The 57,671-nt window shown below is 49.8% G+C and carries 53 protein-coding genes and 1 pseudogene (1 of these 54 running past the window's edge); 15 read left to right on the forward strand and 39 right to left on the reverse strand.

Annotation, left to right across the window (positions count from 1 at the left end):
- Positions 1-303 precede the first annotated feature (303 nt).
- The 7 genes from F456_RS22870 to F456_RS0116550 form a co-directional block, all read right to left on the reverse strand.
- Positions 304-1,917, reverse strand: a complete 1,614-nt coding sequence (locus tag F456_RS22870) for a DEAD/DEAH box helicase (RefSeq protein ID WP_018978160.1) — start codon at positions 1,915-1,917, stop codon at positions 304-306.
- 179 nt (positions 1,918-2,096) lie between these two features.
- Complete coding sequence (locus F456_RS0116525; RefSeq protein ID WP_018978162.1) at positions 2,097-3,359, reverse strand: DUF3500 domain-containing protein; 1,263 nt, start codon at positions 3,357-3,359, stop codon at positions 2,097-2,099.
- Positions 3,360-3,814: 455 nt separating this feature from the next.
- Complete coding sequence (locus F456_RS0116530) at positions 3,815-5,464, reverse strand: mannitol dehydrogenase family protein (RefSeq protein WP_018978163.1); 1,650 nt, start codon at positions 5,462-5,464, stop codon at positions 3,815-3,817.
- A complete protein-coding gene (gene uxuA, locus F456_RS0116535; RefSeq protein WP_018978164.1) occupies positions 5,465-6,550 on the reverse strand; it encodes a mannonate dehydratase in 1,086 nt (361 codons plus the stop codon).
- A 153-nt stretch (positions 6,551-6,703) separates the two neighbouring features.
- On the reverse strand, positions 6,704-6,997 hold the full coding sequence (locus F456_RS22875) for a CPBP family intramembrane glutamic endopeptidase (protein WP_018978165.1): 294 nt from the start codon (positions 6,995-6,997) through the stop codon (positions 6,704-6,706).
- Between the two features lie 250 nt (positions 6,998-7,247).
- A complete protein-coding gene (locus F456_RS0116545) occupies positions 7,248-7,622 on the reverse strand; it encodes an ANTAR domain-containing protein (protein WP_157060120.1) in 375 nt (124 codons plus the stop codon).
- Between the two features lie 308 nt (positions 7,623-7,930).
- Complete coding sequence (locus F456_RS0116550) at positions 7,931-8,917, reverse strand: tRNA dihydrouridine synthase (protein WP_018978167.1); 987 nt, start codon at positions 8,915-8,917, stop codon at positions 7,931-7,933.
- A 342-nt stretch (positions 8,918-9,259) separates the two neighbouring features.
- On the opposite strand from F456_RS0116550, the gene F456_RS0116555 reads away from it, so the two are divergent.
- Genes F456_RS0116555 through F456_RS0116570 form a run of 4 tightly spaced genes read left to right on the forward strand, consistent with a single transcriptional unit; the run spans position 9,260 to position 13,116 of the window.
- The gene (locus F456_RS0116555; RefSeq protein WP_026293940.1) at positions 9,260-10,270 is read left to right on the forward strand and encodes a siderophore ABC transporter substrate-binding protein; all 1,011 of its coding nucleotides are present in this window, start codon (positions 9,260-9,262) and stop codon (positions 10,268-10,270) included.
- Positions 10,271-10,304: 34 nt separating this feature from the next.
- On the forward strand, positions 10,305-11,312 hold the full coding sequence (locus F456_RS0116560) for an ABC transporter permease (protein ID WP_040925342.1): 1,008 nt from the start codon (positions 10,305-10,307) through the stop codon (positions 11,310-11,312).
- Entirely contained in the window at positions 11,309-12,367 is a 1,059-nt protein-coding gene (locus tag F456_RS0116565; RefSeq protein ID WP_018978170.1) for an iron chelate uptake ABC transporter family permease subunit, read from the forward strand. Before F456_RS0116560 ends, F456_RS0116565 begins: the two co-directional genes overlap by 4 nt.
- Positions 12,364-13,116 carry an iron ABC transporter ATP-binding protein gene (locus F456_RS0116570; RefSeq protein WP_018978171.1) on the forward strand — a complete coding sequence of 251 codons (753 nt, stop codon included), beginning with the start codon at positions 12,364-12,366 and terminating at the stop codon, positions 13,114-13,116. Before F456_RS0116565 ends, F456_RS0116570 begins: the two co-directional genes overlap by 4 nt.
- A 169-nt stretch (positions 13,117-13,285) precedes the next feature.
- On the opposite strand, the gene F456_RS0116575 is transcribed toward F456_RS0116570, so the two are convergent.
- The 3 genes from F456_RS0116575 to F456_RS0116595 all read right to left on the reverse strand — a co-directional run bounded on the left by F456_RS0116575 (position 13,286) and on the right by F456_RS0116595 (position 18,122).
- Positions 13,286-14,254, reverse strand: a complete 969-nt coding sequence (locus F456_RS0116575) for a sensor domain-containing diguanylate cyclase (RefSeq protein ID WP_018978172.1) — start codon at positions 14,252-14,254, stop codon at positions 13,286-13,288.
- A 580-nt stretch (positions 14,255-14,834) separates the two neighbouring features.
- On the reverse strand, positions 14,835-16,859 hold the full coding sequence (gene rlmD / locus F456_RS0116585) for a 23S rRNA (uracil(1939)-C(5))-methyltransferase RlmD (protein ID WP_018978174.1): 2,025 nt from the start codon (positions 16,857-16,859) through the stop codon (positions 14,835-14,837).
- A gap of 504 nt (positions 16,860-17,363) precedes the next feature.
- On the reverse strand, positions 17,364-18,122 hold the full coding sequence (locus F456_RS0116595; protein ID WP_018978176.1) for an SDR family oxidoreductase: 759 nt from the start codon (positions 18,120-18,122) through the stop codon (positions 17,364-17,366).
- 190 nt (positions 18,123-18,312) lie between these two features.
- On the opposite strand from F456_RS0116595, the gene F456_RS0116600 reads away from it, so the two are divergent.
- Positions 18,313-18,957, forward strand: a complete 645-nt coding sequence (locus tag F456_RS0116600; RefSeq protein ID WP_018978177.1) for a TetR/AcrR family transcriptional regulator — start codon at positions 18,313-18,315, stop codon at positions 18,955-18,957.
- 189 nt (positions 18,958-19,146) lie between these two features.
- On the opposite strand, the gene F456_RS22880 is transcribed toward F456_RS0116600, so the two are convergent.
- Positions 19,147-19,845: a hypothetical protein gene (locus tag F456_RS22880; RefSeq protein WP_018978178.1), complete on the reverse strand. Its 699-nt coding sequence runs from the start codon at positions 19,843-19,845 to the stop codon at positions 19,147-19,149.
- Positions 19,846-21,081: 1,236 nt separating this feature from the next.
- Between F456_RS22880 and F456_RS0116610 the strand changes: the two genes are divergently transcribed.
- The 3 genes from F456_RS0116610 (at position 21,082) to sstT (ending at position 25,455) form a co-directional block, all read left to right on the forward strand.
- Complete coding sequence (locus F456_RS0116610) at positions 21,082-21,972, forward strand: hypothetical protein (protein ID WP_018978179.1); 891 nt, start codon at positions 21,082-21,084, stop codon at positions 21,970-21,972.
- Between the two features lie 27 nt (positions 21,973-21,999).
- Positions 22,000-23,946 (forward strand): TcaA NTF2-like domain-containing protein, encoded by a 1,947-nt coding sequence (locus F456_RS0116615; RefSeq protein ID WP_018978180.1) that lies wholly within the window; start codon positions 22,000-22,002, stop codon positions 23,944-23,946.
- A 279-nt stretch (positions 23,947-24,225) separates the two neighbouring features.
- A complete protein-coding gene (gene sstT / locus F456_RS0116620; RefSeq protein WP_018978181.1) occupies positions 24,226-25,455 on the forward strand; it encodes a serine/threonine transporter SstT in 1,230 nt (409 codons plus the stop codon).
- 114 nt (positions 25,456-25,569) lie between these two features.
- Here the strand turns inward: sstT and F456_RS0116625 are convergent, their stop codons facing one another.
- Positions 25,570-26,310, reverse strand: a complete 741-nt coding sequence (locus F456_RS0116625) for a histidine phosphatase family protein (RefSeq protein ID WP_018978182.1) — start codon at positions 26,308-26,310, stop codon at positions 25,570-25,572.
- A gap of 37 nt (positions 26,311-26,347) precedes the next feature.
- The gene (locus F456_RS0116630) at positions 26,348-27,097 is read right to left on the reverse strand and encodes a spermidine synthase (protein ID WP_018978183.1); all 750 of its coding nucleotides are present in this window, start codon (positions 27,095-27,097) and stop codon (positions 26,348-26,350) included.
- 189 nt (positions 27,098-27,286) lie between these two features.
- On the opposite strand from F456_RS0116630, the gene F456_RS0116635 reads away from it, so the two are divergent.
- A complete protein-coding gene (locus F456_RS0116635) occupies positions 27,287-27,877 on the forward strand; it encodes a TetR/AcrR family transcriptional regulator (RefSeq protein ID WP_018978184.1) in 591 nt (196 codons plus the stop codon).
- Positions 27,878-27,933: 56 nt separating this feature from the next.
- A complete protein-coding gene (locus tag F456_RS0116640) occupies positions 27,934-29,166 on the forward strand; it encodes an MFS transporter (protein WP_018978185.1) in 1,233 nt (410 codons plus the stop codon).
- A gap of 83 nt (positions 29,167-29,249) precedes the next feature.
- On the opposite strand, the gene F456_RS0116645 is transcribed toward F456_RS0116640, so the two are convergent.
- The 12 genes from F456_RS0116645 to F456_RS0116705 all read right to left on the reverse strand — a co-directional run bounded on the left by F456_RS0116645 (position 29,250) and on the right by F456_RS0116705 (position 41,741).
- Positions 29,250-30,173: a cation diffusion facilitator family transporter gene (locus F456_RS0116645; RefSeq protein WP_018978186.1), complete on the reverse strand. Its 924-nt coding sequence runs from the start codon at positions 30,171-30,173 to the stop codon at positions 29,250-29,252.
- A gap of 544 nt (positions 30,174-30,717) precedes the next feature.
- Complete coding sequence (gene glpX, locus F456_RS0116650; RefSeq protein WP_018978187.1) at positions 30,718-31,722, reverse strand: class II fructose-bisphosphatase; 1,005 nt, start codon at positions 31,720-31,722, stop codon at positions 30,718-30,720.
- A gap of 225 nt (positions 31,723-31,947) precedes the next feature.
- Positions 31,948-32,751: a pyruvate, water dikinase regulatory protein gene (locus F456_RS0116655; protein WP_018978188.1), complete on the reverse strand. Its 804-nt coding sequence runs from the start codon at positions 32,749-32,751 to the stop codon at positions 31,948-31,950.
- Positions 32,752-32,769: 18 nt separating this feature from the next.
- The gene (locus F456_RS0116660; RefSeq protein ID WP_018978189.1) at positions 32,770-33,411 is read right to left on the reverse strand and encodes a helix-turn-helix transcriptional regulator; all 642 of its coding nucleotides are present in this window, start codon (positions 33,409-33,411) and stop codon (positions 32,770-32,772) included.
- Positions 33,412-33,813: 402 nt separating this feature from the next.
- Positions 33,814-34,920, reverse strand: a complete 1,107-nt coding sequence (locus F456_RS0116665; RefSeq protein WP_018978190.1) for an acyltransferase family protein — start codon at positions 34,918-34,920, stop codon at positions 33,814-33,816.
- Positions 34,921-35,184: 264 nt separating this feature from the next.
- Positions 35,185-35,583, reverse strand: a complete 399-nt coding sequence (locus F456_RS0116670) for a hypothetical protein (protein WP_157060122.1) — start codon at positions 35,581-35,583, stop codon at positions 35,185-35,187.
- Between the two features lie 201 nt (positions 35,584-35,784).
- On the reverse strand, positions 35,785-37,020 hold the full coding sequence (locus F456_RS0116675; RefSeq protein WP_018978192.1) for a Bcr/CflA family efflux MFS transporter: 1,236 nt from the start codon (positions 37,018-37,020) through the stop codon (positions 35,785-35,787).
- 169 nt (positions 37,021-37,189) lie between these two features.
- Positions 37,190-37,669 carry a hypothetical protein gene (locus F456_RS0116680; protein ID WP_018978193.1) on the reverse strand — a complete coding sequence of 160 codons (480 nt, stop codon included), beginning with the start codon at positions 37,667-37,669 and terminating at the stop codon, positions 37,190-37,192.
- A 99-nt stretch (positions 37,670-37,768) separates the two neighbouring features.
- The gene (locus tag F456_RS0116685; protein WP_018978194.1) at positions 37,769-38,527 is read right to left on the reverse strand and encodes an ABC transporter permease; all 759 of its coding nucleotides are present in this window, start codon (positions 38,525-38,527) and stop codon (positions 37,769-37,771) included.
- On the reverse strand, positions 38,520-39,419 hold the full coding sequence (locus F456_RS0116690) for an ABC transporter ATP-binding protein (protein ID WP_018978195.1): 900 nt from the start codon (positions 39,417-39,419) through the stop codon (positions 38,520-38,522). Before F456_RS0116690 ends, F456_RS0116685 begins: the two co-directional genes overlap by 8 nt.
- A 304-nt stretch (positions 39,420-39,723) precedes the next feature.
- Positions 39,724-40,446: a LytR/AlgR family response regulator transcription factor gene (locus tag F456_RS0116700; protein WP_018978197.1), complete on the reverse strand. Its 723-nt coding sequence runs from the start codon at positions 40,444-40,446 to the stop codon at positions 39,724-39,726.
- An 11-nt stretch (positions 40,447-40,457) separates the two neighbouring features.
- On the reverse strand, positions 40,458-41,741 hold the full coding sequence (locus tag F456_RS0116705) for a sensor histidine kinase (protein WP_018978198.1): 1,284 nt from the start codon (positions 41,739-41,741) through the stop codon (positions 40,458-40,460).
- Positions 41,742-41,955: 214 nt separating this feature from the next.
- Here F456_RS0116705 and F456_RS0116715 point away from each other — a divergent pair, with 214 nt between their 5' ends.
- Positions 41,956-42,162: a DUF2536 family protein gene (locus F456_RS0116715; protein ID WP_018978200.1), complete on the forward strand. Its 207-nt coding sequence runs from the start codon at positions 41,956-41,958 to the stop codon at positions 42,160-42,162.
- 137 nt (positions 42,163-42,299) lie between these two features.
- On the opposite strand, the gene pnuC is transcribed toward F456_RS0116715, so the two are convergent.
- The 4 genes from pnuC to F456_RS0116735 all read right to left on the reverse strand — a co-directional run bounded on the left by pnuC (position 42,300) and on the right by F456_RS0116735 (position 44,668).
- Positions 42,300-43,055 (reverse strand): nicotinamide riboside transporter PnuC, encoded by a 756-nt coding sequence (gene pnuC / locus F456_RS22885; protein WP_018978201.1) that lies wholly within the window; start codon positions 43,053-43,055, stop codon positions 42,300-42,302.
- 150 nt (positions 43,056-43,205) lie between these two features.
- Positions 43,206-43,457 carry a hypothetical protein gene (locus tag F456_RS24385; RefSeq protein WP_157060123.1) on the reverse strand — a complete coding sequence of 84 codons (252 nt, stop codon included), beginning with the start codon at positions 43,455-43,457 and terminating at the stop codon, positions 43,206-43,208.
- Between the two features lie 59 nt (positions 43,458-43,516).
- On the reverse strand, positions 43,517-44,086 hold the full coding sequence (locus F456_RS0116730; RefSeq protein ID WP_018978203.1) for an SF0329 family protein: 570 nt from the start codon (positions 44,084-44,086) through the stop codon (positions 43,517-43,519).
- Between the two features lie 39 nt (positions 44,087-44,125).
- Entirely contained in the window at positions 44,126-44,668 is a 543-nt protein-coding gene (locus F456_RS0116735; RefSeq protein ID WP_018978204.1) for a recombinase family protein, read from the reverse strand.
- 206 nt (positions 44,669-44,874) lie between these two features.
- On the opposite strand from F456_RS0116735, the gene F456_RS0116740 reads away from it, so the two are divergent.
- The 3 genes from F456_RS0116740 (at position 44,875) to F456_RS0116750 (ending at position 47,418) form a co-directional block, all read left to right on the forward strand.
- Positions 44,875-46,335 carry a SulP family inorganic anion transporter gene (locus tag F456_RS0116740; RefSeq protein WP_018978205.1) on the forward strand — a complete coding sequence of 487 codons (1,461 nt, stop codon included), beginning with the start codon at positions 44,875-44,877 and terminating at the stop codon, positions 46,333-46,335.
- Between the two features lie 21 nt (positions 46,336-46,356).
- Positions 46,357-46,776: a universal stress protein gene (locus F456_RS0116745; RefSeq protein WP_018978206.1), complete on the forward strand. Its 420-nt coding sequence runs from the start codon at positions 46,357-46,359 to the stop codon at positions 46,774-46,776.
- Positions 46,777-46,890: 114 nt separating this feature from the next.
- Positions 46,891-47,418: an NUDIX domain-containing protein gene (locus F456_RS0116750; protein ID WP_018978207.1), complete on the forward strand. Its 528-nt coding sequence runs from the start codon at positions 46,891-46,893 to the stop codon at positions 47,416-47,418.
- 39 nt (positions 47,419-47,457) lie between these two features.
- Here F456_RS0116750 and paiA read toward each other — a convergent pair whose 3' ends face one another.
- The 7 genes from paiA to F456_RS0116785 all read right to left on the reverse strand — a co-directional run bounded on the left by paiA (position 47,458) and on the right by F456_RS0116785 (position 55,078).
- Entirely contained in the window at positions 47,458-47,976 is a 519-nt protein-coding gene (gene paiA / locus F456_RS0116755; protein ID WP_018978208.1) for a spermidine/spermine N(1)-acetyltransferase, read from the reverse strand.
- 24 nt (positions 47,977-48,000) lie between these two features.
- Positions 48,001-48,453: a MarR family winged helix-turn-helix transcriptional regulator gene (locus F456_RS0116760; protein WP_018978209.1), complete on the reverse strand. Its 453-nt coding sequence runs from the start codon at positions 48,451-48,453 to the stop codon at positions 48,001-48,003.
- Positions 48,454-48,843: 390 nt separating this feature from the next.
- On the reverse strand, positions 48,844-49,710 hold the full coding sequence (locus F456_RS0116765; protein ID WP_018978210.1) for a carbohydrate ABC transporter permease: 867 nt from the start codon (positions 49,708-49,710) through the stop codon (positions 48,844-48,846).
- Positions 49,707-50,594: a carbohydrate ABC transporter permease gene (locus tag F456_RS0116770; protein WP_018978211.1), complete on the reverse strand. Its 888-nt coding sequence runs from the start codon at positions 50,592-50,594 to the stop codon at positions 49,707-49,709. Before F456_RS0116770 ends, F456_RS0116765 begins: the two co-directional genes overlap by 4 nt.
- Positions 50,595-50,615: 21 nt before the next feature.
- Entirely contained in the window at positions 50,616-52,118 is a 1,503-nt protein-coding gene (locus F456_RS0116775; protein WP_018978212.1) for an ABC transporter substrate-binding protein, read from the reverse strand.
- Positions 52,119-52,143: 25 nt separating this feature from the next.
- Positions 52,144-53,799: an alpha-glucosidase gene (locus tag F456_RS0116780; protein ID WP_018978213.1), complete on the reverse strand. Its 1,656-nt coding sequence runs from the start codon at positions 53,797-53,799 to the stop codon at positions 52,144-52,146.
- Between the two features lie 277 nt (positions 53,800-54,076).
- Positions 54,077-55,078 (reverse strand): LacI family DNA-binding transcriptional regulator, encoded by a 1,002-nt coding sequence (locus F456_RS0116785; protein ID WP_018978214.1) that lies wholly within the window; start codon positions 55,076-55,078, stop codon positions 54,077-54,079.
- Positions 55,079-55,402: 324 nt separating this feature from the next.
- Between F456_RS0116785 and F456_RS0116790 the strand changes: the two genes are divergently transcribed.
- Positions 55,403-55,711, forward strand: coding sequence for a hypothetical protein (locus tag F456_RS0116790; RefSeq protein ID WP_018978215.1), 309 nt, complete (start codon positions 55,403-55,405; stop codon positions 55,709-55,711).
- A 218-nt stretch (positions 55,712-55,929) separates the two neighbouring features.
- Here the strand turns inward: F456_RS0116790 and F456_RS0116795 are convergent, their stop codons facing one another.
- The 3 genes and pseudogenes from F456_RS0116795 to F456_RS0116805 form a co-directional block, all read right to left on the reverse strand.
- The gene (locus tag F456_RS0116795) at positions 55,930-56,817 is read right to left on the reverse strand and encodes a fructose bisphosphate aldolase (RefSeq protein WP_018978216.1); all 888 of its coding nucleotides are present in this window, start codon (positions 56,815-56,817) and stop codon (positions 55,930-55,932) included.
- Positions 56,818-56,938: 121 nt separating this feature from the next.
- Positions 56,939-57,209: pseudogene (locus tag F456_RS24895) on the reverse strand (MBL fold metallo-hydrolase); the annotation flags it as partial.
- Positions 57,210-57,671, reverse strand: partial view of a glycoside hydrolase family 1 protein gene (locus F456_RS0116805; RefSeq protein ID WP_018978218.1) — the end only. Its footprint extends 816 nt past the window's final position; 462 of the gene's 1,278 nt are visible here — the last part of the coding sequence; the start codon falls outside the window, past its right edge; it ends in the stop codon at positions 57,210-57,212.

Below are 57,671 nucleotides of genomic sequence, written 5' to 3' on the forward strand. Positions count from 1 at the left end.
CCCATATGCAATTATTTTTCGCAAAAGCTCGCCAAATCGTACAATAAGTGCGCAGGTGCAGCTATTTCACATAAAAGTACGGTTAGAGACGCAAAAACGCTGAAATAAGTGTATAGGAGCACTTATTTCAGCGAAAATTAGAAATTCGAGAAAAATAAGTGTATATACGCACTTATTTTCTATTTCCCCGTTAAACCTTTAATTTCTTCTATTACACCTGCAACAAACTCTTTCGGATTTTGCTGAAACAGGTTTGCATACAGGCCCTAGTCAAGCACTCTAATTGCTCGTTAAATTCTTCTTTTAAGTCCGCGCCTTTTGCACTTTCAACAACTTGCCTTTGATTGTCGTTTCTTGCATCGCTTTGAGCACCTTATTGCCTTTGCCGTTCAGGATATCTACGTAAGTGACAGTCTCCTGGATGCTGATGATACCGATATCGTCTGCGGTGATGCCTTCGATGCGGGCGATGGTGCCTACGAAGTCGACGGCGCGCAGCTTTTTCTTTTTGCCGCCGTTAAAATACAGCTTCATAATGTCCGCGTTCAGCTCTTCGCCGCGGCTCTTTTTCGGGGCCGGACGGTCGCGCAGTTTGCGGTCGAAGTCGGTCTGCGCTGCGGCTACCGTATGTGCGGAAGGCTCCTCGACGCGCGGCAGCTCGAAGCCGATATAGCGTTCGATCGCATGCAGGAATTTGTCTTCGAAAGGCGTGACGAACGTGATCGCCGTGCCGCTTTGACCCGCACGGCCTGTGCGTCCGGTGCGATGGACATAGCTTTCTTTTTCCATCGGCAGATCGTAGTTGATGACATGCGTAATCCGGTCGATATCGATGCCGCGAGCCGCCACGTCGGTTGCGACCAGGTATCGGAACTGCCCGGCACGGAACTCGTTCATCACGCGGTTGCGGTCATCCTGCTCCATGCCGCCGTGGATTTTGTTCACCGGATAGCCGAGACGCTCCAGATGATTCGCTACCGCATCCACATTGTCTTTGGTCCGGCAGAAGATCATACAGCTGTCCGGATTTTCGACGACCGTCACTTTTTGCAGCAGGGCCGGCTTGGACTTCTCGCCTACCGTGTACAGCTTGTGCTGGATCTGCGTCTGCCGCTTGTCCGTTGCCGAACCGATCTCGATATCAACCGGGTTCTTCATGTAGCGGTGACAGAGCGCCTCCACGTCTTTCGGAAGCGTCGCGGAAAACAGCATCGTCACGCGTTCCTTCGGCAGCTGCTTAATAATCTTCTCCAGCTGTTCGATAAAGCCCATGCTCAGCATCTCGTCCGCTTCGTCGATCACCAGATATTGAATGCGCTCCAGATCGATGGTGTCTTTCTCGATATGGTCCATCACACGTCCCGGCGTGCCGACGATCACGTGATTGCGCTGCATCAGTTCTCTCTTCTGGCGGTCGAACGGCTGCTTGCCATAGATCGCTGCCGCTTTGATCCGTTTGAAGCGTCCGATATTCATAATGTCTTCTTTCACCTGATCAGCCAGCTCGCGGGTCGGCGTCAGAATCAGCGCCTGCGGACGACTTTCTTCCCACTCCAGCAGTTCGCATAGAGGAATGCCATAAGCCGCCGTTTTACCGCTGCCCGTCTGTGATTTAACGGTAACGTCTTTGCCTGCCAGCGCCTGCGGGATCACCTGCTGCTGGACAGGGGTCGCAGACTTGTAGCCCAGGCTGTCAAGCGCTCGAGTGATTTCTTCGCTGAGGTTGTAGGAAGAAAATGAGACTTGGGAAACTTCGGCCGAAGCCGCTTGTTTACTCGAGACTTCCTGCGTAAGTTCAGGTTCGTTCTCTGTATGGTTCTCTGTATGGTTCTCTTCATGGTTGGCTGTATCGTTTACTGTATCGTTTCCGTTCACGGTTTCGTTCACGGTTTCGTTGTTCGGTTGGTTCTCGCTCATGTTTGATTTAACTCCTTCGGTCTCGCCTGGTGCTGTGCGGATATCCGATAAGCGTACCACAGATCCGGACAAATGAGGACTGGCATTTTGTCGAAAAAAGAAAATTGACAAAAATACACAGCGAAAAGAATCTTCGAGTTAAAGATCCTTTTCGCTGTTTGTGTCATTTATCCGGCTCTTTACTCCGTGAATTCTCCGGCGTAATCCGCTACTTTATCGCGCCATACCGTATGGAAATGTGCTTCGGCAGATTCGCCACTGTTGTAAGCGACCCCCTGCTGAGCAGCCATTTCCAGCCACAGGCGAGGTCCGTCGATTCGAACGTACGAACCGATCATGTCCGGATCCGTCGAACCCGACCAGCCGATATACGTTTCTGCCAGTGCTTCGTCGGACAGGTATTCGCCCAACAGCGTTTCTGACGTTTCCGCATCTGCGTCTTCAACCCACGCTCTGATTGCCGTTTTCACCAGTTCCTGCTGCTCTGTGCTCAATTCCGAATACAGAATACCTTCACTTTCTGGGAACTGTCCGTCCTTGCCGGCACCGACGACAACGTCCGTAAAGGTTTGCGAAATCTGCGCCATCGTCAGTTGGTCTTCGCTCAGCGAATCGATAATGGCATACATGCCCTCTTTACGCGTGTCGATCGGGGAGTACGTTGTCCCGTCCAGCTCAAATGTCTGCGGTTCCGTACCGGTAAACTGCGGCGTCGCGCTCACTTCTTGGCCGTTAAAGACAAAGTTTTCGGCCAAGTGGTGTCCGCTAATTTGCATCATCCATGTGTCGCTGTCCGATGGCGTGCCCAGAAGCGCGATATAGTACATGCCCGATCCCCATTCCGTGCGGCCGGTGTCCGTCGTCAGGAATTCGTCCGCACGGATAATGTTTAGCATCGTTTCAAAGCCTTCTTCGCTCAACACAGCTTTGGCCAGCTTCAGCGCCGCTTCGATACTTTCGTTGGACAGATCGCCCAGCGCCGCGCCATTCCGGTTGGTAGAGTTGGCCGGCAGATTGGTCCAGTGTACCGCATTTTCTTCCGTCAGCTCGTAGGACACCAACTCTTTCTGTTCGTCGGTCAGCGTTGCCAGGAATTCTTCGGCAAGCGCCGCTTCATCCGACTCCTCTGTGATCGTCGTATCGGCAGCGACCTGTTCCACGATCTCGATGATGGACTCTTTGGCTTCAGCCTGAGCACCGCCTCCGCCGCCTGTCGGCGGCCTGCCTCCTGCACCGTCGGGCGGAGTTCCTTCAGCGCCTTGGGTCGCATCCGCCGATACCGTCTCGGTTGTCGGCGCATCGGTCGTAGTTTCCGTCGTTGCGCTTTCCGCCTGTTCAACCGTCGTTTCCGTCTCGGCCGTTTCTTTCGTGCCGCATCCGGACAGTACGATTGTCCCTGCGATTACTGCCACCATGCCTTTGGTCATCCATTTGTTGTTCATATGATTATTCCTCCACTTTTAGTTTTATGACAAAGTCTGTCATTGTTGATTACTAGGCGCTTTCTTCTTTCTGATCTCATTATCATTGAGAAAGCTTAAACTAAGCTTTAATTGAAAATTAAATCTAAAAAAGGGCCGGCCCGCATGCTCGGCCAACCCTTTTTTAGTTATTTGCCTGCTTCCGCCTTGTACTGATTTGCGGTTTTCAACAATTCTTCATACGCTTGTTCCGGCGTCGACTGGTTGAACTGTATTTTTTCTACAATCGTTTTGTAATCGGTCTTTTCCTTTATAAGCCGCCTCTATATAGGATTGAAGGAGAGTAACGAATGCTTTTCTTTCACTATCCATCAATTCTGCCTAAGCGATTCCAAAAGAAAATCGCTTTCTGCACATGAAAAAGCCGGCCTGGATGCAGACCGACTTTTTCAAACAAACTTATGGATATAACAGATTCAAACTTCCTGCAGCACATATTTCTCCAGTACTTTCCGCACCGCGCCGGGACCTTCCAGCATTTCATGGAACATCCCTTCAATCTTGTCCCCGAGTCCGATCTCATACAACCGAACGCCAAAAATGCTTTGATCCTCGAGAACGGCGCGCACATTGGAGGTGGAATCGCCCAGTTTCGTGCCCGCCAGCTTCTGCTGCAGCGTCTCCAGCATAGGGTCCGGACTCGGTACGAAAACACTGCCCTTATCGTCTACGCCAAGCAGATAACGGCACCAGACCGCGATCGCCAATGGAATGGCTATAAGCGACGCAGGATCAAGGTCTTCCCTGCGGGCATAGGCTTTGATCGTCTCTCCAAAACGAATACCGACCTTCTGGGACGTATCGGTCGCAATACGTTGCGGCGTATCCGGGATAAAAGGATTGGCAAACCGTTCGTTCAGCACTTCTCGCAAAAATGATTCCGGATCGATAATACCAGGGTCCACAACGACGGGCAGTCCTTCCGTAAAACCGATCATTTCCACAAATTTTCGCAGCGTTTGATCTTTCATTTCGTCGGCGATCGACGTGTACCCGAGCAGGCATCCTGATACGGCAAGCGCCGTATGTAGCGGATTCAGGCAGGTGGTTACTTTCATCGTCTCCACTTGGTTTACCGTGTTCCGGTCGGTAAAGATCACCCCCGCTTCTTCCAGCGGAGGACGGCCGTTCGCGAAACGATCTTCGATCACCAGATATTCGCTGACTTCCGCGTTTACGAAAGGCGCCCTCGGCGAGCTTCCGGAAGTATCGATGTCCATGCCTTCTATGCCCCGATCCAGAAGCGCCGCCCGTACTCTTTCCGACGGACTCGGCGTGATTTTGTCGATCATGGAGAGCGGGAAAGTCGCTTTGCTGCCGTCCTGCAAATAAGCGGTGAAACCTTCCTCCGTCAATCCGCGCTTCTCCCATTCCGCCGCTATCGTAACGATTGCATCCTTCAGCTTATCTCCGTTGCGGGAACAGTTATCCATGCTAACGAAGGAGATCGGATACTGCCCTTTCAGATAGCGTCGATACGCGAGGGAAGCTGCCTGGCTTATCAGATGCTGCGGATGTTCGGGACCGTTCTCCAGATCCGCCTGAACCGTGTCCGAAAATTCGCCGTCCGGCCCCGTTAACGAATAGCCTTTCTCCGTAATCGTAAAGCTGGCGATCCGAAGACTTGGATTCTCGAACATGGCAATCAAACGATTATAATCATCTGCCCGACTTTCCCCGATCATTTTCCCCATGACGAGCGTATCGACGATGCTTGCGACCACATTCATTTTGAATTCGCCGCTCGCATTCATCAGCACGACCAAGGTAAGGTTGTCGTCAAGACCATAGACCTTTTCGGCTGTCTTAGTAGCTGTCTTGTCGACTGTTCCGGCACGCAATGACTTTACAGCCACAATGCCGGTGCTTGCGCTGCCGCTGTCGAGCAGCTTTTGATGGGCATTGGCTACAAAACCGCGAAAAATATTGCCTGCGCCGAAGTGCACCCATTCCGGATTTTCCGCCGTATTCGCCGAGACCTGTTCAATATCGAATTTCGGCAGCTCGACCCCTGCGGCCTGCCACTTTGCTTCATCGGCCAAACTGTTGAGCGATAAACGAAGCATTCAATCGGCTCCCTTCTCGTCCTTCGCATTTTCGAGACTGTCCCAGACTCCAAGCAGATACATGATGCCCAGTGCTCGGTCATACAGACCGTAACCGGGACGACAATTTTTCTCTTCTCCCCATAAATGCCGTCCGTGATCCGGGCGCACATAACCCTGGAATCCGGTCTCGTGATAAGCTTTGACCACTTCGGCTACGTCGACATTCCCGTCACGTCCGCGATGCGAAACTTCGATAAAATCGCCGTTTTCGAACACTTTGATATTGCGGATATGCGCGAAGTGAATCCGATCGTGAAACTCCCTGATCATGGCCGGCAGATCGTTTGCAGGATTGGTTCCAAGCGACCCGGTGCAAAAAGTAAGACCATTATACGGACTGTCGACCATATCCAGCAGACGGCGAATCGTATCTCGGCTGCGAACGATCCGCGGCAGACCGAAGATCGGCCAAGCCGGATCGTCGGGATGAATCGCCATTTTGACGTCTACCTCTTCGCATACCGGGATGACCCGCTCCAAAAAGTACTGCAAATTTTCGGACAGCTTCTCTTCCGTCACATCGGCATAGGCAGCAAACAGCTCATCCAATTGGGCCAGACGTTCCGGTTCCCAGCCAGGCATCGTAAATGATCCCGCCCCTTGCAAGATACGGTCTACCATTGCGCGGGGATTATCCGTAATAGCGGCTTTTTCGTAAAAGAGTGCGTTGGATCCGTCCGGCAGTTCCTTATAAAGCTCGGTGCGTGTCCAATCGAAAACAGGCATGAAATTGTAGCAGATAACTTTGACGCCCACTGTGGCAAGTTTGCGGATCGTGTCTATGTAGATGTCGATGTACTTGTCGCGCGTAGGCAGGCCAATTTTGATATCGTCGTGAATGTTAACGCTTTCTAATACTGCCGTGCTGAATCCTTTGCTTGTAATCTGATCAGCCACTTCCTGTATGCGTTCCATTTCCCACTCTTCCCCGGCAACCTTGTCGTGCAGCGACCATACAATGCCCATCACACCCGGAATTTGCCGAACGTGATCAAGCGTCACATTGTCGTTGTTTTCTCCGTACCATCTCCAAGTCATATTCACTGGCAGATCCTCCCTTGTTTCGATTGGTTTTATCATAACTTTGCACCAAACATTTCGTATACGCGGGAATTGAACACTTTTCTTCTACAATGTAACACGAAAAAGGACTGCAGAATATTTTCCGCGGCCCTTTTCTTTTGTTCATCTTCATTTCTACTCCATAAACAAAGCTGTGAATATCACGACATCCTGCAGGAAATGAATGATCAGCGCCCAGAAAAATCCTTTGGTCTCCAACATCGACTTGGTTAGAAACCAGCCGATAAAGGCAGCCATCAGTACACCCACTATACCGCCGGGATTCCCAAAATAATGGACAACGCCGAAGACCGCGGCCCCAAGTCCTTGTGCTATGTATGGAGAGTATCCGTATTTGCTGACGACAGCGACAAAGGTGAAGCGAAAAATGATCTCTTCCGAAAAAGCGTTCGCAAGCGCGAATGCCAAGATCAGGAATACGCCCGGGTATAGGTCGAAACTTACGCTTTTCCCATGTGCGACCTGGAAGTAGATTACGATCGCCGTCGCTAACGTAATGACAACCGCAAAGTTCAGCCCAAAATTTTTCCACGTCTCTGTCGCGGCTGTTTACATATAGGAAGCGTCGGCTGAAGCATTCAACGAACAACAAAAGGCCGCCGAGAATGTCTCGACAGCCTTTTGTTTACGCTATGTTCGTTTTCTCTGTCAGCAGATTTCACTGTCTGGACGAAGGATCTCGGGAAATCAGCACCTTGAACAAACCGAATGAAATAGGCAGCTGAACATACATGCCTAATTGATGGTCTTCGCACCATTTTTCTTCTTCCCGGGAAAAATCAGTTGTCATGATAATACAGCGTAAAGTTTGAAGGTTCTGGATCTCTTGCGAAAGGGAGGTTGTGGAAGTAGTAGGAGACAGCCATTGAAAGGGAAGGATTGCGGCATCGTAAGCGGTGTTGGTAATTTCTTGCAGAGCATCCGCTTCATTGCGAACGCCTTGGCAATCCAAATAAGAAAGACGCTTGCAGTAGGCAGTGAAAACGCTTCGTGTCAGGTGATCCGGGTGGGCGATTAAAATCTTCAACATCATTACCCCATCTACTTTAATTATTCAACATCATTCATGGAGTAGAATGCAGCGGGTTGGATCTGCTGCTTTCTGTAATTTATACATCAGTATATCATGTGAATATCAAACATATAAATGGATTGTTTTCGGAATCTTAAATAAATTTCGTTTGAAGTGTTACCTGTGTAATTTATTGTCTTAACGCTGTTCGAACGAACAAAAAAAGACTTTCACGTTCCCGTGAAAGTCTTTTCGTTTGCCCTGCATTTCGTCTTAATTTGGCAGCCTTGATGGTCCTATATTCTGCGTCAAACGATTCTCCTGCCGCTTCAGCTTTCTGACCGTACCAGATTCAGTCTGCTCTCGAACTCTTCCAGGCCCGCACGCACTTCCGCCGTCGACTTGGCTTCCATCAGTTTCGTTCGCAGCTCGTTCGCTCCGCGGAAACCTTTGATATAGATCTTGAAGAAGCGCGGCAGCGCCTTGAACGGACGAGGCTCAAGCTCCGAAGAGTACTGGTCATGCAGATCCAGATGCAGCCGCAGCAGATCAAGCAGTTCATGGGGTTCATGCTTTCTCCGTTCTTTCTCGAAAGCAAACGGATTGTGGAAAATGCCGCGTCCGATCATAATGCCGTCTACGCCGTATTTTTCCGCAAGCTCCAATCCTTTTTGACGATCCGGAATATCTCCGTTGATCGTCAGCAGCGTGTTCGGCGCGATCTCGTCCCGCAGCTGCTTAATGTCGGGAATCAGTTCCCAATGCGCGTCAACCTTGCTCATTTCATCCCGCGTTCGCAGATGAATGGACAGGTTCGCAATATCCTGCTTCAGGACATGGGTCAGCCAGCCTCTCCATTCGTCCAACGAGCTGAAACCGAGCCTTGTCTTCACGCTGACGGGCAGTCCGCCGGCTTTGGCCGCTTGAATGATCTCCGCTGCAAGTTCAGGACGGCAGATCAGACCGCTTCCTTTGCCGTTCTCCGCTACGTTCGGCACGGGACAGCCCATATTGAGATCGATGCCTTTGAATCCTTCTTCCGCCATACCGATGCTCATCTGACGGAAATATTCCGGTTTATCTCCCCAGATATGGGCGACAATCGGCTGCTCGTCTTCCGTAAACGTCAACCGGCCGCGTACGCTGTGGCGTCCTTCCGGGTGACAATAACTTTCCGTATTCGCAAACTCTGTGAAAAAGACGTCCGGCTTGGCTGCCGCGCTTACTACATGGCGAAACACAACGTCCGTTACGTCTTCCATAGGAGCCAATATAAAAAAGGGACGCGGCAGCGTATCCCAAAAGTTTTGTGTCATGTAAAAAACCTCACTATCCTATAATCATTCAACTGTCATACGATCATTCAACCGTTTAACACGGCGTTATCAAACCCATACTATAGTACGCCGATTCTATACAAAATGCCAAACCAAACCTTGCTGTAAAGGAAAAAAACGCAAAAAAACTCGCAAATAAACAATAGCCATTGATTATTAGTTTGATTTTGATATAATGAGTTTACACTGGTAATGAGAATCATTATCAAATTTTTCGATTATCTACGGCGCCTACACTAAAAAAAGAGGAGGTTATTGATTGTAATCGGCGCTTTGAACAACGATGCAAATACATATTATATTATACTTCAGGAGGTTCATATGAAAAAGTCCGCTTTCTTTAAATTGATGTCTACTCCGGTATTGGCTGGGATGCTTATGCTGACGGCCTGCTCAAACTCAAGTACCCCGGCTGCACAGCCTGAAGCCGCTGCTGCTGCTCCTGCAACCGTTGAAATTACGGATATCCACGGAAAGATTCAAGTTCCCGTCAATCCTGAGAAAGTTGTCGCACTGGACAACCGTACGTTTGAGACGCTGTCCGACTGGGACATCAAATTGGCGGCTGTACCAAAAGGCGTTATGTCCGCCGACTCGCCTTATGTAAAAGACGAAGCCGTGCAGGATATCGGAAATCACCGTGAACCTAATCTTGAACTTCTGGCCTCGCTCGATCCCGACGTTGTTATTGTCGGCCAGAGATTCGCGGATTATTATGAAGATATCAAAAAACTGGTACCTAACGCTGCCGTTGTCGACTTGAGCTTTGACGTCTCCGACGCTGAGAAAACACCTGGACAAAATTTGGTGAACGGACTTAAAGATTCGACAGTCAGCCTGGGCAAAATTTTTGACAAAACGGCAGAAGCCGACAAGCTGAACGCGAGTTTCGACGAATCTATTGAAAAAGCCAAAGCCGCTTACAATGGAAAAGATACCGTAATGAGCGTTGTCGTTTCCGGAGGAAGCATCGGCTTCTCGGCTCCTCACAACGGACGCGTCTGGGGACCGATGTACGAAATCTTTGGTTGGACTCCGGCTTTGGAAGTTGACGCCGCTTCTTCCGATCACCAAGGTGACGACATCTCGGTCGAAGCGATTGCCCAGAGCAATCCGGACTGGATCTTCGTACTGGACCGTGACGCGGCAATCTCCAGCGAAACCGACGCCGTTCCTGCTCAAGACGTGATCGACCAAGCGCCTGCGCTGAAAAACGCCAAGGCTGTCAAAGAAGGACATATCGTTTACGCGCCGAACGACACTTACGTCAATGAGTCTATCCAAACTTATATCGAGTTGTTCGACAACCTTTCCGCAGCTTTGACCAAGTAACAAAAAGGAGCATCGCATCGTGGTGAAAAATGTAATGCCTCAAACAGCCGGGTTTGAATCTATTCAAACCCGGCATCATTCTAATAAATTGTGGACTTGGCCTTTTATCGCTGCCATTATCGCGATTATTGCTTTGGGCGTGATCTCTCTTTTCACCGGTGTTTACGATATCAAAGGACAAGCGGACGGAAAAGAGATGTTTTTCACTACCCGAGTGCCGAGAACTCTCTCATTAATGCTTACCGGAGCCGCAATGGCTATGGCAGGACTTGTCATGCAGCTTGTTACGCAAAACCGTCTCGTTGAACCTACTACGACCGGAACGATCGAATGGTCGGGTCTGGGACTTTTGTTTGTTTATTTGATCTTTCCGGCCCCAAGTCTCTTATTGAGAATGACCGGTGCGATCCTTTTTTCGTTTATAGGGACCATGCTTTTCTTTTTACTGCTGCGAAGAGTCAAACTGCGGTCATCCTTGATCGTACCGATTATCGGAATGATGCTCGGAGCGGTCATTTCCGCAATTTCGACGTTTATTGGACTTCTTTTCCAAATGACTCAGAATATTGAGAGCTGGTATATCGGCTCTTTTTCAAACATTCAAATCGGAAGATACGAATACTTATGGATTATCGTCTTGGTCACAGTCTTGATTTTCATTTGTGCCGATCGTTTGACGCTCGCCGGACTGGGGCAGGACGTCGCCACAAGCTTGGGTGTCAATTATAACCGTATCATTTTTATAGGCACGGCACTGATTTCTTTGGCTGTCGGAATCGTCGCTGCCGTTATCGGCAATCTGCCGTTTTTGGGATTGATTGTACCGAATATTGTATCCATGTTCAGAGGCGACGACCTTAGAAGCAATCTGCCTTGGGTGTGCCTGCTGGGAATGGGAACGATTATGGCCTGCGACATTCTGTCACGTGTTCTGATTATGCCTTTCGAAATCCCGGTCTCCCTGATTCTCGGAACCGTGGGGTCGGTCGTGTTTATCTTGATTTTGTTGAAGCAGAGGAGGTCTAAAAGAACAACGCGATGAGCGAATTCACACAAAGCAACCCGTCACCCGTCAGAGCTAGTCTTCCTCGGAAAAGAAGAGCGGCCAGCGCCTTTCGTACACCAAAAGAAGCCAAGCATTATTGGATACTGCTCGTCACGCTGCTGCTATTAGGCCTTCTTTCTACCTATGGACTGTTGGTCTACAACAATCCCGTTCCGGTCACCTCCCCTTCTTTTGTACCGGTCGTAGAAAGAAGAATGGTCGCCATCGTAGCCATGCTGATCGCTGCCGTCTGCCAAAGTCTTGCAACGGTCTCCTTCCAGAGCATTACGAACAATCGGATTATTACGCCGTCCCTTTTGGGATTTGAAGCCCTGTATTCCACAATACATACCAGCACGATCTTCTTTCTAGGAGCTGCGGCATTTGTGAATTTCAGCGGCGTGGATTCTTTTCTCTATCAAGTAGCGGCAATGGTCTTAATGTGTCTGATCCTGTACGGCTGGCTGCTGTCCGGCAAATATGGAAACCTGCAAATTCTGCTGCTGATCGGCATCATTATGGGTACCGGCCTGGGTTCCGTATCCGCCTTTATGCGAAGACTGCTTGCGCCGTCCGAATTTGACCTGCTCCAGACCCGGTTATTCGCTTCCGTCAACAATGCGGACGCCGCTTATTTTCCGATTGCAATTCCAATTGTCGTCGTCGTAGCCTTTCTTCTGCTGGCTCACGCCAGACGCTTGAATCTGCTGGCAATGGGCAAAGAGGTATCGACTTCTCTGGGAAGCAGGCACAAAGCCGGCGTTATCTACACGCTCGTACTGGTTTCAATCTTAATGGCGATCTCGACGGCTCTCGTCGGTCCGCTTACGTTTTACGGATTTTTGGTTGCCACGTTAACATACCAGGCGGCACAGACCTATGATCACCGCTACGTGTTCCCGATGGCTTTCGCTATCGCGTTTGTGATTATTACGGGCGCATATTTCATTATGAATCATGTGTTCCATGCGCAGGGAGTCGTATCCATCATTATCGAACTGGTCGGCGGCATCCTGTTTTTAATCGTTGTCTTAAGAAGGGGTAGTCTATGATACAAATCGAGAACGTCAAAAAATCGTATACAGACGAAGTGGCCATAGGTCCTCTGAATATCGAAATCCCGAAAGCGGGACTGACTTCGTTGATCGGACCGAACGGCGCAGGCAAGTCGACGACGCTGCTGATGATCGGAAGGCTGCTCGACTTGGACGCAGGCCAAATTACCGTTGCCAACATGGATATCGCCACTTCCAAATCGAAAGACCTCGCTAAAATTCTTACGATCCTGCGGCAGGAAAATCATTTTGTCACGCGGCTTACGGTCAGACAGCTGGCCGGATTCGGACGATTCCCTTATTCCAAGGGCAGACTGACACAGGCAGACGAAGACATCATCTCCAAATATATCGACTTTCTGGATCTGACCGCGCTGGAAAACCGGTACCTGGACGAGCTTTCCGGCGGGCAAAGACAGAGAGCTTATGTGGCGATGGTGCTGTGCCAGGAGACCGAATACGTGCTGCTGGACGAGCCTTTGAATAACCTTGACGTGGCCCGTTCGGTTCAGATGATGGAGCATCTGAAGTATGCTGCTACCGAGTTCGGCCGAACGATCTTGACCGTCCTGCACGATATCAATTTCGCAGCCAAATATTCGGATCGAATCTGTGCGATGAAGCACGGTCAGATTGCCGCTTTCGGCACGGTGGAAGAGATTATGAAACCGGATATTTTGACGGATATTTTTGAGACGAAGATTGAGATTCTGCAGGGACCTTATGGGCCGATCGCGGTGTATTGACAGATCAGCATGCTAGATATCGGTAATCAAGAAAAAGCCTAAGCGGATGATCTGCTTAGGCTTTTTTCGTACCGAGATTCAATTTTGTTCATTATGAATTAGCTTCAACGATCATAATTGAATCCTTTGTTAGTTTTGTACCTAAGTAGGCTCATATTATTTCTCGAAATTATCGACCCTTCCTCTTTCTCTTGTTCTCGTACATTTTTCTATCCGCTTCCATATAAACATTCTCCATCTTGCCAATAGATTGTTCACTAAATGCGTAACCGACTGACAAATGCACTTCTATATCTTGATTATTGCTGTTGTAAATATTCACATCATTATGTATACGCTGTACTAAACCTTCAATCTCCTCTGAATTTGTTCCAACCAAAAGAATGACGAACTCATCTCCACCAACTCTTGAGACAACCACTTTTTTTGACGAATACGTCTTCAATATTCCAGCTGCTTCTTTAATCAATCGATCTCCCTGCCGATGGCCATAAGTATCATTTGTTATTTTTAAATTATCTAAATCAATAATGATGATCCCAAACGCTGTATCTTCCTCTTCTTCATACTTCTCCATCTGCCTATCAAAATACTCACGATTGTAAACTCCCGTAAGGCTGTCGTGAGTAATGCGATACTCCAGTTTTTCCTCAAGTTCTTTCTTCTCAGTAATATCCCGCAAGATTCCTTGAATGGCTACCAGTTCACCGTCTTGGTAAACAGGCGTTGTATACTCTTCAAACAATCTATATTCACCTTTATTAAATGCTTCTTCACCCATTGCAATTCGATAAATGACTGGCTTATCGTAGTCAATCTCTCCTTTAACCTTCTTAAAAAGCTGGTCCCGGTCATCCGGATGGACACGTTCGAATGCCATTAAAGGGTTGTCATAGACTAACTCTCCCTGCTCTTTACCGAAGGTAACTTCGAAAGGAGGATATGAATAGCGAAACTTCCATTTAGGCTTAACTTCAAAATGATAAAAGCCGTCACGCGAATTTTCAACTAATCCGATTAGCATCTTTTCATTATCAGAGCGCTGTTTTTTATTTTTAACTAATCGTTTATATTGGTATGTCAAAAAAGTATATGAAATGATGGCTCCTGTCAGCAAAGCAATCATAATTTGTGTCATCTTAACCCACTCCCAGATGTCTTCTCACACTTACGAACTAATTCTACTATGACTTGTTACCCATTCATAGAATCTTTTTCAAAAAAAAGGATCATAACAAAAGATACTCTTTCTGCATGCAGGGTAACTTCTGGGAGACTAACCAAGCCAAACAGGCAGACAATTATGACGTTTATTATAAATACTCTATTTCGACTTATAATAATATGATTCTATTCAGTTCTTTAACTTATCCTACTTTGTGAAGGATCTTGATATAGTAAGACTGGATCCTATGAAGCGTATTCGTATTTAGACTTACTCACAGGCATATAGTTCTTTGGATCTAATTATTCATATTCGAACAACATTTACATGAGCTCGGTTGTTCCCATACCACCGGCAAGCATTTTAAGCGAAAGAAAAGAACCTTGAGAAAAGAAAAACCGACCGATCTTCAGGAAAGATGCCTGAAGTCCGGTCGGCTGTTCGTGCGTAGTTGGAGGAATGAATGCCAACTCTTGTTTCCTCTAGCAATTTATCGCGTCTTATTCGACTTTTAGCACGAATTTCCTTGGAATTGCACGGGTTTAATCACTGTTTACGAATTTTTCACCAACACCGTCACGCATTCCACATGACTCGTCTGCGGGAACATATCGAGCGGCTGTACGGATTGGATCTCGTAACCGCCGTCCAGCAGCACTTTGCAATCTTTCGCCAGTGTCGACGGGTTGCACGATACGTAGACGAATTTCTGCGGCTTGGTACGCAGGACGGTCTCCAGGAACTTGCGGTCAAGTCCTGTACGCGGCGGGTCAGCCACGATGACATCCGGGCTCAGGCCGGCTTTGGCCCAGCGCGGCAGCAGGTCTTCGGCTTCGCCTTCGAAGAACTGGGCGTTGTCGCGGCCGTTCAGAGCGGCGTTGCGCGTCGCATCTTCGACGGCTTCCGGAATGATCTCGATGCCGCGTACTTCGGCGGCATACGGCGCCAGCCACAGACCGATCGTTCCGGTACCGCAGTAGGCGTCGACGACGGTCTCTTTGCCGGTCAGAGCGGCCGCTACGCGGATCGTCTCGTACAGCTTGGTCGTCTGTTCCGGGTTAAGCTGGAAGAACGCACGCGGCGACAGTTCGAACTCCAGATCGCCCAGCGATTCTTTCATCGCTTCGGAGCCCCACAGGCTGGTCGTGCGCTCGCCGAAGATCAGCGAGGTCTTGAGCGGATTGACGTTCAGCGACAAACCGGTCATCTCCGGCAGTTCCAGACGCAGACGCTCGATCAGTTCTTCCTGACGCGGAATATCGGCGTTCTCGGTCACCAGCGTAACTTGAAGCTGTTCCGACTGGAAGCCGTAGCGCACGACGATCGTGCGCACGCCTTTGCGCGGGCCGCTGTCTTTGATATCGCTGCGTCCGCCGCGGCTGTCGCCTTTGGACAGCGGAATGTTCAGCTCGCCGAGCACAGCCTTGACGCGCTCGATGGCGCGGTTGACCTGCGGATGCTGAATCGGGCAGCCGCTGATATCGACGATCTCGTGGCTGCCGATCTCATAGAGACCGGCCACGATCTCGCTCTTGGAGCCTTTGACGTCGCGGCGCTCGACCTGCAGCTGCGCCTTGTTGCGGTAGTCCCAAGGCCGATCCATACCGAGCATCGGCTTGATCTTGAGATCGTTCAGGCCGGTATAGCGGCTGAACGCTTCGCGCACGATTTCCGTTTTCGCACGCAGTTGGCCCGGATACGAAATATGCTGGATTTGGCAGCCGCCGCAGATCCCGAATACGGGACAAGGCGGTTCCACCCGGTCCGGCGATTTCTTTTCGATTTCCATCAGCTTGGCCTTCATGAATTTCTCCTGGGTCTCGATCACTTCCGCCTTGACCACTTCGTTCGTGATCGCGCCGTCGATGAAGACCGCTTTGCGGCGGTAGTAGCCCACGCCTTCGCCGTTGATGCCGATCCGCTTGATCGTCACGACGATACGGTCGCCCGCCTTGATCTGCTCGGCTTCAACCGTAGGAACGGTCGGGTCCGGACGCTTCGGCGCACCGCTCAGCTCTGCCTGCGGCTTTTTGCCTGGCACTGCGGCTTCGCTGTGCGGACGCGCTGCCTTAGGCAGCCCTTGAACGCCTGTACCTGCCGGAACGGCCGTCCCAGGCTTTCTGCCGCCTGCATTCGCTGCTGTCCGCGCCCGATCGCGCTCGGCCGTTTCGCGAGCTGTTTTCACTTTGCCGCCCGCATAGGGCTGACCCGATGTCGGGCCTCTGCCTTTATCGCCCGCGTAAGGCTTGCCGGACGTGCTGCCGGTAACCGGTGCGCCGGCTGTCCGCTCGCTTTGGCGCTGTTCGTAACGCTCAGCGGGACTGAGACGTTCTCCTCCCGCAGTCGCAGGACGGCGCTTCTCGCCGGAAGAAGCCGGACGTCTGCTCGGCTTTTTCTTGTCCGCAATTCTTGCCGCTGCGCCCTGATTGCTTTCGCTCTTGCCCGCGCCCGGCTTGCTGCTGCGCTTAGCTGCCGGCTTTTTGCCAGAGCCTCTGTTTTTCTTCTTCTCTTCTTTGGCCGTCTGAAGTTTGCGCTCTTTGCGGCTTGGTGTGGTCGACTTGTCTTTTTGCTCACTCATATATTTAACTCTCCATCTATATTAAAATTGGATACTGCTCGCATCGCCTGTCCAACGTCCGTTCGCATTGTTTCCGTGTTCACTATACCATTTTACCGCAAAAAAAGAACCTGTTTCCGCCGCCCATACGCAAACTTCGGCTCGCCCATCTTCCGTAAAAGACTGATGGATTCGCACAAATGGGCAAAAGGAAAAGGTTCTTTCTGCTGCCTTTACTTATCTTATCGGCTGCTGCCTGGATATCTCGCAGTAAATCTGCTATTGCGACTCCTCCTCGTCCACGTGATATTCTAGCAGGCTGATCAAAAGAGCTTCATTCATTATCTGCAATTCTTTTGCAATTCTTTTGCAATTCTTTTGCAATTCATTTACGATTCGCTTGCGTTTGATCTCGGTATTCGACACTACATATTCCCCATACCAAAAAGCCTCTTCCTGCGATATGGCTTTCCTTGAAGGCTGCCGTATCGAGTCGAAGAGGCTTTCATGCTGCACACTTGGAATTTAGTAAGCTGTCCAGCCTGCGTCCGCCGCGAGCGTCACGCCGTTAACGAAGCTGGAATCGTCGGAGCCTAGAAACAGCGCGACTTTGGCAATCTCGTCCGCTTCGCCGATCCGCGGATTCAGTCCCATACCGACCATGGCGCGCTCCATACCGAATTCATTCGGCTGCCCCATAGTGGCGGAGATGTTGGTCGCTACGCCGCCCGGTGCGATCGCATTGCAGCGGATGCCTTTGACGGCATATTGGAAGCCCACGTTTTTCGTCAAGCCGACTACCGCGTGCTTCGACGCCGTGTAAGCCGCACCCGCGCGCGACCCGTTCAAGCCGCCTGCCGAAGCAATATTGACGATAACTCCCTGTCCTTTTTCCAAAAAGATCGGGAGGGCTTTGCGTATCGCTCTCATCGGACCAGTCGTGTTGATTGCAAATACGCGCTCCCACAGCTCGTCCGTCAGATCGCCCGCAGGCGTGAAGCCGTCCATAATGCCCGCATTGTTGACCAGAATATCGAGCGTACCGTATTTTTCGACTGTGTGATCGACCAGTTCCACAATGTCTGCTTCAGACGTTACATTGGTCTTGATCGCAAACGCTTCGCCGCCCGCATCCTTAATCTCCTGTGCGACCGTTTCCGCTGCTTCGAGATTGATGTCCGATACTGCAACCTTCGCGCCTTCCGCCGCATACAGGATGGCGATACTGCGCCCCATGCCCGATGCCGCGCCCGTTACGATTGCCGTTTTGCCTTGAAGTTTCATATGCTCAGCCTCCCGATTTAAAGTAGAACTATTTTTCGTCAACAACTGTTCATTAACTGCTCTCCAATTCAGTATAATCAATCATAGATAACGCATACAATCGGTAAAACCCGAGCCATTTGTACGTTAATGAACATCTGCTAGCTTCCCTGTTCATCATAAGTAGATTTCATGAAAAAGGAGGACTCCTATGACTTCGCAGATAGCGGAAGACTCTGCCGACCGCCGTGTCCGTAAATCCAAAAAAGCATTAAAAGAAACGCTGCTGACCCTGATGCGGGAACGCGAATTCAAGCGGATCTCGATCACCGACCTGGTTCACGGCGCCGATCTCAACCGGGGAACCTTTTACAAGCATTACCGGGACAAAGAAGAACTGCTCGCCGAGATTGTTGACGATACCATGACCGATCTGGTCTCCTCCTACCGGGAACCTTATTTGCATACTGACTCTTTTGTCCTGCAGGAACTGACCTCTTCGGCGATCAAGATTTTCGAACATGTTCATCGACACGCTGCCTTCTATACGCTGATCGTCAAATCGCAGGCGCTGCCGGGCTTTCCCGACCGCATCTGCAGCGTGTTCAAGCAGCTCAGCCTGTCCGACCTGGAGAGCAGTATATCGAATCCCCAAGTTGATCGCGAATTGTATGCCAGTTATCAGGCTTATGCCATCTGGGGCATGATTCTTGCATGGATTGAAGGCGGGCTCGTTCATTCTCCCGATTACATGGCGACCCAACTGCTGGCGGTTATCCGAAATCGGTCTTCCCGGCAGGAGGTTATCTATCGCAGCAGTTCGCAGGATAAGAAAAGCGACAGCTTGCAGCCCTAGTTATCAGAACTAGGATCTAAAACGCTTCTCTATGGAACAGGTCGTCTACAGATTCGAATGGCTGCAGGAAACGTATGCTGCATGCAAAAAGCCCCTTGAACCCGGCACACCGGATTTCAGGGGCTTTCCTATTGAGAATTTTTCGAAGACTACGGCTGACGGCTCTCTTATAGGCTGCCCACCCAGCGTCTAAAAACTGCTTTCTCTGCGCCTGCGGCTCTTCATGACAGTATCGCGCGGAACATACGGCGAAGCGCTCTCGTCCTTGCGGGTAATCCATACATAAATGAGCAGACCCAGAATCGGGATGAAACCGAGCAGTGCTATCGCTTGGGGCATCCAGCGCCTACGCGATCCCGTATAGATGGCGTAGGCCGACAGCAGCGTCAGCAGGAAGAAGTCGATGGTCATAATATGAACGAACTGCGACGTGTGGAATGCTTCCATGTAGACGCCCAGGTCCCCGGCCAGCAGCCCCCATCCCATAACTACCAGCGTCAAGAGGAAAAGGATACCGTGCGTAACTTGCGATTCCGCGGTGCGGCGTATGCCTTCCGACAAACGCAGATCATGTGAACCGGCATGTGTATGCGAAGTGAGAATATAATACGGCAGCAGGGCGAAGATACCCAGTCCAAAAGACAGCAGTACAAACGGCCATGCGGGAACTCCCCGATCATCGTGCCGAAGCAGCAGACAAGCGTAAGTCATCGGGAATAAGCCAAGCAGTGTAAACATGGCGAGCAGCGACGGTTCATCCGCCTGCAGCGTCAGCAGCCGTCCGAACCAAGGGTCCTCCCCACCGCCCGCTCCAGGCGCGAAAAACAGCGCGTACACAACAAAAGCCAGCCATACGACGAACAGCAGCACACGGGAGATGCTTGTCATGACGGTCACACCTTTCTAGGGGAATAAGGCAGAGAGTCAAGGTTCGGAATAAGCCGCTTCTTCGGCAGCCTCTCCTCTTCATTACCCGTAACCGTTCACCCTGGCAAGCAACCATTGGAAAAAGATGGACAGAATCCTTTTGTTCAAGAGAATTGCAGCAAAAAGACACTCGTGCCGAGGAGAGTGCGCGAGTGTCTTTTTACTGCCCGAAACCGTGCAATGGAGATAGGTTTCGTAGGGGAATAATGGCTAGAATGGTTAATATCCTTCGCCGAGATGCAGTGAAAAATATAGCATGACCACCTAGACAATTACTATACATAGGCCCAACTTTTCGGTTCATCACAGCTAGGCCCAACTTTTCGGTTCATCACAGCTGTGCGAATGAAAAGTTGAGCCCGCGCCTAGCGGATTTTTTTCCAGAGCGTATCACCGCTCTCAAAAGAAGACGTTAGCCGAATAATCGGCTTAAACGTCTTCGATCTTTAAATCTTTAAATCTTTAAATCTTTAAATCTTTAAATCTTTAAATCTTTAAATCTTTAAATCTTTCAAGGCATGTACGCAAACTCATCAACTTTTTCGAATAGAAGATGCTTTCAACGCCCAGGTCCGGTTTCCAAATTCAAATGAAGTCTTTGAACGTAAATACGAAGCCGATTATTGGTTCGCGTATATGCCGGAATGGGACGCGTCCCCTTACGGCCCAATAAGTGCTTATATGCAATTATTTTCCGCAAAAGCTCGCCAAATCGTACAATAAGTGCGCAGGTGCAGCTATTTCACATAAAAGTAAGGTTAGAAACGCGAAAACGCTGAAATAAGTGTATAGGAGCACTTATTTCAGCGTAAGTTAAAAATGTGAGAAAAATAAGTGTACAGGCGCACTTATTTTCTTTCCCCCTATTGTACCTTCAATAACCTCTTTTGGATTTTGTGGAAACAGGTTTGCATACAGGCCCTAAATCTTTTAAATCCTAATGTTTTCGCCCTTAGCTCTTAACTCCCCGCTTAGAGCTTCGACGCCGAAGCACCCGATTCGTCACACCAAACACAATCAACTGCACAATCAGAAGCAGTTTTATTACTTCCTTTTATCTTCTAGAAATTTTACTTTTTATAGAAAACCCGTCTAGTCGGCAAGCAAGCAAGGTGTTAATATAAACAAGTTGCCTGAACATATATAAAAAAGGCAAAATCACCCGGTCTATGAGACTACATACAGGAGGGAAAAATCATGGCTTTTTGTACAAACTGCGGTCGTCCCCTTACGGAAGGCGAAAACCATGTCTGCGAGGTTCAGACTCCGGTTCAACCGTCACTTCAACCTTCGGTTCAAAACTCGGTTCCATCTCCAATGTTCGAGCATCAATCCGGTCAGCCGGCGTATTCATCGAACACTGGCTCCAACACCAAAGATTACGGAACGCTGGTCAAGGGTGAACTGGCCAAGTTCGAAAAAGGAACTTTGCTTGGACTATTGAAAAATCCATTCTCGGCGCTTCATCTTCGCGGAGAAAGCGATCTGCGCTACGGTCTGATTGGATTATTGGCCTCGCTGATCGGTTATATGATGCTGGCCTGGTCGTTCAAAAGAAATGCTCTTTATACCGTTTTCGAATTATCCGGCGGCGGTTCACGTTCAGACTGGAGAAAAGGCTACGCGGAATTCAGCGATCAGTTTGATGTCTTAAGTCCAATATTCGTAATGGGACTCGTATCACTGATTGCCCTGACGGCAGGAGCGATTCTGCTTGGCAACGGAATGGGTACCTACAGAACCTCCTGGAAAGAAGGGCTTGCGAAGATCGGCTCGGCACAGCTTGTAGTTGGAGCCGGTTTCCTCATCTGCGCCCTGCTAATGTTCGTCTCGCTGCGTCTTGGATTCATTGCGCTATTGATCGTGCTGCTGACCGCGCTGGCTCTTACGCTGTTTGTTTCGGCGCAGTTGTTCCACGTTGCCCAAGCGCGTCTTCTCTCGTTTATCGCTCTATTCACGGCTCTTATGGTTGCCGTAATCGCTATTACCTTCAACCTTCAAGTGCAGGCAGGAATTGAAAATATGGCAGCAGATCTTTTGGGTCTCCCTGGAAACTTTGGACTCTTTGAGCTTCTGAATGAACTCTAATTCCCTGCCGAAAGGAATGAATAGCTGATGTATTGTCAAAAATGCGGAACGGCAGCCGATCCTAACTGGAAGTTCTGCGAAAAATGCGGAGTCGTGCTCGAACGGCCGGAGGTTGTCCAACCAACAGCTTCGGTACCCGCTATGCAGCACACTGCGACAGTGCCGGTTCCATCTCCCGCCAAACCCAGACAGCCGATGTCGAAAAAGAACAAAATTCTGGCCGGTACAATCGGCGGAGCTGCGGTACTGCTGGCTGCCGCTTTTCTAATCCTGCGTGTGACCTATGGCCCTTCTACTCCCGAAGAGTTGGCAGAGAAGCTTAATGCAGCAATTGATGCGCAGGACCCAGCGGCACTGGTCTCCTATCTGGATGATTCCGCTTCGCCTCTGCTGGCGGAAGACCGCATCCAAGCTTTCAAGGCATCCCTTCAGGACGATTACGCCCGCAGTACATACAAACAAGGTATTCTCAACGCTATTCAATTGGCAGAGAGCACCGAAGAGGAGACCGAGCGCAGCGATTCTTTCAGCGACAAACTGAGACAAGAACTCGACGGTCCTAATGCCGATCTGCCGGCTTCCTGGATGACGTTCGTCAAAGAGCAATCCTGGAGAGGCAGCAAATGGAGTCTGCATATCGTTCCGGTCGCCGTTGAAGCCAGACTTTCAGATTCATCCGAAGATCTGAAAACGACGATGCAGATCGGAGAACTGTCTGCGGAAAGTGGTGCGATCCAGAATCTGTGGCCTTCGACATACACGTACACGGGCGCGTTGACCGGAGATTTCGGCAGCCAGTCTTATGACGGGCAGATCGAAGCTCTCCAGTACCCGGAAGCGAATACCGTCACTTTCGATACTTCGCAGATGAATCAGATTGCACTCAGACTCCCTTCGACCGAGGCATCCGTTACGTTAAACGACAAGGAAATAACCGGTGATCTGGACGCTTATGTCTTATTCAGACCGGTACCGGAGCAGATCAAATTGACGGCCAAGAAAAAAGCTTATGGCCTCAATCTAAGCGACGAACAAACTTTGAATACCAACGAAGTTGAGGAATACCAAGTTGAAGAACTTCTTCAGCAGGCCGCTGCAGAGCATGTAGTGGATCTGGCTTATACAACGATGGAAAGTTGGGCGAAAGGAACCAATGCCGGCAGCCGCAAGCTGTTTACCGGTTATGACCCAAGTGGAGATTTTGGTGACTATCTAGCTCAAGCGATGGAAGATGATCCAAGCAGCCGATACGCCCTGAATAAAGTCGTTATGAACCCTTACAGCATCCACTTCTATGAAGATCATCTTACTGCGGAATTCATCTACTATTACGCTCGATCCGACGATCCTGACGATGAACGCAGCCAAGCGCTAAAACTTGAGATTTCCCGTCAAAAGGATAAAGACGCTTGGTGGATCACCGGCTATGAAACGACGTATGTGTACGAATCGGAGTATGCCATCCAGAAGGAGAATCCGAAATTCGAGCAGGAGCGCTCCGAATTGGCCAAAGCTTCTGAAGCAGAAGCCGAAGCTGCAGAAGCCGAAGCCGCTATGCAGCAGAGCTCCGGCACGCAGCAGGCATCGGCTTCCGGTTCCTACATTTTTACGGAGGAAGACGCTCAGTCGTTCATGTCCAACTACCTGTACGCTTCCATCTCAGCGATCAATGCCCGCGATTTCAGCTATGTCGAGTCCTATATGGATCCGGCGGGTCCGGCATACAAAGAGACTTCCGACTACATCCCCTATCTGGAGACAAAAGGCATTACAGAAGCTTACGAAGATGCCGTAGTGACTGACTTTCAATATAACGGCGACTCCACCTATACGGTGAAGACCCGTGAATCTGTCATCATTTACAACAAGGATAATGAAGGTACCTTAAGACACTTCAATTCCGAGTACAAACTAAGTGTGATCGACGGCTCGCTTAAGGCATACAAGCTGATCAGTACAAAAGAGATTGAGTAAGAATCAAATGAGGATTAAGTAAACCGGATCGATTATGGAATCGGTCAGAAAAGCCCAGCCCGGGGAATGATCGGGCTGGGCTTTTTGGGGTCTGCAGCGTCTAATAGAGAAGTTTTAACGGTGCAAAAGTAACGGACTGCGAAAAATCGCCATGAAAATTTTCAAAGGCATGCATACACCAACGCTTTTGTGTGGTAAACTGTCACAAATATATGCCGCTTGCCGACTATGCAAGCGACAACGCGGCCTTATTGCACTATTCGATTTCGGAGGGAACTTATGCGTACATTGTTCGTAAAATGGAATCAACTCAGTCTAGTCAAACGAATTCTGATCGGCATGATTGTCGGCATCATCTTGGCCCTTGTCATTCCCGGCGCGACCGGCATTTCACTGCTGGGATCGCTCTTCGTCGGCGCACTGAAAGCTGTTGCTCCGATTCTCGTTCTATGCCTTGTTACGGCGGCCCTGTCGAGACATCGCCAGGGACAGCAGACCAATATGAAGTCGATCGTCGTGCTGTACGCTGTAGGAACTTTCCTGGCGGGACTGACTGCCGTCATCGTCAGCTTCCTGTTCCCGGTCAGCTTGTCGCTTGTGACAACTTCCGAAGAGTTGAGTCCACCGCAGGGCATTGCCGAAGTGCTGCAGACCCTGCTGCTGAAAATTGTCGACAATCCGGTTAACGCCCTGATCGGCGCCAATTATATCAGCATTCTCGCTTGGGCTATTCTGCTGGGTATCGCTCTACGCCATGCCAAAGAAGGCGTTAAAGAAGTGGTGAGCAGCCTGTCCGATGCCCTGACACGGATCGTCAGATGGATCATCAATCTGGCACCGTTCGGTGTTCTGGGTCTTGTATTCGAGGCGATCACGACAAATGGACTCGAGTCGCTGCTGGATTACGGAAGACTGCTGATTCTGCTGGTCGGCTGCATGCTGTTCATGGCCCTGGTCGTTAATCCGCTGATTGTTTACCTCAAGACTCGCAGCAATCCGTACCCACTGGTATTCGCCTGCCTTGGAGAGAGCGGAATTACGGCATTCTTCACACGCAGTTCAGCAGCCAACATTCCGGTCAATATGAGATTGTCCGAGAAGCTGGGACTGGATAAAGAAACGTACTCCGTCTCCATTCCGCTTGGTGCCACGATCAATATGGGCGGTGCGGCGATCACAATCTCTATCCTGACGCTGGCGGCAGCTCATACACTCGGCATTCATGTAGACTTCGGTACAGCGCTTTTGCTCAGCCTACTCTCTACGGTAGCTGCAGCCGGCGCTTCCGGCGTACCGGGAGGCTCGCTCCTGCTGATCCCGCTGGCCTGCAGCCTGTTCGGCATTCCGAACGAGATTGCCATTCAGGTTGTAGCTGTCGGCTTCATCATCAGTGTGCTGCAGGATTCCTGTGAGACGGCGCTGAATTCCTCGACGGACGTGCTGTTTACCGCAGCCGCCGACCGTGCACGCAAACGCAAGGACGGCGTGATCAAAGCAGGACAAGCTTAATCACGGTAAATTTATTATGTAATAACAAAAAGAGCTTCGGAAGATTCCCTTCCGAAGCTCTTAAACTTTCAAAATCTCAATTACCGATAAAACCTCCGCCTTCGTCATGAAGAGCTACTCCCGGTAATGCGAAGTATCTCCATGCAGCTCTACCCGCATCCCGTCCGCATCGTATACAATCTTACACAGACTGGTCGACTCCAGTACCGGCGGCTGCCAAATTTCGGAAATCGGTCTCTGCCGGAACGCCGTCATCAGCAGATTGAGACTTGCCGCGTGGGTTACGACCAGCACGCTCCGGCCATGATTTTCGTTCAGGATACGTTCAATCGCTGGCACAACCCGATTTCCCAATTGCACAAAAGATTCCCCGTTGTCCGCCGGCTCATACAGATGCGGTCGGCTCCAGAACGTATCGTAAGCATCCGGTTCAGCAGCTCTAATCTCGTCGGCTCTTTGTCCTTCCCAGCCGCCCAAGTGAATCTCGCGCAGTTCGTCATCTGTCCGGATCTCAATCATTCTGCCGCCGCGCAAAATTTCGGCTGTCCGCACTGCCCGGGGACTTGAACTAGAATAGATGACATCCAGCGGCTTGTCCGCCAATGACTCGGCCAGCCAGCGGGCATGCAGCTCTCCCTTTTCCGTCAGCGGCGAGTCCATCCGTCCCTGCAGACGCCCTTCCTGATTCCAAAGCGTTTGACCGTGCCGCGTCAAATACAGCGTCGTGACCGGAGCTTTCCCGTCTGCCGGCCGGCTTCTTTTTGCGCGTGCGGCGCTCCGTCTGCCTTCTTCCGACTCTCCGGCGTAACTGCGTTCCTTGTCGAGCCGTTGATTATATTCCCGATTATATTCCATTATGTATATTCACTCCCTACTCAGTTCTGGAACGGCCTCAGCCGAACATACTATCTTCCAGCACTGTTCCGTATTCCGGTTCAGATTCTTCGAATCCCGCCATTTTTCGTATTTTCGCTTCAATGGGCCTTTTCCCTCCGACTAGAATCCGATTCATCGGATCCCGCGGATCTTCCTGCCGCAGCCCGAAAGCCCGTACATGGGGGAAAACGTCCGCAAGCGTCGCGTAAATCGCCTCCGTCTTTGCGTCGCGGCGTCCCTGCCCGAACACGTTCAGCAGCAGAACACCTTGTTCATCCAACTTTCGATGGGCTGTAAGAAAGCACTCCCGAGTAAACAGATGCCACGGCGTACCTTTCTCCGTAAAAGCATCCAGCACTATATAATCCAATAAACCGTCCGACTCGCGTTCCAACGAATCCCGACCATCCCCAATCTCTACATCGGCACCGACATATCCGAAATAGTTCCGACTGAGCTTGACAATTGCCGCGCTGATCTCAGCCGTTTTCACCGAACGATCCGCAAAATGTCCCGAAACCGTACCGATTCCGTGTCCGATTACGAATGCCCGTTCAAAAGAGAGATTATTCTGTTCCATCAAATGCACAATCGCTCTCGGATATTCCAATACAATGCGAGAAGGATTTTCCAGATCCATCGCGCCCTGTACATCTCCATTGGAGAATTGAAGAATACGAAAGCATCCTTTTTCCCCATACAGCTCATTCGTATCGTAAACCGCAATCTCACTTTCCCGCTCCCGTTCCCGGTACAGCAGTTCCATACTTCGTCTTCCTTCCTGCAAAAACCAAACCCGGACTTTCGTCCGCGCTTTCAAGTTTTACTTATTGTAAAGGATATAATGTCCCTACGCAAAATTCGGAACAATTCGGTACGCATTCGTTTATTGCTTTTTTCCACACATCCGTGTTAAGATACTGAACGAATGTTCAGGATTCAGGGGGATGGTATTTTGAATAAAAAACAGCTGCAGAGCGAACAAACCCGCAAGCGCGTCGCCGACGCCGCGCGTCAATTGTTTGTGCAGAAAGGATATAAAGCAACTTCGATTGAAGACATTACAGATGCGACAGGAAGCAGCAAAGGCAATATCTATTACCACTTCAAGAGCAAGGAAGGCTTATTCATCTATCTGCTTGACGAGTGGGATCGGGACTGGATTGCCAAGTGGCAGGAGAAAGAGCATCACTATACATCCGCTGCGGAGAAAATGTACGGATTCGCTGAACAGATGGTTCGCGAAGACCTGAATCATCCGCTGACCAAAGCCGTGGACGAATTTTTTGTCGGCGATGACAAAACGTCCGATATCGAGGAACGGCTGGCCGAGATGGTCGCCAATCATATCTCGTTCAACCGCAGCTTGATCCAGCAGGGAATCGACAGCGGCGAGTTCAAACCAGGCGATGCCGAAGGCTTGGCCTATGTACTGGAAGCACTCGTGATCGGACTCAGCCAAGTGTCGCGCCGTGCGAGTCTGCAGCAGGCGCTGGATACGTACCGGCTGGCGATCGACGTGTTCCTGCACGGGATTGCGACATAAATCAGCAGCATAAAATCAATTTCTTTCTCAACCGATAATCTTGGAGGATGTCCATCATGACTTTAATGCTTCGCAACCGAGCCGCCTTGCTGCTGCTCATGTTCAATATTTTCCTCGTCTTTACCGGGATTGGCTTGGTTGTTCCGATTATGCCGACTTACATGAATACGCTGAATATCGGCGGCGTCATCGTCGGTCTGCTTGTCGCTACGTTCTCCGTCTCGCAGTTGATCTGCTCGCCGATCGCCGGTCGACTGTCCGATCGACTCGGCCGCAAAAAGATCATTATCGCCGGCATGCTGATCTTCGCCGTATCGGAATTTCTGTTCGGCCTTGCCAATGCGCCTTGGCTGCTGTTCGTCTCCCGTATCCTCGGCGGCGTCGGTGCCGCATTGATTATGCCGGCCGTTATGGCCTACACGGCAGACATTACGTCCGACGAAGAACGTGCCAAAGGCATGGGCTTTATCAATGCCGCGATCACAACAGGCTTTATTATCGGCCCGGGCATCGGCGGCTTCCTCGCCGAATTTGGCATTCGCGTACCCTTCTTCGCAGCCGGTATAGCTGCGCTGCTCTCCGGCATCGTTACGCTGCTTGTGCTTCCGGAATCGCTCAGTCATGAGCGCAGAGCGGAGATTGCTGCAGCGGCATCCGGCAAACGCGACAGTCTGCTGAAACAGCTGATGACGTCGTATCGAACGCCGTATTTCCTCAGCCTGGTTATTGTGTTCGTCAGCGCATTCGGACTGGCTAACTATGAGACTGTATTCGGATTGTTCGTCGATCACAAGTTCGGCTTCACTGCGCGCGACATCGCCATCATTATCACGTTTGGCTCTATCGCCGGCGCAGTCGTGCAGGCGACCGTATTCGGCTGGCTGCTCAACCGCTTCGGCGAGCAGCGGGTCATCTCCATCTGTCTGGCCGCCGCCGCCGTATTCGTGCTGATGACGCTCTTCGTACACCAATATTGGTTGATCGTCACCGTCACATTTATTGTCTTCTTGGCGATCGATATTTTACGGCCGGCGATCGGTACGCAGATTTCCCGCCGTGCGGGCGATCAGCAGGGCTTTGCAGCCGGTCTGAACTCCGCTTACACCAGCCTTGGCAATATTGCCGGACCGATCGTTGCGGGATCGCTGTTTGATGTTAACATCAATTATCCGTACGCAGCGGCAGCGATCGTCCTGTTCCTCTGCTTCCTGCTGGTGCTTTACGTTGCCCGCAGCGACCGCAGAAGGGCCAAAGCTCTGGCCGGACCTCAAGCGGTCAAACACTTGTAAGATAGCTTCTGCGTTTGTTATCCAAATTCGAAAGCGAGTTTGGAGACAAGGTTGAATACAAAAAAGGACTTCGTTTCTCCGCGTCAAGGCGGTGACTCGAGGTCCTTTTTGATTGATTTTTCAGGTTTAATTTCAGGTTCAATCTTAGGTTCCACATGTACACTGACAAAGTGAATACCGTGCTTCTCCTTCATCTCCGCTTCAATCAAATCGGCAATATCATGCCCTTCAACAATGGTCAATTCTCTGGGTACCTCAACGACCACATCAAGTACAGTCTGACTTCCGCTTACCCGGGCTTTGAGTTCACGCACAGTCTCCACTCGGTCGATCCGCGCGATCGTCTGTCGAATGATCGCCAATTCTTTTTCATCGAAACCGTCGGTCAAGCGGTGCAGCGAGTCGCGCAGAATTTCCCAAGCCGTCTTGCAGATAATCAATCCTACGACAAATGCCGTAACCACATCCAGCCAAGGCATTTGCAGCTGCGAACCGAGAATGCCTACTGCCGCGCCCAAGCTGACCAGCGCATCCGAGAGATTGTCTTTGGCGGCCGCCATCAGCGCTTGGCTGCCTGTGCGGTTCGCCAGATCGCGGTTGTAGCGATAGACGCCGTACATGGCGATCGCGCTGAATAGGGCGACTCCGGCTGCCCAGACGTGCGGCGCTTCCTGACTCCCTGCGGACAATGTCCGGGCTGCGCCGAGCAGCACTTCAATTCCGATAAAAGCCATGATGACAGATGCGATCAACGCCGCTACTGTTTCCGCACGGAAATGACCGTATGCATGATCCGCATCCGGCGGCTTGCGCGAAATCCGAAGTCCGATCAGCACGGCGATCGAAGCTACGATGTCGGTCAAGTTATTTAATCCGTCCGCACGAAGCGCGCTGGACAGAAACAGATATCCGATGGTCAGCTTGAGTGCAGATAGAATGATATAGGCAAATATACTGACCCACGCTCCGCGCTCGCCTTCTTTGATTCTGTCGTAGATATCGACCATTGCGATGCCTCCAGCTTGTGTATTTCCGGAACGCTGTCCATCATAACAAGCCGGCTTGCAGTGGGTCTAGAGAAACATTATAGCCGCAGGGGAACGTTGTAAGCCCCGTGAAATAGTCTGTTGGCAGCTAAACTTTGTTGACTGCGGGCAAGATTATGTGATTTCCAGACATATTGCAGATATTCTAACGAATCCTTGTCACGCTATTCACTCTCCAGAGAGCTTATATAAATTCTAACGAATCGTGATCACGCTATTTGAATCAAATTGTCTATAATTAAACGAGTTTTCAGTGAATAGAGTGATGAGGATTCGTTATATTTTAAAAAAGGCCAAAATATCGTGAATAGCGATATCAGGATTCGTTAGCTTTTTAAAAACCGCGGATTGCCGAATTTCAGCATACGACCGAATCGAATTTCTTAGTCTGCATCCCCGCTTCATTCGGGATCAGACTTTCAAAACCAATAGAGCTCCGCCATGTCGGCGGAGCTCTGAATGTATGGAAGCGGAAAGGTTCGCTAACCCCGTCCAGTGAAACAAATTACAGCGAAACCGCTTGTCCGATAGCCGGAATTTCCGGCAGACCCGCCGGGAACTGCTTCAGCGGCAGGTAATGCATGCTGCGGATGTAGCGGACGGTGCGGCTGCTGGCCCGCATGATGACAGAGTGCGTCTCGGCGCGGTCCTTGCCGATCATGCGGACGCCGTCGAGGAATTCACCGCTTGTGACGCCCGTCGCCGCGAACAGCACGTCGCCCGTGCCAGCCATATCCGCCAGCGTCAGTACCCGGGACGGATCTACAATCCCCATCGAGATGCAGCGCTGCCATTCGACCGGTCCATCCGGCAGCAGCCGTCCCTGCATGTCGCCGCCTAAGCATCTCATTGCCGCCGCAGCGAGAACGCCTTCCGGCGCACCGCCGGAGCCGAGGTACAGATCGACGCCGCTGTCCGGAAGAGCTGCGGCAATTGCACCGGCTACATCGCCGTGACCGAGCAGCTTGATCCGCACGCCGGCCGCTCTCAGTCGGGAGATGAGATCCGAATGGCGCTCTCGTTCCAGTACCATGACCGTTAGGTCGGACAACGCCCGGCCGGTATAATGCGCAGCCTTCTGCAGCGTCAGCTCGACCGGATCGTTCAAGCAGAGCTTACCAGCCAATTCGGGACCGCAGGCCAGCTTTTCCATGTAAATATCAGGTGCATGCAGCAGGCTGCCTCTCTCCGCGATGGCAATAACCGCCTGTGCATTGTGCAGACCGGCCGCTACCACTTCCGTGCCTTCCAACGGATCAACAGCAACGTCCACTTCCGGCCCTTCCTTAGTGCCTACCTTCTCACCGATGTACAGCATTGGAGCGTCGTCCATTTCACCTTCGCCGATTACGACCGTACCGTCGATGGAGACAGAATCGAACATCGAACGGATTGCGGTTGTTGCCGCATCGTCCGCCGCATTTTTGTCCCCTCTGCCGACCCACTTTGCTGCCGCCAATGCTCCAAGTTCCGTTACTCGTACAATTTCCAGGGTCAATTCACGTTCCATTTCCAATCCCCTCCATTCGATTCGTCGGGCGCCTTACGGCCGGGATATGCAGACAAGCCAAGTAAGCTGATTTGTCGATTATGTACACTTCCCGATTCCCGCGTTAAAGCTTATAGATATCGAAAACACCAGATACTGCTGGAAGGCGTCTTCGAGTTCCATCATCGGTCCTTTGTTTCTTTTTGCCTGCCAAACGCTTATTTCGCTTCTATGTGCAAACTATGGTTACAGCTTGCCGAGGATCAGACTTGCCGTTTCCTCGATCGCTTTGTCCGTGATATCGACGACCAGGCAGCCCAGCCGTGTATACAATGCTTCGGCGTATTCCAACTCTTCCTTAATTCGCTCAATACTGTCGTATTGGGAACCGACCGGAAGACCCAAAGCCTTCAGACGCTCGGACCGAACCTTCAGCATGGCCTCCGGCGCGATCGTCAGACCGACCAAGCGCTCTCTCGGTAGCCCCAGCAGCTGCTGCGGAGGCGCGATCTCCGGCACAACCGGATAATTGACGACTTTCTTGCCCCGGTGAGCGAGGAAAATGCCCAGCGGCGTCTTCGACGTCCGTGAAATGCCCATCAGTACAATATCGGCTTTCAGCATTGCTCCGAGGTCACGTCCATCGTCGCTGGCTACTGTGAATTCGATCGCTTCCATCCGCCGGAAATAGTTGTCGTCCATTCGGCGCAGTACCCCTGGACGACGAGTCGGCGGCGCTCCGCTGAACGTATCGATAAATGCCTGCATCATGGGGCCCATAATGTCCACGACCCGCACGTCCAGTCTTACCGCTTCCTCACGGATTGTCTCGCGCAGTTCCGGCTGAACGAGCGTATAGGCGACGAAGCCTCTGTGCTCGGCCGCTTCTTCCATCAGCTGCCTCAGCTCTTCTTCATGCCGGACGTTGCCATAGCGCTTGATCGAGACTTCCCTGTGTTCAAACTGATGGATAACGGCCTGCACGACGGCTTCCGCCGTATCGCCGACCGAGTCCGAACAAATCGTAATAAATGGTGTGGCTTGTTCCATCGTCTACGTATCCCCCCGTTATCCCGTCGTTTCGATATCGAGAAGAAGCTGGACGATGGCCGTCTTCGTCAGACGTCCTACGATAGCCGGCCTGCCGCCCGCTTCTTCCGGGCCGGCGTCGATCACCGGCAAACTGTCTACCTCGTGCATAATCATCTTGTGCGCCGCTTCCAGCACTGATTCATCCGGCGATGTCGTCACAACTTTTGGAATACGAGTCATGACCATGCTGACCGGCATAGAAGCCGAAGCGGAATTCCCCAATGTGACTTTCAGGAAGTCTTTGCGTGATGCAACACCGGTAAGTCTTCCCTCTCCGTCACAAATGATCAGTGTGCCCACATTTTGCAAAAAGAGCGTTACGACCGCGTCCTGAATGGTCGTCGTCTCCCTGATAATAATGGGTACGGTTTGAATGTCCTTCACCTTGGCATCCCTCATCCGGTCGCTGCCATTTTCGCCGCCCGCAGCTTTTCGGCCGGGAAAATATCCGACTTTTGGCTTGGCATCGATATACTCCAGCATTACCAGCAGCGACAGATCCGACCGGATCGTCGGCCTGGACAATCCCAGACCCTCGGCGATCTGTTCTCCGGTAATAGGGGCCTGCTTTTTAACAACATCAACAATCTTCAACTGTCTTGCCGTCAATTCGATCACGGCTACCCTCCGATTTCTTGCTTTCGCTTCAAGTTACGGTTCTCAATCGCTGTACCGCAATTGTCCACCGCCTCTGCGTAAACATATAATACGACATTTATTGGTGAATTGAAACATATATGACGTACTATTGGGTCATTATTTTTACTTATAGATGTGTTAAGAAGCAATTATAGCTGATTTCACACGCATTTAAGCATCCTGATTTTGCATTATGTCATACTCTTGCACAGTAAAAATGCGACCTATTCTGACTCTAACAAAAAAAGCGCACCTTAGAGGTACGCTTTTTAGAATGCGTTTTTTAAACCATAACTTTAAAGCACTTTTTCGAAACACCCTTTTCTCTTTCATGTCCCCACATACTTGATATGACATACCTGCTGCCGAAACTTCAATCCGTTATAAAGGTGCTCTTTTTCTTCTTACAAATAGATTGACTTCCGTTCCAGTTTGACTGCTGCCTGTCCGTCCCAATATATACTTTCCGAATGGAAGCTTATTGACCAACAGAACTGTTGCAATTGAAGAAATCAAAGCCGTGATAAACAGAAGCGGGATTTTCCAGTATCCGATATCCGCTGCGCTATCGATAAAGACTCTATATACGATCAGATAAAAATAGTGAATGAGATAAATTCCGAACGAGCAGCGATCGATTAGACTCAGAAGTCTTGATCTTATTTTCCACTTGGATGCGGCCAGGAACAGAAGCAAAATCAGCGAGATGCTCAAAGGAATCATATCCGCACGTTTGGAGTTGAAATGAAGCAGCGTGAAGTTCAAGGAATTCATGTAAGTCAGCAGAGCAAGGGAAGCGAGAACGAACAGAATGATCCATACTTGGAACTTCTTAATCTTCGCCAAGAACCCTTTATAATCCCTTCCCCAACAGTACGCCAAACAAAAATAGAAAAACCAGCCGAAGAAAGGAACCCAATATCCTCTATCCCAGATGAATGGAATCAAAAAGCGATCGGACGGAGGTTCAATGAAATTGAAGATCGCCAGATAAGCCACATTGATCGCCAGCGAGACAGGAAGAATAACCTTTGCCGGGACCCGGGACAAAAACTTAGTGAAGAGCCGGTGAAGGATATAAAATTGAAAAATGACCAACACGAACCATCCGTGATATCCCCCGATAAAATTCAACACAAGAACGTGAGGGAGCCGCGCGAGATTGTCATAATGCGAAAGGATCGCGTACAAGACAGCCATACACGCAAAAGGAAGCAGAATTAAAAGCAGCCTTTTCTTGTAAAAATCTTTTGGAAGAACATTCGGATAAGAATGAGCCAGCAGCAGTTCAGAAATAAACACAAAAGCAGGCGTACCAAAGGATAGAATACCAGCGATCGTCAGTAAAACATAATCTACGGATGTCGAGCCTTCCTCCATGCCAAAACCGACAGTAAAATGAATCGCGTGCAAAAGAACAATACTTAGACAGGCAATCACTCTCACTGTACTTACTTCTTGTATGTATCCCTTTTTCAGCTCACTCATGCATTCACCCTCCTTCATTTTAACCCCCTCCGACACTATAACAGAAACTACATACAGAGTTGGGATCTTTTCCTGAAAATTCATAAAATTTTTCTTTAAGCAAGCAAATTTCTGAATCTCTATCATTCACATAACAAAAAGGCATCCTCACGGATGCCTCTCTGCGATATTTTTATTTCCTATATCAATAGGAGTATTATATGATCTATTTTTCGCAGGCTGCCTACAGCTTGAACTTCTCTACCAATCGGGCCAACGTCTCGATCACCTGCTTTGAAGAGCATCAGCCTTCTTGCGGATTAAGCCCACAACAATTTGCGTACGTTTGCGTAGGTTACGGATAATCAGTACACCGATTACGGCGGATACCGCCAACGCAGCTGTCAGGCCAATCCAGATTACCTGCTGCATTTTCTGCTGGTAAGCTTGGCTTTCCTCGGTAATATCGACACTGTACTCGTCGAGAATCTCTTCGAGTTCATTAATCACGTTTCTCGCCGATTCGAAAGAGGCTACCGACTCGCTGTCTGAGCTATTTTTCCAAGCTGCAAAATATACTTTGAAATCGTCGAACAGCTCAAACGCGGTCCTACCGGAATTTGGATGCTTGTAGTTTTCAAAGCGCTCCGGATGCGTCTTCATGATCGCTTCCGCTTCTAACACCCGTTCCTCCGTCTGAACAATATTCTCGTCATAATCCGCCGTCAGTTTAAGAGGTGTGTTATTTTCAACTGAACAGAGTGAATACTCAAAATTATAGCGAAATCCACGCAAAAACGCCGGATTCAACGTATGAAGACGTTGAATCCGGCGTTCTTCTCAAATTGCGGTTTATGCTGGAATGAGGATCGGATGATAAAGCAATCAGGACGGATTTGCCGTAGTTTCTCCTTCGGCTGTCCGAGGCTTCCCTCCGCCTGTCATCACGAAGAATGCCAATGCGCCGAGCAGTGCTGTTCCGAACAGAATGGCTCCCATCGGAATCGGCGTCGTCTCATCCAGTCCGACAAGCGGAGATACGAGGGCACCGATCAGCAGCGGGAACAGGCCGAGTACGGCGCTGGCACTGCCTGCACGGTGACCCTGACGTGCAATTGCCAGCGTAAAGGTGCTCGTTGCGGTAATACCGATTGTGATCATATAGATGAACAGCGGCACGACAATGGTGAACAGCGGACCCTGAACAATCGAAGATATCAGCAGCAGGAACGTTGCGCTTGCCGCCATAATAACGCCGATCCGCAGCAGATTGCGCTCAGGTACAATGCTGCTGAAGCGTCCAATGATAAAGCTGCCGGTAATAATCGCGATTCCGTTAATCCCGAACAGAATACTGAATACCTGCGGCGATACCCCGTAGATCTCTTGATAGACGAACGGTGTGCCTGCCACATAGGCAAAGCTGCCCCCGTGGATAAATCCCAGTGTCAGAGCGTAACCCATGAATGACTTGTCCCGCATCAGGCTGCCCATTGTACGAAGCGAATGCCCAATAGAGCTCGGCTGTCTTTTTTCCGGCGGCAGTGTCTCCTTAAGCTTGAAACCGACCGTCAGCAGAATCAGGAAGCCCAGCAGCGCGAGCACATAGAAAATAGTATGCCAGCTTGATCCCGGAATCAGCAGTACCGCTCCGCCAATAATCGGGGCGAGCAGCGGAGCGACTGCATTGATGACCATCAGCAGCGAGAAAAACTGCGTCAGTTCGCGGCCGCTGAACACGTCGCGCACGACGGCCCGGGACAGTACGATCCCCCCGGAAGCAGTGAGGCCCTGCAGAAATCTGGCGGCAATCAGCATCTCGATACTTGTCGACAGCGCGCACATGACGGACGATACGGCGAACAGCAGCAGCGAGATCAGCAGCGGACCACGCCGTCCGCGAGCATCGCTGATTGGCCCGACGATAATCTGTCCGATGGCCAGGCCAATCAGACATGAGGTCAGACTGGACTGAACAAGCGACGCCTGCGCACCGAGGTCGGCTGCGATACCCGGAAAGCTCGGCAGATACATATCGATGTTGAGCGGACCCAGAATGCCTAGTGTGGACAGCAGCAGAGCCAGTCCAAGGCGCTCTCGGCCTGTAGGATTTTGCAGCATGAATGAAAGGTCTCCTTTTTATGTAGCGAACGATGAATGAACATAGATGGAATTGTATAAGGCATGGTAGGTGGTGTCAATGCCAAACCAGGAATTGAAGCACCAAAGAAGCCCGACAGCTGTAGGCTATCCGACTTCTCTTATGTGCCTTGATCCGGACGCCGCTCACTCAGGTCATCCCTATAGCATCGCTGCGCACAGCTGCTGCTCCGATTTGAAGCGAGACGATCCGCAGGATTCGAACCCGCCCTTTCCCGAAAAAAGCTTCTTTATTTTTCAGCGAGTGATATCGTATCCTCTTGCGCTTTAATACCTGCAGCAGTTCGGCATATAGACGTGCAGCTTCGGCTGTTAAAACACCAGGTTCTCCTGTAACGAGAAGCAAAATATACTGCGACCTTCGATCTGGTAAATCTAATTGTGGCAGCTCGTAAATGTGAATGGCATTCCGATCGGCTGAGCGAATAAAAGCTTTACTGTCATTCAAAAACAGGAACCGGAGCGAGCCTGTATTTGGATAGTCCCGCTCATGCTCTGCTGCCGCTTTGAACAGCAGAAATAAGGTGTCGTCCGAGAAAGCTCCCTGGCTTAGGTGTTCAAAAAAACACAAATCCAGCTTCGCAAGTTTTTTTCCAAACAGTTCTTCCACCTGACTCCTCCTTCTCTGCAGCTTCATAAAGATGAGTTAACAGGCCCGAGCTTTCAAAACCTATCCATCTTCTTCATGTTCAAGCCTAGATGAGCAGTCTTACTTGAGCCCTCTGCTTTTCCTCTGAACACCAATACCCGCTGCGACAAACGCCATTGAAACACCAATCAGAATGATAGCTTCTTTCCCGTAATCCAACAGGTTCCCATTCCCTGACCATAGTCCCCGCATCATCTCCAGACCATATACAATGGGATTGAAGATGTAGACAAATTCTCGCAGGAAGTTCGGAAACATTTCTGGAGGAAAGGTCAGTCCACCCAAAAAAATTTGGAAGTAGAAGATAAGCTGGGACACTCCCTGATAGGTAACACTCTTATGGATTAACGATGTTAGAAAATAAGTGAGCGCAAACTGATACAAATTAATAAGCAGAAAGGCAGCCGCAAGATTGGGTAGGCTGGCGTAAGGAATCTCCACTTGTTTGACGACTGCTGCAAAACCGACCAGCAGTACGGATGCGGCAATCTGAAACAAGAAAGTTGCGATATATAATCCGGACGAGACTGTCAAACCGGAAATGCCAAGCAGCTTGAATTTCAGCAGGTTGCCTTGTTCTTTGTAGAGCATGAAGGTCTGTCCGTAAATCACCAATACTCCATTCACGATGATAATTGGAATATAGGCAGGAACAAGCAGCTCGGTTAGCGACATGCCTCCGCCCACTCTGTAACCATCCAGCAGATTGCTGAAAATGAAAAACATGGCGATTGGAAGCGAGAATCCGAGAATAAGGCTCTTGGCATTCCGCATCAGCAGCTTGATTTGGTAGCCCGAGAGAGCAATCAGGTTATCCATGTGAGATCTCCCCATTCTTTACTAATTTGTAGCCCAGCATGTTCAAGAAGGCATCCTCAAACGTATAATTTCTGATAGCAATATCATAGCCGCCTAACTGCTTCACCTGCCGGTAAACCTCTTCTTCCGCCTCCTCCTTGTACCGAATGCACAGGAGGTTTCCACTGCTCGACAGCTCACTGCCAAAACGCTCCCTGAACACTTCGCGATCATGGGTTCGAAATTCGATTTTTTTCGCCGCTTCAAACTCCTCCCGAATGATCGAGGATACATCGCCAATTCGGCTGATTCGCCCCTTGTCCAGAATGACAACGCGGTCCGCTAAATATTCTACTTCATCGAGAAAGTGACTGGTCAAAATGATTGTTACTCCCTTCTCTTCGTTCAGCTGCTTAACGTAGTCCCAAATCTGGCGGCGAGCCATAGAGTCGAGTCCTGTTGACAGTTCGTCAAAAATAATGAGCTCCGGCTCTCCAATCAGAGTCAATAAAATTGACAGCTTCTGCCGTTGGCCGCCGGACAGATTCTTCACATACATATTGCGGCAGGCAGCAATATCGAATGTCTGCAGCAGCTGGTCGAGATCGACACGGCTTTTCAATATTTTCCGGTACAGCTTGCACACTTCATAAACTTTCGCTTCGCTCTCATAAGAAGAAGACTGCATCTGATAGCCAACCTTCTTGTATAAATCTTTCTGGTCGAAACCGTACTCAATTCGGCCTTCGTAATCGACAATATTCATGATGGAATTAATCAGCGTCGTCTTGCCGGCGCCATTATGTCCCAGCACGGCAACGATACTGCCCGTTTCCACTGTGAAATGGATGTCTTGAAGAGCCTGCTTGTTTCCATACTTTTTCGAGAGTCCTTCCAGTTTGATCATGTTCATCAGGGACTGCCTCCGCTTCTTGAATTTCTTCTGCTCGTGATTTCAGTATAGAGCGCCCCGTTTATTCCCACCGATTTTGATCACAAAATCGTTGATTCTTGTCAGAATCGTCGCATTTTTCTTTTCTTGAACGTTTGCGATATCAGAATCGTCAGGGAGATGCCGATAAAAGCAAAAAAGCATACAAAAAAACCGCCTTGCTTCCGGAATTCGGAGGCAGGCGGTTTCTTCCTTTGCGGCAGTGTGTCTATAATATACATTCCTTGGAAATTACATCTCACAGGATCAATTACTTCTCACAGGATCAATCCAGCCCTTTAAGCGCTCGAACCGAGACCAAACAAATCTCTTCATTAACCATTTCAATCTCTCTTTTGACTCGGTCGATACTTTTGATATTGTTTTTGTTCACGACATAAGACTTATGGCAGCGGTAAAAGCTGCCGCCTAGCTCTTCCAGTTCCTTGATCGACCCGTAAAATTCCAGCTGGCTGTTGTCCATATGCAAAATAATTTTGTGCGGAACGCTGGACGATTCGAAAAACATAATGTCCTGATAATCAATAGAACGGGTCTTTTCGCCGACCTTGATCTTGAATCGACGAGGCTGCGCCCCTCCGTCAATCAAATGACGTTTGCAAGCCACGACCATACATTCTCTCACTTTGCGCTCGATCTCGTCCGAACGATCTTTAATGATGTAGTCCATTGCTTCCACTTTGTAGATGAACGTTAAATAAGACAACTCTCCATGCGTAGTAACGAACACAATTTTGCCGGAATTGTCACGTTCACGAATCTCCGAAGCCAACGCAATACCGGACATTTCATGCTTCAGATCAACGTCGAGAAAATATAGTCCCGTCGTCTTCGGATGCCGATCCAAATAATCCAGCACGGAAGTCGGATCACCGGTCGTATGCACCAATTCCATATCAAGCGCCTCGATCATTATATGGTCGGCGACAATTTTCTCCAACCTTTCACGCTGCTTGGAATCATCTTCGCATATGAATACGGAAAGCATACTATCACCTTCTAAATATAATTAATGACAAGAATCTGTTTGAACTGTCCACTCTCCACTATGGTCTCGGAAATTACATTCGGAAGCTTTCCAACCAACTCCGTTAAGCTCGCCAGCCCTAACCCTCTACCCGGTCCTTTAGTGGAAAATCCGTTCTCTTTCAGTTTGTGCACGCGGGGAATATCCGGTCGGCAGCTGTTTTGCACAATAATATGCAGCGCCTTCTGATCTTTGACAAACCCTACTTGCAGACTTCCGCTTCTGCTTTCCTGAAGCTCTTCGATCGCGTTGTCCAGCAAAATGCCCAAAGCCCGGACCATAGCAACCGAATCGACAGGGATGCAGTCAATCTCTTCCCTCGCCTCGAATGTCGCGTCAATGCCCAGCTCCTGGGCCCGGATCAACTTGGAAGCAATAATGCTTTTGATTTCCTTGACTTGGATTCGGCTCAGATCCTCCAACTTGAAATCATTGCTTTCCAAATGCTGTGAAGCTTGTTTTAACTTTTCTCGATAATACTTTTTCAATCCGTCGAAATCCTCCTCTTGAATGAAGGCTTCGAGCGAAGATAAAATGTTTTGATGATCGTGTCTAAATTTGCGAATCTCGGTATACTGCTGCTCAAGTTCATATGTATAACTCTGCATAGCATCATATTCAATTTCTTTTTGTTTGTTCTCATAAGATTTACGAAGCGACTTGGAGTAAATATAAAAAGCAAGGAGAGCGATCAGCAGATATACGATAAAAAAGAACAGGTTAAGCTGAATTAATTCGATAGTTTCACCAATATAGGCGCTCAAGTAAATGCATAGGTAATATACGATGACTGTCAATACACCCAAATACACGATCAGCTTTTTAAGTTTATCGTCCATTTCTCCTTTTCGGATAGCAAGCTGCTTCAGGCGGCGTATGCCAATGCTGCCCCCAATCGAAAAAAGAGTCAGCAGGACCGCATAGAGCATGAAAAAAGAATCACTCCCGTTGGGAAACAACAGAGCGTCTTCGAACAGCGTAATTACTGGATCGCTTAAAAGAATCAGAATTGTTCCGTATGACAGCCCGCCCAGTACATGCAGAGGACGGCGTTCGTGCACATTCAAAATCAAAAAAGCAGTCGTCAGTATCAATATTGAAATGTAGACGCCAAACCAATGGTAAGAAAAAGCGAATAACAGCCCTGTGATCAGGGTAACCCCCAGCTGCTTCCATGATAAATACTTCCCTTTATTAATAATCTGCGCACTGGATACGACAAGCAGCATTTGAAGGGTCCCAACGAATAGCATCATATGTAATCATTCCTTTGGTGCAGGTAATAATTGTAGTTTATCACTTTTTATTCAGATCTCCCATCTTCTCTTCCACTTTTCTATTCCGCCGCATGGTTTAGCCATTTATACGAAGTCTTAGCTTGGATCTTGCCCGCATCAGCAAGCTCGTCTACAATAAAAGACTGCAGCGCCTGCTGCATGATCAATGGCCGCATAGGAGGCGTAACGGAACATGGATCTCATTCTCGATAATATTAAAGATAAAGTGGAATGCCTACAGGCTTACGACTTCAATGAGCTGGAACGCGCTATCGAAATGCGAATCGAAGTGAACAAAGCGCTGATGCTCCGTGTGAAGAACGTTCAGCATCAGGTGACTTTCGATCCGCTGCGCAGCAAGATGCTGTACAGCGCTGTGGTTCAATTTGCTGCGGGGTAACTTGAAAAAGGACTATGCGTAAAGCACAGTCCTTTTTCATGTTCGTCCGTTTATCGATCGCGCTCCCTCAGCTGTGATCGCATAACTGTCGCAAAATTCGGTTCACCCTTTTTTTCTTAAATTCTCTTCGAATTCGATTATACCGTCCCCTGAGCTTCTTTCGCCCGTGTCGCGTTCTGCAGCCGCTGCCAGTTCAATGCCCCGTATACGGAGTTGAACAGGTAAGCGACGTACATGACGACAAGACCATAATCCGTGCTGTCCTGCAGGATCACGACGCGGACCCACAAAATGATCGAAAGCACGTTGACGATGACCCACAGCCACCACTGCTCCTTGAAGCGGAATACCATGAGCAGCTGCGCCGTTACCGACAGCACGACTGTAAGGCCGTCCAGATAAGGCTGGTGGCTGTCCAAAGAAACCAGCAGCTGCGCATACGCCAACCATCCGATCACAATGACCACGGTAAGCCATACATACTGCAGCGCCTTTAACCCTTTGGCTTTGACTACGGAAACTTCTTCCGTTTTCTCGGATACGCTGCCGCCTTTACCGTATTTCTCCTTCATCATGTGCCTGCTCCATATGTAGAACCCGATGAACTGGATAGCGAGATAGAACCAATTCAGCATGAACTCGCCCATCAGATTCCATTGGTAAGCCAGGATCAAATAGGTACTGACCTGCACAAGCCCGAACGCGTAGTTGCTGATTTTGCCTTTTGCCACGAATGTCACGCAGAGAATGCCTGTAAAGCCGGATACAAAACTGAGCCAGTTATCCGGATTCAGTGCGAATACGATAATTTGAATCGCCAGAAAGGCCAAGATGTATGCGGCTTCAAATGTGGTCCAACCGGAAAACAGTTCTCTTCTTAATCTCGCTGCCATTCCAATTCCTCCGTATTCTCACTGTTCTGATTGGATGTTCATCCGTTCCTTTTAATGTATGCGGTTCATATTCCAGATGCAACCGCAACCCAGAAAAGTTCGCATAAAAAAGAACTTAAACCGATCCGGTCCAAGTTCTTACTTTGTTGATTACTTCTCCATACGACTTAATCTTTTAGAAGTTAACAAGAATCCAATTCCAGAAAGAAGTGCTGTTGTAGCACCGATGATAGCTGCAATTCCAATATCTCCATACATCATACTGCCCATCAAAATTGCAAGCACTCCAAAAATGATCAAAATAATGCCTATTATTTTCAACCCATCCGCCTCTTTCTCTTTATAATTGTTCCATGCTTTTCCAAATGAATCAATTATATAAAGATTAGTCGTAATGGTCAATCGCTAACTACTTTCGAGGAAACTTAATTCAATTTGAGATTCAGCAGGGATCCTCTATCTTACATCGTGCGCCGACGCAGCTCATGAAAATACTGCACGATCGGATGCTTCAATTTGATCGTCTCTGACATGTTCAGGATGCGCTTTTTCCCGACCCGCTTGTCTACCAGAGCCAGCACGTTCAGCAGAATATCTCGGCTCTCCAGATTTTCTTCGATCGAAGTCGAGAGAAATTTGTTAGCCGTCACGACGAAGTTCGATTTGGTTAGCGCCGCTTGGGCAGCCATCATCTCTTTGGCATGTTCCGTCGATTTCCGGCTTACAGCCATCACTTTCAGTCGATCTTCAGGAATAGGGCCTTTAGCGCTCTGCCTGACGGCGTCGATCTCTGCCTCCGTGACCGGGATTTCAATCATCGAATCGTTCTTGATCTCGATTTCGCTTTGATACCACTTTATAAAACTATTTTTGTCGCTCATATTGAGGATGTTTTTCTTGTCGACCGCGATATGGCAGGTGCCTGCTTTGTCGGCGACATAACGGTAACTGGTCGAGCGGTATTCTACGGTTCCTTTTAACGCAGGAGCGAGAAAGCTCTCCAGCTGCTGCTGCAATTTACTCCAGGACATAAGTGCCCTCCTATGTTTCATTAAAATGTGAATGAGTCGTCAATTCTCCAAATACCGATACAGGGTCGTCTTGCTGATCCCCGTTTGTTCTTTGATCTGCGCTAGACTGTACTGCTTGCTCTCATACATCTGGATCGCCTTCTTAACGTTATCGTCCAACTTACGCGGTCTGCCTACCTTGGCTCCTCTTTGTTTCGCTTCGTACATGCCTCTGATTGTATTTTCTCTTACGATATCCTGCTGCAAATTCAATAAAGAGTGCGCGTTGGCGCGAAACTGCCGACCAGCCGCAATTTGGGTATCGATCTCCTCGCCTATTGAAAACAGATAAGCCCCTTTTTGATCCAAATCGTCCAGCACCTCAATCAGATGCCGGGTCGAATCCGCCAACACAAACAGCTTGGCAACGACCAGCGTATCCCCTTCCTGTAGTTGAAGAAGGGCGCTATCCAACGCAGTTCTTCTTTTCGCGGAAGCATGTTCTTCGATCATGTAAAAGTCACAGGGAACGGCCTGCAGCAGACGTGTCTGTTCCTTGCAGTCCGCATCTTCCTGATAAGGTCTCATATAACCGATTTTCATATTGAATTTCTCCTTGTTTCATAAAAGACATTAAAAATGTAAAAGATAATAAAACATAAAAGATAATAAAACAAAGCCAAAAAAGCACCAAAAAGGTTCCATTTAGGTTCGATGCGTGATAAGATCGTGTTGCTGATAACGGACCTGACTTTCATGAGAGTTGAAAGTCGACAAAATAAATCAAATAAGGAGTGTCGTACAAAACAATGAGTCAACTCAAAACAGAATGGTTCTCCAACGTCAAAGGAGACATCCTCGCGGGAATAGTCGTCGCGCTGGCCCTGATCCCCGAAGCGATCGCATTCTCGATTATCGCCGGAGTCGATCCCATGGTCGGGCTGTACGCCTCGTTCTGCATCGCGGTCATTACCGCCTTTATCGGCGGAAGACCGGGCATGATTTCTGCCGCTACCGGTGCAATGGCACTGCTGATGGTTCCGCTCGTACGGGATCACGGCTTACAATATTTGCTCGCGGCCACGCTGCTGACAGGCGTCATCCAATTCCTATTCGGCGTGCTGAAGATCGCCAAGCTGATGAAGTTTATTCCCAGAGCCGTCATGATCGGCTTCGTTAACGCACTGGCTATTTTGATCTTTTTGGCCCAAGTGCCTCATTTTGTCGGTATCTCTACGATAACATATGTACTCGTCGCGGTAACCCTTCTTATCGTGTATGGGCTGCCAAGATTTTTCAAAGCGATTCCGGCGCCTTTGATCGCAATCGTCGTGCTGACCGCGGTCGTAATCTTCGGCAGCATTCAAGTCGGAACGGTCGGCGATCTGGGCATCATTACGCAGTCCCTTCCTTCGTTCCTGATCCCCAACGTGCCGCTCAACTTGGAGACGCTGATGATTATTTTGCCTTTCTCCGTCTCGCTCGCTATCGTAGGCTTGGTGGAATCACTGCTGACCGCTTCGATTGTAGACGATATGACGGGAACCGGGAGCAACAAACATAAAGAAGCCCGCGGACAAGGCATTGCCAACTTCGTAACCGGCTTCTTCGGCGGCATGGCCGGCTGCGCGATGATCGGTCAATCCGTCATTAACGTCAAATCGGGCGGTCGGGGCAGACTTTCCACCTTGGTGGCCGGGGTATTCCTGATGTTCCTGATTCTTGTACTGGGCGGCATCGTCGTTCAGATTCCGATGCCGGTACTTGCCGGGATCATGATCATGGTTTCCATCGGCACCTTCGATTGGTCTTCCTTCTCTTATCTGCGCAAAGCGCCGCGAAGCGACGCTCTCGTCATGCTTGTCACAGTCGCGATTGTCATTATGACGGACAATCTCGCTCTGGGCGTGCTTGCCGGCGTGCTGCTCAGCGCTATTCTGTTCGCGGCGAAGATTTCCAGAATTCAGGTCGTCAAGCAGGAGTCTGGCGATACCATCATCTACGGTATCCAAGGTCAGCTGTTTTTCGCTTCCGTGGAAGAGTTCGTCGATCACTTTGATTTCAGCCTTGTGAACGCCAAAGTGGTATTGGACTTCTCGGAAGCTCATATTTGGGACGATTCCGGTGTAGGCGCGGTGGACAAAGTCATCATTAAATATCGAGCCGGCGGCAACGAAGTTGTGGTCAGAGGTCTTAATCCTTCCAGCGAAAAAATCATTAATAAACTCGCCGTTTATCATGATGCCAATGCCCAATTGAAGTCCCATTAATTCATTCAGGAGGAATGTGCCATGTATTCACACCTTTTGCTGGCTGCCGACGGGTCGAAAAATGCGCTGCGGGCCGCCCATGAAGCTTTGAAAATCGCTTCCGCCATGCCGGGATGCAAAATCGAGATTTTGTTTGTTATCGATAATTCCAAAGTTAAAGAAGAAGTTCTTCATTCGCAAAATCAGGAAGAGCGGGAGTACAAGCGGCATCAGAAACTGCTTCCGATCGAAGAAGTGTTTGCCGATCAAGGCATCCCGCATCATTTCACGACCATTCATGGAGATCCCGGCCCGGCTATTGTCGACTACGCCAAAAAGAACGAAATCGATCTGATTATTCTGGGCAGCCGCGGTCTGAACGCCCTACAGGAATTCGTGCTCGGCAGCGTCAGCCACAAGGTTGTCAAAAGGGCCTCCTGCCCGGTCATGATCGTCAAGTAACCTTTTTGCCTTTCGATCCCAACCATCCCCTTACCGCAGGAAGACCTTTGCTTCTCGCAAAGGTCTTTTCTATGTGATATAAACCATACAAACAGAAATCAGGAGGCATTATTCATGAAGTTGATCCAACAATTCATTCACCGCGACGTATCGTCGCTTGAAGGCAGAACGTTTGAGAGAAAAGCGGCCAGAGCCGTCATCATGCGCGGGTCCGATATTTTGCTGATTTATACAAAGCGCTATAACGACTACAGCTTTCCCGGCGGCGGTCTTGAAGCCGATGAAGACGAGTACGCCGGACTATGCCGGGAAGTGACTGAAGAAACCGGAGCTGTCGATGTCGAGATCGTAAGCGAGCTGGGTTATATCGAAGAGTACAGACCGCATTATAAAGACAACTATGATCTGATCCATATGCTTTCCTACTATTATGTTTGTTCAATCGGAGAACATCTGGGCGAAGCTTCGCCGGAAGATTACGAAATTGCTAACGGTTCATCCGCCGTATGGGTCGATCTGAACGAAGCTATCCGGTATAACCGGCGGGTGATCGCGGATCAAGAAGCTTCAATGGGATTTTCGATCGAACGGGAAACGTTGGTATTGGAACTGTTGGCATCCCCTGCTAACCTTCCCGTATAACTATTATTCACAAACAAATGTGCTAATCCGTGTTCAAACCTACTCCAATGTTTTGGTCATAATCAGGTCTACTTGTTCATCGTTGCCCATAAAGAACGAGTGGGAGCCTGTTTGGATAAAACCTTTTTTTTGATAAAACGCGATAGCATTTTCATTCGCTTCCCAAACGCCTAACCAAACCTTCTTTTTTTGCTGCTGCATCGCAATTTCGAAAGCTTTATTCAACAGCAGCTCACCAAGACCCAATTTTTGAAATTCCTTTCTTATATAAATCCGTTCAACTTCAAGCGATTCAATGCCCATGGCTTCTGTCTGGGCATTTTCGGTGTTGATTTTAAGATATCCGGAAACTTCTTCGTTGAAATAAACAAAATAGAACTGGGAAGAACGATTGGCCAACTCCCCTTCCAACTGCTTCAGGTTATATGCCTTTTCCAAATAAGCGTTGAGGTTTTCAGGAGAGTTCTGCTCTTGAAAAGTCTCGGCAAACGTTGCCGTACTGATGGCTTGGAGTTCCTGTAAGTCTGTTTGCGTACATTTTTTAATTATTGTCTTCATTATGAATTTGGCTCCTTTGGTCTTTTAATAACTCCGCTTGTTTCCCTTTTTTACAAACTCCCAGTCTTTCTCGATATTTCTCCGAATTCGCTGCAGCTGATCAAACACGTCTGCTTTTTCTTCTTCTGAAAAGCCTTGTAAAGCAATATGGTTGGAGTAGATGTTTTCTTTTTTGATGAAGGGATACACCTTTTCACTTTTAGCCGTTGGAAAAAGCCTCTTTATTTTTTTATTCTGAGCATCTTCTTTCTTTTCGATAAATCCATTTCTTTCTAACTTTTGGAGAGCACGTGTAGCGGTGGATCGATCAACTTTGATCATGTCCAGCAGCTGTTCCTGAATAATGCCCGGATTTTCGCAGATTCGAACCACATATAGATACTGTCCTTTGGTCAGGTCAAACTCTCTGAATTCGATATTACTGATGGAATCCAAGGCCCTTGCAATCATGCCTATTTCGCGCAGAATCTCTTTCATGAGTACCTCCTTCTAAAAATTTCATTGCAAACGAAAAACAGGATATATTTAATTTATTGTGTTTTTATTGAATTTGCAACAAAAATCAATGTTCGAAATTAACACTGCTTCATATATCGATGATACTCAGCAGCCACAACGGGATTATCAATCATATTCTTGATGTGGGCCATATCCAATGCCTCTTCAATCGAATATTCAAGTTGATGAACAAGCATAAGACTTCACAAAAAAAGACGCGAACTCATTCGCGTCTTTTTTCGTGTCTGTCTCATTTACTCCTTTACTCACTCCAAACCCCATCCCTTAAACAGTGCTTCAGCCTCCATATACACAGTCCGTAGGAACGATTATTTAGAGCCGGCAGCCAATCCCCTCTTTATCGCGAGATTACTTGACCGCTCCTTCTGTGACCCCTTTGATGAAGTATTTTTGCAGGAACAAGTACAGCACGACGATTGGAATAATCGAACCGAACACAGCAGGGAAGATCAATTCCCACGGGTTGCTGAACTGTCCGGCGAGCATCTTGGCATAGTACAGCTCAAGGGTCAGTGTTTTGTACTCCGCATTGCCCAGCACAAGGAACGGCAGCAGATAGTCGTTCCAGATCCAGAGCGCATTCAAGATAATGACCGTTACTGTAATCGGCTGCACCAGTGGGAATACGACTCGGAAAAAGAGGCTTCCGATGCTTGCGCCGTCGATCAGCGCCGCTTCTTCGAGCGCCAGCGGAACGCTGCGTATAAAGCCATGGTACAGAAATACCGACATGCCGAGTCCGAAACCTCCGTACATCAGAATGAGTCCCGGAATGTTCTTGAGACCGAATGATTCGAATTGATGAATAAGCGGATACATCAGCGATTGGAAAGGCACCAGCATGGCCGCCGTCAGAACGAGCAGCAGAATCCGGCTGCTGAGAGAATTGTTGCGCACAAGCATCCAGGACAGCAGCGAAGAGCAGAAAACGATCAGACCGACCGACAAAATGGTAATGCCTGCCGTAATCAGTGCTGCCTGAACAAAATGGATCTGGGTCAGTGCACTCGAGATATAGGCGAACGACCATTCCTTCGGCAGCGCCATCGGCTGGGCCACGATTGCTCCCTGGTCCTTAAACGAGTTGACGAACAGGAACAGCAGTGGAAACAGCGTGCACAGCGCAAGCAGAATTAGAGCGGCATACGCCGCAATTCTGCCTCCCGGAAGGCGGAGGGCTGGTTTGCGAACTTCAGGCGAAGCAGCGCGGATCATGCGTCCACCTCCTTTTTCTTCGTGATATAGACTTGAATCAGGCCGATGATAGCGACCAGAACGAAGAAGACAACAGCTTGAGCTTGTGCCTGACCGTAATCCGGCGGCTGCGTATAGCGGACAGTCCGCAGAATCTGCAGCGACAGCATCGACGTATTGAACGAGCCGTTTGTCAGCGCAACGTTCTGATCCAGCAGCTTCAGGCAGCTGGCCAGCGTCAGGAACAGCACGATCGTGATCGACGGCATGAGCATCGGCAGCGTAATATAACGGAACTTGGTCCAGGCATTCGCTCCGTCGAGCGAGCCCGCTTCATACAGATCACGCGGAATATTGTTCAGGCCGGCAACGAAGATGATCATCATGTAGCCCGCCATCTGCCAGGTCACCATAATGACGAGAGCAAACAGATTTTTTGTCGAGTCCTGAGTCATGTTGGTCAGAAATTCGATATTCAACCCGCCCTCGCCGAACATTCGGTTGAAGACATTTTGGAAAATAAACTGCCAGATAAACCCCAGCGCAAGTCCGCCCAGCAGATTCGGCAGGAAAAAGACGGTGCGGAACAGGGCAACGCGCTTCCCGGCATAATCGAGCAGCAGCGCCAGCAGCAGTCCCGCTGCGCTGATCGAGATCACCGCAAGTGCCGTAAATTCAAGCGTATACAGCAGGGCGTGCAGGAACTGACGGCTCTGGAAGATGCGCGTGTAATTGTCCAGCCCGACGAAGGAAGACCAAGCGCTTCCTCCGACGAAATAGGTGCCGCGCCATGACGTAAACGAATAGAACAAGCCAATCAGGAACGGCACCAGCACGACAGCGGCGAACAGGATCAAGCCTGGCAGCGCCAGAGGCCAAAACCATTTCTTGTAATAACCACTCATTTCAGCAGCCTCCCTATACTTTTAATACATGACGTCCTGCCAGCCTTGAACAGATTGCTCGGCGATCGTCCGATAGTCTTCCGGCGTCCATTCGCCTTCACGGTTGTAATAGCGTTCCTGCAGAATCGATCCGAATACTTCTTGGCCCCAATAAGCTCCGCCTGCCGGCGAGCCGTTGAACGGATTGGACAGTGTATCGCCAGCCAGTTGATACTGAATCAATGAGTTGTTAAGTGTATTTTCGAATTTCACGCTGTCGTCCGCGTTGTACGGAATAAACTGAAAGTCTTCGACGATCGTGCGCCGGCCTTCCTCTGTCGTATTCAGCCAGACGAGGAACTGCTGCGCCAATTCCTGCTCACGCTCCGTTACTTTCGTATTGATGGCATAATAGGATGGAACAAACTGCGGGACAGAGCGGTTGAATTGTTCTACTGTAAGCCCTTCGACTTGGATGTCTTCCTGCTGAAGCGGAAGCTTGATCGGTAGGAAAGTCAGCGTCGGCAGAATGTCCGCGTTCAGCTTTTCGATGTTCGGGTACACCCAGTTTCCCTGCTTCAGGAACAGTGCTTTACCGGTAGCAAAAAGCTGTACCGATACGTCGTAGCTCGCTGTGGTCGAATTGATGTAGGAAGGCCCTCGTTCCAGCGGTCCTTCCATTCCCGCTGCATGGGCCGAATACAGATCGAGCGTCCGGGCGAGCTTCTCCAGTGGACCTTTCAGCTGCTCAACCTGTTCCTCCGAAGCGTTTCTGGCATCAACGGCGCTGCTGAAGACGGCATTCAGCGCTATATTGCCCATATGGTCCCCGTAGGTCCATTTCTCCGCGCCGGCTTCGGCGAACACACCGGTCAGCCGGGAGGTAAGTTCCGTTTTCGAGGCGGCAAACGGGTAAGGGCTGCCGTTAAGCATGACTTGATCAGCCTGCCCGGTCGCGATGTAAGCATCGACTTGGTTCACGAGATTTTCGAATTCGTCATAGGTCGCCGCCTTGAAGTCTTCAAGAAACGGTTCCGGATTTTCCAGATCGAACAGCTGCTCCGCCATCCGCGTATCGACAATCAGGCCGTAGCCTTCAATGTTATAGGGAATCCCGTAATTCTGCGAGCCGTCCGCGCTGAGCCGCAGCGGTTCCGGCACTTCTGCTGCAAGCGCCTTCAACTCTGGGTTGGACGCTTCGTTCAGATCAAGAATTGCTCCGCTCTCGGACCATTCCATAACACCCCCGATATTTGTAGAGAACAGGGCCGGCTTAGCGCTTGAATTCATCTCGGATCGGAGCGTTTCCGCCACGTCGGTCGTGCCTAGAGAAAACAGCTTGATCGTAAGGCCCGTTTCCGCTTCATATCGATCCACGACTTCTTCCATCGCTTCCGCGTTTTCCGATTTGCCGTTGAAAATATAAAAGTCGTAGTTCGTGGGAGCTTTCGCTTCCTGGCTTCCGCAGCCCGACAGCAGTACGGCGCCGAGCGCGAGGCCGGCTGCTCCCGCCGTCCATCTGCTCCATGTCGATCTCTTCCCCATGCGTCTTACCCTCCCCGATCTTCGTTTATTTCGACTCTACCAATACGACCGACTGATACGGCAGCAGGTTCAGGAGGCCGTCCGCCGTTGCTGATGACTCCTGGCCAGTAAAGCTGTTGAATACAATCTGTCTTCCTTCCAGCGGAAGCTTCAGCTCGTCTCCAAAATTGTTTAGTACGAGCAGCGTCCGCCCCTCAAAGTTTCTCCGATAAGCGATCAGCGACGGATATTCGGTCAGCGCCGGTTCGAAGCTGCCGAACGCCAGTATATCGCTCCACTCCTCGCTTTTTCTAAAAGCGATCAATTCCTTGTAATAGGCCCAGATCGAAGAAGCGTCGGCCTGCAATTTCTCCGCATTCACCTGCCGGTAATCCGGATGCACCGGCATCCAAGGAGTTCCTGTCGTGAATCCGGCGTTCGGCTCCGCATTCCACTGAAACGGCGAACGGGCGTTGTCTCGGCCGTAGTCGTTCAATTCCCGGAGCATTTCTTCCTCGGAACGTCCCTGCGCCAGCCCTTCTTCCCATTGATTCAGCGCGGACACATCCTGAAATTCGCCGATTCCGCTTCGCATCCCGTTCGTCATCCCCAGCTCCTGCCCTTGATAAATAAAAGGCGTGCCCCGAAGCAGCATGTACGTCGTGGCCAGGCAGGCCATGCTGTCCCGGCTGTGCTTGTCTTTGTCGAGAAACTTGTCCGGGCAGCGCGCCTGATCATGGTTTTCCAGGAAGATTGCGCTCCAGCCGTGCTTCTGTGTATGCAGTACGCTCTCGAATATCCGGCTGCGCCAAGCGGCTACGGAATCCGGATCGCATTTGACGGAGACACCTTTTATATGATCCCAATTGAAATCGAAGATCATCGAGAAGTGTCCGTCCGGTCCCGCGTATTCGGCAAACAGCTCCGGCGAAACGCCAGGCGCTTCCGCTACCGTAACGGCATCGTACTTGGCGAACGTTTCGCGCTTCAACTCGGTCAGGAATTCGCTAATTCCCGGATAGCTCTGGAAGTTTTCGATCGGGTACAAAGCGCCTTCTTCCACCTCTCCAGAAGCGAACGACAGATCCTTTTTGATAAAAGTGATCGCATCGATCCGGAATCCTCCGACACCTTTGTCCAGCCACCAGTTGATCATGTCGTACAACTCGCGGCGCAGCTTAGGATTCTCCCAGTTGAGATCCGGCTGCTCCTTGGCAAATGTATGCAGATACCATCTGCCGTCCTCCGTCTGGGCCCAGGCCGAACCGCCGAAGTTGGAACGCCAGTTATTCGGAGGCTGTCCGTCGTCCGTATGCCGGAAGTAGAAATACCCGGCTTCTTCCGAATTCGGATATTCCAGCGCGCGCTGGAACCATTCATGCCGGTCCGAACAGTGGTTGAGTACCAGATCAAGCACAATCTTGATTCCTCTGAGTTCCGCTGCCGCGATCAGTTCGTCGAGATCCTCGTCCCTTCCGAACATGGGGTCCACGCTGCGGTAATCCGCAACATCGTACCCATTGTCCACCATTGGCGACCGGAAGATTGGGCAGATCCACAGGACATCGATGCCGAGCTCGGCCAAATAATCCAGTTTCTCGATAATGCCCGGCAGATCGCCGATCCCATCTCCGTTGGAGTCCTTAAAGCTCTGCGGGTAAATCTGATACATGACCGACCGCTTCCACCATTGTTTGTCCATACGTCCTCCGTTATTTGAGTGGAACTGTTCCACATTAATTTAAAAAAATTTGGCTGCCCATTAAAATCTCGATTAGCTTAAATTCTGAACTCTCAATCCTTGAATCCGATTTCATAACAGCTTATTGAAAGGGGACTAGCCTACAAATGGAACTGTTCCACAAATCAGTAATAAAAAATTCGGCTCCTGCCGAACTTGTGGAACTGTTCCAGTGGAATTAAGAATACACCCCTTATCACGGAAGGTCAATCTTTTTTTGTGGAACAGTTCCTTAAATTTATTTTGCTTTGAAAGATGTCCGATTCGTCGTTTCTCCTTCGACTAACGTAATAGGAACGACAATCTGATCTTGCGCCAACTGCTGTCCGTTGATTCGCTTCAACAGCACGGCTACCGTCTGACGGGCAATGGTTCGCACATCCTGTACGATCGCCGTAGGCGTTGTCGAGTTGAAATCCGTTACAAAGGTGCCGTCGTAGGCAATGATATTCAGCTTCCCCGGCATGTCGATGCCAAGCGATGCGGCAGCTTTCAGAAACGCCGCTGCCTGTAGATCGGATGCCAATACGCCGTCCACGTCCGGATGCGCGGTCAGCAGCTTTTTCGTCAATTTATAGCAGCTCGCATAATCGGTCGTATCGTCCCACGAGACTTCTTCCCGAATCGTCTCGACGCCGTGCTCCTGCAGATAGCGGTCGAGCGCATCATCGCCTTCGTGCGACTGCAGCCGGTACTGCCGGTCGCCGACCGTGTGCAGTACTTTGCGGCATCCGCATTCCAGGAACTTTTTCGCTGCCAATTCTCCGCCTTGTCGGTGATCGGAACTGACAACGGGAATGCCCGGCACGATTCGGTCCAGGAACACGATTGGCTTCTCCAGCTTCGCGTAGTTCTCGTCCGGCAGCACCGCCGCCCCGTCAATCACGCCATCAAACAGATTACGTTCCAGCGTATCGAGGTATTCCCGCTCCCGCTGCTCATCTCCCCCTGTGCTGCACAGCATCATATTGTAGCCGAACTTGCGCAGTTCCAGCTCCAGATGATTCCACAACGACGAGAAAAAAGGATGGATCAACCCGGGAGCCACTACCCCTATAATTCCGGTGCTCTGCCGATACAGATTGCGAATCCATTGATTCGGTACGTAATCGAGCTCGGCGACCGCCGCTTTGATCTTCTCCCTCGTTTCTTCCGCCACATAGCCGCTGCTGTTCAGCGCTCTTGACACCGTGCTCGGCGCAACCTGCGCCAGCTTGGCCACTTCCCGTATGCTCGCCACGCTTCAATCCCCCGCTTTCTTGTCCGTTCAATCAATCGGGAATCAGTATAGCAGGTGAGGAACTGTTTCACAAGGCGGGGAAACCATAGTCGATATACGAAAAAAGACGCAGGGAACGTAAGGGAACGGTAACCCACGCTTCTCATACAGGCAAGCTAGCGGGTGGTTCAGTGCAGAACGAATGATTGAATATTTAAGTTGAATGTAGTGCACTTCATTTATGCTAAAATAGCAATTGAACAATCAAAAAAAGGAATTATCCCTATAAAAGAAGGTTTTATCCTGCAATGAACTGGATGGAGGACTAACCTGGAGGAATTTATTTTGATTAAAACCGTGCTTTTTTATATCGTTCTTAATCTTCTGCTTATTCCGTTTTATGCTGCCGGTTGGTTTTTCGGTATAAGCGCCTTCATCTTGGCACCGCAGGCTTATACGGGATGGGACATGTTTGAAATCTATGTAATTTTACTGATCCCTAATTTGCTCTTGTTTGTTTATATTCTCGCAGACGGATTCAAACGAGGATTTAGTCGAAAGATGAATCTATGCTGCATGCTCTTTACAGCGGTACTGCTGGGAGTAGGCGTTTTCCAAGATCTTTTGCAATTTAGTGCATGGAGAAAAGAATAGCGGCAGGCAGAATAGTCGAAAAACCCGGACTTCCATCAGGAAGTCCGGGTTTTCTCTTTTATAGCTGAAAGCGACTGACCTCAATTGCAGATCTATATTTTGAATATTGTAAATCCGATCGAACCGTATACCTTTTGTGCAGACAACGGTTTACTAGAATTTTCGTTCATTTCCTGATTGAACATGTAACTCCCGCTTGTATGGAACGATCAGTTGAATCAGGTAATTGAAGCTGCATAGATCGATTCAATCGCAGCGGACAGCGTCTTATCGAACTCTTCCTCCGATTGGCTGAAGCTCAGGTCCTGCGACAGCGCACGGGAGAAGCTGGCGATCAGGCCGTGGTTGCGGGTCAGCTTCTCGTTCGCTTCCTTCTGCGGATAACCGCCGGACAGCGCTACGACGCGGATCACATGAGGGTCCTCGATCAGATCGTGATAGAGGTTGTCCTCCGTCGGAATCGTCAGTTTGAGCATGACCTTCGTGTCTGGATCAAGCTCGGACAGCTGCTTAGATATCTCGTGCTTAAGCAGTTCCTCCGCCTGGGCTTTGTCGTCGATCAGTACACTGACTTCGGGCTCGATGATCGGAACCAGCCCCGCCGCGGCGATCTGCTTGCCGATCTCGAACTGCTGCTCGACCACCTGTTTGATGCCGTCGGGCTGAGCCTTATTAATGACCGAACGCATCTTGGTGCCGAAAATATTCCGCTCTTTCGCACGCTTCAGCAGCCCATCCAGATCCGGCATCGGCTTCATCAGCTGAACACCGTTTTCCTCTTCTGCCAGTCCTTTGTCTACCTTCAGGAACGGAACGATGCCTTTCTCTTCCCACAAATAATCTGAAGTCAGCTTGCCATCGATTTCTCGATCCATCGTGTTTTCGAACAGAATCGCACCAAGAATCCGCTCCGAATCGAACGCTTTGCTCTTAATGATTCGGGTCCGCATCTCGTGCACGGCAGCGTACATGCCCTCTTCGTCGGAGTAGGCCGTTTCTTCCACGCCGTATGCTGACAGTGCCTTCGGCGTACTGCCCCCGCTTTGGTCCAGTGCCGCCACAAACCCTTTACCGTTTTTGATTCGTTCCAATTGTTTTTCGTTCATCTTGATGCTCCTTTCTTTCCGGAAATTCGGATTGCGAATGGAAGATCTCACGTTTCTTATTAACCCCAATGCTGCCGGATTACCCGGAAATTGCGGAGTTTAGGACGATCCATGCCTGATTTTACTCAAAAAAGTACGTATCACCATCATTCGGAATCAGCAGCAGGTCGGCGAATCCTTTTTCCTCGGAAAATGTCCGCAGCTCAGCTCTTGATAAAGTCCAGTGGTTCACCGCTTCCATATGCAGAGAGGATCTTCGCTTCCGGAGCCGCCAGATGCTTCTCGTAAATATCTTCCCTGCCGCTCACGACGATGATCTTCGGCTGTTGCGTATTCATCGTCTCCTGCACAATTTCAGAGCAGACGGTGTCGCCGGCGGCATAGAGCGTTTGCTACACTTTTAATTCAAGCGGCAGAACGCTGTTCTGCGCAACGCGGCCGAGCCATTTTCCGCTGTTTTTCACGGTTCTAGCCTGCGTCTCACGGTCTACGGCGATGATCCCGAAACGCGGTGTATATCCGAACGTCCACTCGAAGTTATCGAACGTGGACCAATAGGCGTAGGCGCGTACGTCGATACCTTCTTGAATGCAGGCATGCAGTCCCTTAAGTCCTTCACGGATGAAAGATAAGCGCTTTGCGTCGTCTTCCGTCGCAATTCCGTGCTCGGTAATCAGGATCGGAAGTTTGAGATCACGATGGACTTTGCGAACGACCGCACCAAGCGCTTCCGGCGCGTACGCATAGCCCATGTCAGTCTTCTCGTCCTCTTCGCCTGCCGGAATGACGCCCTGCGAACCGTAGATTTCAGTGGTATAGTTCTGCACGCCGAGAAAGTCATCTTCCCGAATAAC

This window comes from Saccharibacillus kuerlensis DSM 22868, from assembly GCF_000378145.1.
Classification (GTDB): domain Bacteria; phylum Bacillota; class Bacilli; order Paenibacillales; family Paenibacillaceae; genus Saccharibacillus; species Saccharibacillus kuerlensis.

What these genes read in the sequence shown, in the direction of transcription:
- F456_RS0116560 (WP_040925342.1), top strand. Translation starts at nt 10,305, where the DNA reads ATGCCTCAAACAGCCGGGTTTGAATCTATTCAAACCCGGCATCATTCT.
- F456_RS0116770 (WP_018978211.1), bottom strand. Translation starts at nt 50,594, where the DNA reads ATGAGTGGTTATTACAAGAAATGGTTTTGGCCTCTGGCGCTGCCAGGC.
- F456_RS0116760 (WP_018978209.1), bottom strand. Translation starts at nt 48,453, where the DNA reads ATGAAAGAGATTCTGCGCGAAATAGGCATGATTGCAAGGGCCTTGGAT.
- F456_RS0116530 (WP_018978163.1), bottom strand. Translation starts at nt 5,464, where the DNA reads ATGCTTCGTTTATCGCTCAACAGTTTGGCCGATGAAGCAAAGTGGCAG.
- F456_RS0116640 (WP_018978185.1), top strand. Translation starts at nt 27,934, where the DNA reads ATGACTTTAATGCTTCGCAACCGAGCCGCCTTGCTGCTGCTCATGTTC.
- F456_RS0116715 (WP_018978200.1), top strand. Translation starts at nt 41,956, where the DNA reads ATGGATCTCATTCTCGATAATATTAAAGATAAAGTGGAATGCCTACAG.
- F456_RS0116565 (WP_018978170.1), top strand. Translation starts at nt 11,309, where the DNA reads ATGAGCGAATTCACACAAAGCAACCCGTCACCCGTCAGAGCTAGTCTT.
- rlmD (WP_018978174.1), bottom strand. Translation starts at nt 16,859, where the DNA reads ATGAGTGAGCAAAAAGACAAGTCGACCACACCAAGCCGCAAAGAGCGC.
- F456_RS0116750 (WP_018978207.1), top strand. Translation starts at nt 46,891, where the DNA reads ATGAAGTTGATCCAACAATTCATTCACCGCGACGTATCGTCGCTTGAA.
- F456_RS0116570 (WP_018978171.1), top strand. Translation starts at nt 12,364, where the DNA reads ATGATACAAATCGAGAACGTCAAAAAATCGTATACAGACGAAGTGGCC.
- sstT (WP_018978181.1), top strand. Translation starts at nt 24,226, where the DNA reads ATGCGTACATTGTTCGTAAAATGGAATCAACTCAGTCTAGTCAAACGA.
- F456_RS0116735 (WP_018978204.1), bottom strand. Translation starts at nt 44,668, where the DNA reads ATGAAAATCGGTTATATGAGACCTTATCAGGAAGATGCGGACTGCAAG.
- F456_RS0116730 (WP_018978203.1), bottom strand. Translation starts at nt 44,086, where the DNA reads ATGTCCTGGAGTAAATTGCAGCAGCAGCTGGAGAGCTTTCTCGCTCCT.
- F456_RS0116595 (WP_018978176.1), bottom strand. Translation starts at nt 18,122, where the DNA reads ATGAAACTTCAAGGCAAAACGGCAATCGTAACGGGCGCGGCATCGGGC.
- F456_RS0116795 (WP_018978216.1), bottom strand. Translation starts at nt 56,817, where the DNA reads ATGAACGAAAAACAATTGGAACGAATCAAAAACGGTAAAGGGTTTGTG.
- F456_RS0116705 (WP_018978198.1), bottom strand. Translation starts at nt 41,741, where the DNA reads ATGATGCTATTCGTTGGGACCCTTCAAATGCTGCTTGTCGTATCCAGT.
- F456_RS0116675 (WP_018978192.1), bottom strand. Translation starts at nt 37,020, where the DNA reads ATGCTGCAAAATCCTACAGGCCGAGAGCGCCTTGGACTGGCTCTGCTG.
- F456_RS0116685 (WP_018978194.1), bottom strand. Translation starts at nt 38,527, where the DNA reads ATGGATAACCTGATTGCTCTCTCGGGCTACCAAATCAAGCTGCTGATG.
- pnuC (WP_018978201.1), bottom strand. Translation starts at nt 43,055, where the DNA reads ATGGCAGCGAGATTAAGAAGAGAACTGTTTTCCGGTTGGACCACATTT.
- F456_RS0116665 (WP_018978190.1), bottom strand. Translation starts at nt 34,920, where the DNA reads ATGAGTGAGCTGAAAAAGGGATACATACAAGAAGTAAGTACAGTGAGA.
- F456_RS0116575 (WP_018978172.1), bottom strand. Translation starts at nt 14,254, where the DNA reads ATGACACAAATTATGATTGCTTTGCTGACAGGAGCCATCATTTCATAT.
- F456_RS0116545 (WP_157060120.1), bottom strand. Translation starts at nt 7,622, where the DNA reads ATGATGTTGAAGATTTTAATCGCCCACCCGGATCACCTGACACGAAGC.
- F456_RS0116550 (WP_018978167.1), bottom strand. Translation starts at nt 8,917, where the DNA reads ATGACACAAAACTTTTGGGATACGCTGCCGCGTCCCTTTTTTATATTG.
- F456_RS0116740 (WP_018978205.1), top strand. Translation starts at nt 44,875, where the DNA reads ATGAGTCAACTCAAAACAGAATGGTTCTCCAACGTCAAAGGAGACATC.
- paiA (WP_018978208.1), bottom strand. Translation starts at nt 47,976, where the DNA reads ATGAAGACAATAATTAAAAAATGTACGCAAACAGACTTACAGGAACTC.
- F456_RS0116645 (WP_018978186.1), bottom strand. Translation starts at nt 30,173, where the DNA reads ATGGTCGATATCTACGACAGAATCAAAGAAGGCGAGCGCGGAGCGTGG.
- F456_RS0116655 (WP_018978188.1), bottom strand. Translation starts at nt 32,751, where the DNA reads ATGGAACAAGCCACACCATTTATTACGATTTGTTCGGACTCGGTCGGC.
- F456_RS0116630 (WP_018978183.1), bottom strand. Translation starts at nt 27,097, where the DNA reads ATGGAACTGCTGTACCGGGAACGGGAGCGGGAAAGTGAGATTGCGGTT.
- F456_RS0116765 (WP_018978210.1), bottom strand. Translation starts at nt 49,710, where the DNA reads ATGATCCGCGCTGCTTCGCCTGAAGTTCGCAAACCAGCCCTCCGCCTT.
- F456_RS22880 (WP_018978178.1), bottom strand. Translation starts at nt 19,845, where the DNA reads ATGACAAGCATCTCCCGTGTGCTGCTGTTCGTCGTATGGCTGGCTTTT.
- F456_RS0116775 (WP_018978212.1), bottom strand. Translation starts at nt 52,118, where the DNA reads ATGGGGAAGAGATCGACATGGAGCAGATGGACGGCGGGAGCAGCCGGC.
- F456_RS0116690 (WP_018978195.1), bottom strand. Translation starts at nt 39,419, where the DNA reads ATGAACATGATCAAACTGGAAGGACTCTCGAAAAAGTATGGAAACAAG.
- glpX (WP_018978187.1), bottom strand. Translation starts at nt 31,722, where the DNA reads ATGGAACGTGAATTGACCCTGGAAATTGTACGAGTAACGGAACTTGGA.
- F456_RS0116625 (WP_018978182.1), bottom strand. Translation starts at nt 26,310, where the DNA reads ATGGAATATAATCGGGAATATAATCAACGGCTCGACAAGGAACGCAGT.
- F456_RS0116600 (WP_018978177.1), top strand. Translation starts at nt 18,313, where the DNA reads ATGACTTCGCAGATAGCGGAAGACTCTGCCGACCGCCGTGTCCGTAAA.
- F456_RS0116555 (WP_026293940.1), top strand. Translation starts at nt 9,260, where the DNA reads ATGAAAAAGTCCGCTTTCTTTAAATTGATGTCTACTCCGGTATTGGCT.
- F456_RS0116700 (WP_018978197.1), bottom strand. Translation starts at nt 40,446, where the DNA reads ATGCTTTCCGTATTCATATGCGAAGATGATTCCAAGCAGCGTGAAAGG.
- F456_RS0116745 (WP_018978206.1), top strand. Translation starts at nt 46,357, where the DNA reads ATGTATTCACACCTTTTGCTGGCTGCCGACGGGTCGAAAAATGCGCTG.
- F456_RS22870 (WP_018978160.1), bottom strand. Translation starts at nt 1,917, where the DNA reads ATGAGCGAGAACCAACCGAACAACGAAACCGTGAACGAAACCGTGAAC.
- F456_RS0116780 (WP_018978213.1), bottom strand. Translation starts at nt 53,799, where the DNA reads ATGGACAAACAATGGTGGAAGCGGTCGGTCATGTATCAGATTTACCCG.
- F456_RS0116615 (WP_018978180.1), top strand. Translation starts at nt 22,000, where the DNA reads ATGTATTGTCAAAAATGCGGAACGGCAGCCGATCCTAACTGGAAGTTC.
- F456_RS0116610 (WP_018978179.1), top strand. Translation starts at nt 21,082, where the DNA reads ATGGCTTTTTGTACAAACTGCGGTCGTCCCCTTACGGAAGGCGAAAAC.
- F456_RS0116525 (WP_018978162.1), bottom strand. Translation starts at nt 3,359, where the DNA reads ATGAACAACAAATGGATGACCAAAGGCATGGTGGCAGTAATCGCAGGG.